Raw genomic sequence first — 56,882 nt, 5'->3', positions numbered from 1 at the left:
GTCTACTTGATCTGGCCGGTGAGCGTCGCCGCTTAGGTTATCGCCGTCTGGGCATCCTTCTGGCCCGGGAGGGGCTGAATGTGAACCACAAGAAGCTCTATCGGATCAATCGGGAAGTAGGTCTGGCGGTGCGCCGCAGGCGCGGCCGCAAACGGGCCACGGGAACGCGCCGACCGGTGGTACTGCCGAGCGGCCCCAGCCAGCGCTGGAGCCTGGACTTCGTGTCGGATGCGCTCGCCGACGGGCGCCGCTTCCGCACCCTGTGCGTGGTCGACGACTTCACCCGCGAGGCGCTGGCGATCGTGGTGGATACCTCGCTCTCAGGCGTGCGGGTCGGCCGCGAGCTGGACCGGATTATCGCCTGGCGCGGCAGGCCTGCGATGATCGTCTTGGACAATGGCACCGAACTGAGGAGCCACGCCATCCTGCGCTGGCAGAGGGCGCGCGGCGTCGAGTGGCACTATATCGCGTCAGGCAAACCCCAGTAGAACGGCTTCGTGGAAAGCTTTAATGGCCGCCTGCGGGACGAATGCCTCAACGAGCACCTGTTCACATCGTTGAGCGAGGCACGAAGCCTGATCGAGGCCTCGCGGATCGACTACAATAACTGCCGGTCGCACACCTCGCTGGGCGGACTGGCGCCTGCTATCTACGCCGCGAAAACCCGCCACCACAGGCCCGGTTCGCCTGAGTTACGCATGGGCTCCGCTCACCGGGCCTTGAACCCAAAACCCAAACCAGAGAGAAAGGCGAACAGACTCTACTAACGATTGGCCCGGATCACGGGACTGGGTCAACGGCCACCCTTCTGTTGCAAATCTAGAATGTATTGACCGTACACTGATTTTTCGTAGCGCTCTCCCTGAGCGAGGAGCTGGTCGGCATCGATCCAGTTTTCTCGATACGCGATTTCTTCGAGACACGAGATTAGAAGACCCTGGCGTTGTTCAAGAGAGCGTACAAACTCTGCAGCTTCGACCAACGAGGCGGGGGTGCCTGTGTCCAGCCAAGCGTAGCCGCGTCCAAGAAGCTCGACACGTAAGTTGCCGCGATCAAGGTATGCTTGATTCACGCTGGTTATTTCTAGCTCGCCTCGCTCCGAAGGCTTCACACTCTTGGCGATGTCGACGACGCTGTTGTCGTAGAAATACAAACCTGTAACTGCGAAGTTGGACTTGGGTTGAGAGGGCTTCTCTTCTAGCGAAACAACAAGACCATCAGGGTTAAACTCTACGACGCCATACCGTTCGGGATCTTGAACGTGGTAACCGAATACAGTTGCTCCTGTCCTGCGGTCGGCGGCATTCTTTAAAACAGAAGCCAAGTTGTGACCATGAAAAATGTTGTCGCCTAAAACTAAACATACCGAATCGCCGCCAATGAAATCCTCACCGAGGATGAAGGCTTGGGCGAGTCCGTCCGGTGATGGCTGGATCTGGTAGTGAAGCTCAACCCCCCATTGCGAGCCATTGCCAAGCAGTTTCTTGAACGCTGCTTGGTCATCGGGAGTGGTGATGATCAGGATCTCGCGAATGCCCGCCATCATGAGGACGGACAACGGATAATAGATCATTGGTTTATCGTATATTGGAAGTAATTGCTTAGACACGGACACCGTGATCGGGTGTAGCCGGGTTCCGCTCCCGCCCGCCAGAATTATCCCTTTCATTCGATCATCCCCTGAAGCTTCATTTAGCTTGACTGTTAGCTTCCATGCGGGGATGTGTCGAGCGCTCAGCAGACAATTTCGACAGGTGGTTTCAAGTGCGGCGCGGGTAGTGTAAGAGCGCGGGCTTGCCCAGGGAGAGATCATGGAACTTCAGCGCCTCGATATTCCGGACGTCATTGTCGTCACGCCCCGTCGCTTTGAAGATGATCGGGGTTATTTTTCCGAGACCTATAATGAAACGGTTTTCGCCGAGGCAGGGATTGGCGCCCGTTTTGTCCAGGACAATCATTCCTGCTCACTCCAGGCCGGTACGGTTCGAGGACTGCACTACCAGTCGCTGCCGCATGCACAAGGCAAGCTGGTTCGTGTGACAAGCGGAGCGATTATCGATGTTGTTGTCGATGTGCGCCGCGGAAGCCCCCATTTCGGGCAGCACGTGAAAGCGGAAATATCGGCCGAGAAGGGCAGCCAGATCTGGGTGCCGGCCGGGTTCCTACACGGTTTCATAACCTTGCAGCCCAACACCCATGTCACTTACAAGGTCACTGACTTTTACGATGCCGGCTGCGACGGCTCGGTCTTGTGGTCGGATCCGGCACTGGGTATTGATTGGGGAATTGGCCAGTCGGACGCGATTTTGTCAGATAAAGATGCCGAGGCCCAGTCTTGGCAGGAATTCAGTTCGCCATTTTTATACCCGCCTGCTTGATGCGGCCTTAATTCCTCGGGAGTAAGACCTTGAAAATTCTTGTTACAGGTGGCGCCGGATTTATCGGTTCTGCGGTTGTTCGGCGCGCCATTACGCAGCGCGGTTACACGATCGCGAATCTGGATGCCCTGACCTACGCAGCTAACCAGGCCAATCTCGATTCAATCGCAGACAACCCGGATTATAGTTTCCACCGGGCCGACATCCGCGATCTGGACGCGCTCGTGAAGGTGTTTGCCGAAACCGATCCCGATGCGGTAATGCACCTCGCTGCGGAATCCCATGTTGATCGCTCGATCGAAGGACCGATCGCCTTCGTGGAAACCAATGTGATGGGCACCGCGAACATGCTGCAGGCTGCGCGTACCCACTGGGAAGGCCTGTCCGACGCACGCCGAGACGCCTTCCGTTTCCACCATATCTCGACCGATGAAGTCTATGGCGCTCTTGGTCCGTCCGGTTTCTTCACCGAAACCACGCGCTATGCGCCCAATTCGCCTTACGCATCCAGCAAAGCGTCTTCGGACATGTTGGTGCGCGCCTGGGGCAAGACTTTCAAGCTTCCGGTTGTGATCTCCAATTGCTCGAATAATTACGGCCCCTTCCAATTCCCGGAAAAATTGATTCCGGTCGTCATCCTCAAGGCCTTGGCCGGTGAGGCCATACCGGTCTATGGTGATGGCTCAAACGTGCGCGATTGGCTGTACGTTGATGATCACGCCGAAGCTCTGCTCACCATTTTGGAGCGAGGCAAATTGGGCGAGATCTACAATGTCGGCGGCGATGCTGAAGTCTCCAACCTCGATCTGGTCAAGCAGATCTGCGCCATCATCGACAAGGAGCTTGATCGCAGCACGCCAAGCGACAGCCTGATCAAATTCGTCACTGACCGGCCAGGTCATGATTTTCGCTATGCCATCGATTCGGCCAAAATCAAGTCGGAGCTTGGCTGGACCCCGTCGGTGACCGTGGAAGAAGGCATCGCCGAGACCGTACGGTGGTATCTTGAGAACCGCGAGTGGTGGCAGGCGATCCAGGCGCGCGGCCACAAACAGGATCGGATCGGGTTGGCCGTGGGTGTGAAGGCGTGAAACCCGTCCTGATGTTCGGCACTACCGGTCAGGTGGCACGCTGCGTGCTCGACAGTGCGGGCAATGCGGGCTTGGATGTGACGGCCCTGTCGCGTGTGAATGTTGATCTGGCGGATCAGGATGCGATCCGGGCCGCCATCATGGCGGCACCGGAAGGCAGCGTGGTTGTCAACGCCGCAGCCTATACCGCCGTAGACCAGGCTGAAAGCGACGAGGCTTCTTGTCGGGCCATCAATGCCGTCGCGCCGACAGTGATGGCTGAAGCCTGTCACAAGCGTGGGTTCATTTTCCTGCATATCTCGACCGACTATGTGTTCGATGGCAGCAAGGCGACTCCTTACTTCGAGGGTGACCCCACCAATCCGCAGGGTGTCTATGGCACTACCAAGCTGGAAGGTGAGGCGGGCGTCCGCGAGGTTCACGACAAATGGGTGATCCTGCGAACTGCCTGGGTTTACTCGCGCTACGGCAAGAACTTCCTCAAGACGATGTTGCGCCTAGGCGCGGACCGCGACTCGCTGGGTGTGGTTGATGATCAGCGGGGGTGTCCGACGCACGCAGCCGATATTGCAACGGCCCTGATTACGCTGGTCGATCAGTTGAGACCCGATGACGTCCGCTTCGGCCTGTATCACTTTTGCGGTCGGGGTGGCGCCAGCTGGGCTGATTTTGCCGACCACATCTTTGCGGTGCAGTCGGACCGTTGGGGTCGCCGTCCAGACGTCAATCGGGTGACTAGCGCGGATTATCCGACGCCGGCAAAAAGGCCCGCGAACTCGATGTTGTGTTCCGACCGGTTCAGTTCAGCTTTTGGTTTCACTGCGCCGACCTGGACCGAAAGTGTTCAGACGGTCGTCGAGCAGCTGGCGCCCTGAGCCCGAACATGGCATCCGATTTGCGTGACTATATTGCGATCACGTCGCCGGCATCCGCCGGTCGGGCGTGGCGTGCTGGCGACGATGTGTCGCTTGGGGATGGAGTTTGAACAATTCACCACTGAACTCGGCGATACGGCATACGTCGCGGCTCTGGAAACGTCACATGCTTGCCTCGATCCGAAAGGTTGCCGCGACCCGGACCGGCCAGCCCACGGTCGTCGGAATATTTCGGGCTGCGAGTGGGATCGGCAGCGGTGCCCGTGTGATATTCCGCGCCTTGCGTGCCAATGGTTATAGCCCTGCACTAATAGACCTGACCGACCGTCTGGCACCGGACCAGCCGCACTTCGATTGGTCGCCAGGCGGTGCGCTTCCCGATGATGACGGTCGGGGACCGGTTATCCTCCACCTGAATCCGCCCGAAGTGCCTTTCGCGCTATCTATGCTCGGAGCTGAACGGTTGCGGCATCGCTATCGGGTCGGCATGTGGGCGTGGGAGCTGGAGCGCATGCCGTCAGACTGGCAACGCGAGGTCAGCTACTTCAACGAAATATGGGCGCCGAGCAATTTCACGGCCGATGCCATACGGGCCGGCGCGCCGGGTGCGGATGTATGGTGCGTTCCTTATGCGCTCGAAGCCGAGCCGTTCGCCGCCGCCGATGGCGGTCGCTGGCGGCGCCAGCTGGCTCCCAATGGTGAGCGGATCGTGTTCTGTGCCTTCGACGCGCGATCATCCATGTCTCGCAAGAACCCGGCTGCAGCCATTGAAATTTTTAGAACTGCCCTCGGTGAGTGCACTGATGCGTGCCTCGTTCTGAAGGTCTCCAACTCAAGCTGGGATGGTGCCAGTCGCCATGAGTTGATGGCACGGATCGGCGGCGACTCCCGCATCCGTCTCCTGACCGGCACGCTCGACGGCGCGGAAATGAACAGCTTGATCGCGGCGGCTGATGTCTATCTCTCGCCGCATCGCAGTGAAGGGTTCGGCTTCATGCTGGTGAAGTCCCTGCTGGCGGGAGTCGATGTCATGATGACCGGCTGGTCGGGGAATGCAGATTTTTGCGACCTGCCTGGCACGCACGTGATCGACAGCCATCTCGTTCCGGTGCATGACGCGTCGGGGGTTTATGGCCGCCGTGGCCGTTGGGCCGAACCTAACATCGCCATGGCCGGAAGAACGCTGAAAGCGTTGCTGGCGGCGCCGCGTGATGCGCAACGCCGTGCCAGCATTGCCGAAATCGCGGCGACCCGATTCTCTCCAGACGGTTGGGGGCAGCGATTGAGCGCGCGTTTCAAAGCCCATACATTACTGTGAGAAACGACCGGACCGAGCTGATCGGCGAGAACCAATCCAGACTGGAGATATCATGTGCGGCATAGTCGGTGTGGCAGGGCGGGCAAACGCTGAAACGGTCCTGATCGAGGGCCTACGAAGGCTCGAATACCGCGGCTATGATTCCGCCGGTTTGGGCGTCCATTGCAGTGATGGTCGGCTGCGGCGCGCAAGGGCGCCTGGCAAGGTGTCGGCGTTGGAAACAGTGATGAGGCCGGAGGTCAGCGGCTCGACGGGTATCGCACACACGCGTTGGGCCACACATGGCGCGCCGACCGAAGCGAATGCGCATCCGCATCAGGCCGGACGTGTTTGTCTGGTCCACAATGGCATTATAGAAAACTACAAATCCTTGCGCGCCGAACTTGTGGCTTGCGGGCGCCGTTTCGCCAGCGAGACCGATACCGAGGTTGTGGCTCAGCTGCTGGACCGTGAACTCGACGGTGGCGCTGACCCCAAGGCGGCGCTCATTGCCACGCTCGGGCGGCTGGAGGGGGCGTTCGCCCTGGCGGCCATCATTGAAGGCGAGCCTGGCCTCGTGCTCGGAGCCCGGAGGGGCGCACCTCTGGTCGCTGCAGTCGGGGATGGGGCCAGCTTTCTGGCGTCTGACATCATGGCGATTACCGGCGAAGCCAGATCGGTGATCTATTTGCACGAGGGTGATGCAGTGATCGTCAGGCCGGCAGGCGTCGAAGTTCTGAACGCGATGGGCGAGGTCGTCGACCGCCCGCTGGTGCCGGCTCCGGCCTCTATGGCAATGGCGGAGAAGGGCAATCATCGCCATTTCATGCAAAAGGAAATCTACGAGCAGCCTGAAGTCGTCGGGCGCACCCTGTCGGCCTATGTCAATGCCGTTTCCGGGCGGGTAAGGCCGCGCGAAGGCGTGGATTTCAGCAAGATGACCCGCCTGCATATTATCGGTTGCGGAACCGCTTCCTATGCCGGACAGATTGCCGAGTACTGGTTCGAGGGAATAGCGGGGCTCCCGGTTAAGGTCGATATTGCCTCCGAGTTCCGCTACCGCAATCCGGCATTTCTGGAGGGCGATGCGGCGTTGTTCATTTCGCAGTCCGGCGAGACGGCGGATACACTCGAAGCGCTTCGCCTGTGCAAGGCGGCCGGCATTGTCACGATCGCACTCGTGAACTCTCCGCATTCTTCCATGGCTCGCGAGGCCGATATTGTGGCTCCGACGCTGGCTGGGCCGGAAATCGGCGTTGCCTCCACCAAGGCATTTACCTGCCAGCTGTCGGCTTTGGCCGCGCTGGTGGTCCTCGCCGGTGCCCAGCGTGGCCGCCTGAGCGCTGAAGAGCAGGCTGGTCACATTGCCAATCTGATGGCCGTTCCCAGCCTGATGGCGGCCGCCCTAAAAGTGGAGCAAGCGATTGACCGGCTTGCTTCCGAGCTCGCCCAAGCATCCATTGTCCTCTATCTCGGCCGCAATGAATTCTTCCCGCTAGCGCTGGAAGGCGCGCTTAAGCTGAAAGAGATCAGCTATATCCACGCCGAAGGATATGCGGCGGGTGAGCTGAAGCATGGTCCGATCGCGTTGATCGAGGATGATGTCGCCGTCATTGTTATCGCGCCGCATGATGCCTTGTTCGCGAAGACGCGCTCCTCGATCCAGGAAGTTCGCGCGCGCGGTGCACGTGTCATCGCGATTACCGACCGGCCCGGGGCTGACGAACTCGATGGAGAGACCAGCGCCCAGCTTCTCCTGCCCCGCCTGACCGGGATGGCAGCGCCGATCGTTTCGGCCGTCGCGGTGCAGCTGCTTGCCTATTATGTGGCCGTCCACAAGGGGACAGATGTCGACCAGCCGCGCAATCTGGCCAAATCGGTAACGGTAGAATAGCGAAATGTTTCGTGACTTTGTCTGATCCGGGCGCGCGTCTATAGCGGCTTCAACTGGCGATCCGTGTTCGCGGTCGCGCTCCTGTCACAGCCAGCTGGAATACGCCATGCCTGACATGATTTCCTTCATCGACCTGAAAGCCCAGCGCGCACGCCTGAAGGACCAGATCGACACTGCGGTGATGAAAGTGCTCGAGGAAGGGCGCTATATTCTCGGGCCGGAAGTGACCGAACTGGAGACCCGGCTGGCGGAGTTCGCCGGCATGGGGCGCGCCCTGAGCTGCGCCAATGGCACTGACGCCATCCTCATACCGCTGATGGCTTGGGGCATCGGTCCGGGCGATGCTGTTTTCGTGCCCGCCTTCACCTTCGCCTCGACGGCGGAAGTTGTCGTGCTCGCCGGGGCCTCGCCGATCTTCGTCGATATCGACCCGGATACGTATAACATGTCCCCGGACAGCCTTGCCGCAGCGATTGCCAGCGTGAGCGAAGCCGGTGAGCTGACGCCGAAAGCCGTCATCGCCGTCGACCTGTTTGGCCAGCCGGCGAACTATCCGGCCCTGGCACCGATCGCCCGCAATGCCGGGCTGAAGCTCCTTTCTGATTGCGCGCAGGCCTATGGCAGCACGCTGGACGGCAAGGCGTCGCTGAACTGGGCCGACGCGCTCACTGTCAGCTTCTATCCGGCCAAGCCGCTTGGCGGATATGGTGATGGTGGCGCTGTCCTTTGCAAAGATGAGACGCTTTTCGCGATCATGAAGTCGGTCCGGGTGCATGGTGAAGGGGCAGAGCGCTATGAGTATGCCCGTATTGGCCTCAATTCGCGCCTCGACACGCTACAGGCTGCGATCCTGCTGGCTAAGCTCTCTGTCTTTGCCGATGAAATCCATATGCGGCAGCGCGTTGCGGACCGCTACAAGGTCGGATTCGGAAATGTGGTGAAGACGCCGCATGTACTTGCCGGTGCGCAATCGACCTGGGCGCAATATACGATCGAGGTCGATGATCGCGACGAATTCCGCGCGCACCTAGCCGAACAGGGCGTCCCGAGCGCGATCTACTATCCGATCCCGCTTCACCTACATGAGCCCTATGCCGGTTATCCGCTCGCCCCGCCCGGATTGCCGGTCACCGAAGCGGTTGCCCACCGTGTTGTTTCGTTGCCGATGCACCCTGATATGTCCGATTCCGATATCGATCAGGTTATTGCAGCGGTTACCAGTTGGAAGGCGTAGGTCTCTTTATTGTTTAGGTTGCGGCCACGAGTGGCTGGCGAGCCTCGTGCGTCAAGCATTCGCCGCCAAAGAGGTGTTGCGCCTATCCGACGCATATCTTATCAGGGCGCCTAAACTGATCTCCCATAGGACGAAGAATGAGAATGCCTTGACGACAGTATCCTAGTGGGATTCTCCTGTTTCCTACGCACCGGGTTGACAATTGTGGCCGAAGCGGACGCGCTGAGGCTGACGTTCGTCTTGTTGACCGGTTGAAGACCTATCGGGATGAAAACGTTCCAATGGTACTGTTCAGAGTTCGGCCCAGAACGCGGTTCTGCTTGGGCCAGTGAATACTAGGATTTGGCCTAGCCTGCCTACCGATTGGAAAGCCATGACATCGATCAACGAAACAGTCGCGAAGTATGCTGAGCGCTTCAAGTCTGCTAAGATGCGAGCGCGCCCGTTGTCAGCCCACCTGAAGGCGCTGGAAGCCGAGAGCATGCATATCATGCGGGAGGTGGCGGCCGAGTTTGACAATCCGGTGATGCTTTACTCGATCGGCAAAGACTCGGCCGTGATGCTGCATCTGGCGCTGAAAGCCTTCTACCCGTCGCGGCCGCCATTTCCGTTGCAGCACGTCGACTCGACGTTCAAGTTCAAGGAAATGATCACCTTCCGCGATGCGATTGCCGAGGAATTGGGCCTCGAAATCCGGGTCGAAATCAACGAAGATGGGCGCGCCCGGGGCATCAATCCATTCGATCATGGCTCGCAGCTGCATACCCAGGTCATGAAGACCGAAGCGCTGCGGAGCGCCATGACGCGGCACAAGTATGACGCGGCTTTTGGCGGCGCACGACGGGATGAGGAAAAGTCCCGGGCCAAAGAGCGCATCTTCTCCTTCCGCGACACAAATCACGGCTGGGACCCGAAGAACCAGCGGCCCGAGCTGTGGAGCAACTACAACACCAAGATCAAGCAGGGCGAGTCGATCCGCGTCTTCCCGTTGTCCAATTGGACGGAGCTTGATATCTGGCAATACATCCTGGAGGAGGACATTCCGATTGTGCCCCTCTATTACGCAGCCCACCGCCCGGTGGTGGAGCGCGACGGTCAATTGATCATGGTCGACGATGAGCGTCTGCCCATGAAAGATGGCGAAAAACCCGATCTCAAACTCGTTCGTTTCAGGACGCTGGGCTGCTACCCGCTGACTGGCGCCATCGAGTCGAGCGCGCAGACGCTCGAGGAGATCGTTCTTGAAATGCTGACCGCGCGAACATCCGAGCGGTCTGGGCGCCTGATCGATCACGATGAATCCGGATCGATGGAGAAGAAGAAGCGCGAGGGCTATTTCTGATGAATATCGAACGCACCCGCGCGGACGTGATGGAACGTCTCACCCAGTCCGGTGGTCAGGGCGTCCTTCGCTTCCTGACTTGTGGCTCTGTTGATGATGGCAAGTCGACGCTGATCGGCCGCCTTCTCTATGACAGCAAGCTGTTGTTCGAAGATCAGATCAATGTGCTTGAGCGTGACAGTCGCAAGCACGGCACCGCCGGCGACGAGATCGATTTCGCCCTGCTTCTCGACGGTCTTGAGGCCGAGCGCGAACAGGGCATCACCATTGATGTCGCCTATCGTTTTTTCTCGACCGAGAAGCGCAAATTCGTTGTTGCCGATACGCCTGGGCACGAGCAGTACACGCGCAACATGGCGACTGGGGCCTCGACCGCCGACGTAGCCGTCATGATGATTGATGCCCGCAAGGGTGTGCTCATCCAGACGCTGCGCCATACCTATATCGCGCGCATGATGGGCATCCGTCACATCGTATTGGCGGTCAATAAGATGGACCTGGTCGAGCACTCGCGCGGCCGTTTCCATGAAATTGTGGCCGAATATCTCAAGAGCGCCGACGAGTTGGGTTTTGAATCGATCACGCCGATCCCGATGTCGGCGCGCTATGGCGACAACGTCACCAAGCGCAGTGACGACATGTCCTGGTACACCGGGCCGACGCTGATCGAGCACCTGGAAGGCCTGGATATCGACAGCGATATCCAGAACGAGCCATTCCGCATGCCGGTCCAGTGGGTCAATCGGCCCAATCTCAACTTCCGCGGCTACTCCGGCACCATTGTCGCCGGAACCATCCAGCCGGGTGACGCGATTGTGGTTGCGCAGTCAGGCCAGGCTGCCAATGTCGAGCGAATCGTTACAGCTGACGGTGATCTCGACGAGGCTGTTGCCGGCGATGCGGTGACACTCGTGCTCAATCATGAAATCGATATCTCTCGCGGCGATGTCATCGCGTCGGCGGAAGGTCGGCCGGAAGTGACCGACCAGTTCGCAGCCGAATTGCTGTGGATGTCGGAGGATGATTTGCTTCCGGGGCGCTCTTATCTGCTCAAGATCGGTACTGCGACGACACCGGCCACCGTGTCGGCGCTGAAGCACCGGGTCGATGTGAACACCTATGAGAAGAAGCCGAGCCGCAAGCTTGAAATGAACGGGATCGGTTTCTGTAACCTGTCGACGGCACGCCCGATTGCGTTTGATCCCTATCACAAAATTCGTGACATGGGTGCCTTCATCCTGGTCGACCGTTTCACCAACCAGACGGTCGGGGCCGGCATGATCGAGTTCGGTCTGCGCCGGGCTTCGAACATCCATCACCACGCGATGGATGTGACGAAGGAGGCCCGAGCCCAGATCAAGGGGCAGAAGCCGGCGATCCTTTGGTTCACAGGTCTGTCTGGCGCTGGCAAGTCCACCGTTGCCAACCTGGTCGAGCGCAAGCTGTCCCAGGCGGGCCACCACACCTATTCGCTGGATGGCGACAATATCCGCCACGGTCTCAACCGAGACCTCGGGTTCACCGACGAGGATCGAGTGGAAAATGTCCGCCGCATCGGCGAGGTCGGTAAGCTGTTTGTGGACTCAGGATTGATCGTGACTTGCTCCTTCATCTCGCCTTTCCGTTCGGAGCGGCAGATGGTTCGCGAGCTGGTTGATGATGGCGAGTTCATCGAAGTCTTCATCGATGCACCGCTCGAAGTTTGCATAGAGCGGGATCCGAAGGGGCTCTACAAGAAAGCCCAAGCGGGTGAGATCAAGAATTTTACCGGATTTGACAGCCCTTATGAGGTTCCTGAGGCACCGGAGCTGCATATTCAGACCGCTGATCTCAGCGCCGAAGAAGCGGCCGACCAGGTCATAGCCGAAATCAAGCGAATGGGTCGCCTCGGTTAGAGTATCGGAACCGGGTGGGCATTGCGCCCGCCCGGTCCAGACGTCTTGCTCAGCCGCGTCGACCCCAGGCCACAAATGCCCCGTTGAGGTATTCAACCTCTTCCTTGGCATATGTGAAGGGTGTCCCTTCGGGTGTCAGAACAGCGCCACCGGCAGCATTGAGCACCGCATGACCGGCGCCCGTATCCCACTCCTTGGTAGGGCCGAAGCGCGGGTAAACATCTGCCGTGCCTTCCGCCACAAGGCAGAATTTCAACGATGACCCGGCGGAAACCTTCTCTGTCACGCCCTGTGCGTCGGCAAATGCGAGTGTCTTGTCGTCGGCATGCGAGCGGCTCATAACGGCCGTCATACCACCGGCAGGCCGGTCACGCGTTGTGATGGCCTGCAGCGCGTCGGCGTCGACCGACTGGCCGGCTTTCAGAGGGCCAGCCCATGCGGTTGTTCCGCCGACGAATATCTGCTCGCGAGCGGGTGCGTAGACACACCCGGCGGTGGGCGCGCGGTTCTCGATCAAAGCAATGTTGACGGTGAACTCGCCATTCTTGTTGATGAACTCCTTTGTTCCATCAACCGGGTCGACGAGGATGAAGGCGCCATCAGTCTTGGGGCGCAAACCCGCGGCGAAGCTTTCCTCGGCCAATACCGGCACGCCTGGCAGCGACTTTTGCAGCTCTGCGAGGATGATTTCTTCAGCCAGCTCGTCCGCGTCCGTTACGGGCGATTTGTCGTCCTTCCCCCGGAACTCGAAGTCGCTCTCATAGATCTCCATGATTTTTACGGAGGCCAGCGAGCAGATGCGGGCGAACTCGAATGCGATGGCGTTTTTGTTGTCCAGATTGGGCATAGGTCGGGTCCAGGTCACAGATAGAGGAAGGTGAGTACAGTCAGGGTTCCGGTTGCATAAGCGACAAACACGATGCCACCCAAGCCAAGGAAGTCGCTGAGACGATAGCGCCCTGGCGTCATCACCATCAAATGGGTCTGATAGCCGAAGGGCATGAAAAAGCTGGCACTGGCGCCAAAGGCTGTGGCCAAGGCGAAGGCTTCGGGTGGCAAGCCGAGTTGGCTTGCGGTGGCGAGCGCGACAGGAAGAGCTGTCAGTGCAGCGCTGGCATTCGAGAATAATTCGGTCATCGCCCACGCGAAAAAAAAGATCATCGCCAACGCCGCATAGGGCGGAAGGTTGCCGGTCAGCGCCGCGATGAAGGCGGCCGCCGCGGCGGCCGCGCCTGATTGGGTAATAAGCAGGCTAAGCAGGACGGCTCCCCACAGGATGATGACGAGATCGAAGGGGAAATTTCGTCGCACTTCTCGTGCAGAGGTCCAGTTCAATCCAACCACCAGTGCCGCCAGTGCAAGGGCTGCGTGGTGGAAGGGAATGACCTGGGTCAGGGCAACGCCGAGAAAGGTCACGAAACTCAAGCCGAGCGCCCATGCCGTCCGTGTCGGCATCGGGGTCTGACCAGGGGACTCGATATCAAGGATGTGCAGATTCGGTCGGACATTGTCACGACTACCGAAGTCAGGGCCAGCCGACAGGATCAGAACGTCGCCAGTTCGTAGTCGGATGTCACCAAGCTTGCCGGAAAGGCGTTCTTCACCACGTCTCACAGCCATCACCGATGCGTTGAAGCGGGCCCGGAAATCGGCCTCCCTGAGTGTCTTGCCGTCGAGCAGGCTCTGACCGCTGATCACGGCGTGGAAGAATTCTTCCGTATTCTGCCGCTTCGGAGCGGCATCAAGCGTCAGGCCGTTGATCCCGTGCAACTCATCGAAATGGGAGACGTCGCCGACCAGAATGAGGCGGTCGCCCGGGTTCAACACAAAGGCCGGGTGGACCGGCCGGATCACGCGCTTGTCCCGAATGATTTCCGCCAGGTAGAAACTGTGCAACTTGCGCAGGCTGGCGGCGGCGACGCTTTGGTTGATCAGGGCAGAGCCTTCCTCGATCCGGGCCTCGATGTGGAAAATCCCACTGGTGTCGGCCTCCGGAGCTTTGCGCTCCTTGAGCACGATCGGGGCTGCGAGCACCAGAGCGGCAAAGACCACAAGCGCGACAGTCGCTCCGGGAAGGGCGAAGTCGAATACTGATAAGTCGACGCCGAGACGGGCGGCTTCACCAGTCACCATCAGGCTGGCCGACGTTCCGAAGGGTGTCAACATGCCGCCAGCCAACGCCATATAAGAAAGCGGCAGCAGCAACAGGTGCGGAGAAACATCTGGTCGTCTCGCTGCCGGCCCCAACAGTGCTGCAACGACCGCGGTGTTGGGAATGACTGACGAGGCCAGCGCGGCCGAGCCAAGGAAGCGGGCAAGAGTGAGTCTCGGGCCGCGTCCAGCTCGTCCAAACACCGCGCGACTCAAGCCGGGTAAACGAGCCAGGGCGGAGGCGATGATGACCAAGCTGGTTACGGCCAGGATCGCAGGTGTGGTTAGGCGGTCAAGCGCGTCATTGAATGGGATGCGGCCGGTGATGATGACCGCCGCTGTGAACAGGGCAAAGGCGCGGGCCGTCGACATGAGCCCCGAGAAAAGTACGGTTCCTAGTCCCACAATCAGGATAGCATCAATCAGGATTACGATCACGCGTTTCGCCTCCAGCCTGTCAACATGTATTGGCGAACCGCCCAATTTCAGTATCTGTTGAGGTTCCGCGAGATAAGTTCGCTGCCGTGAAAAACCATGCTACCCGCTCTGAGGCGAATTGAAAGTCGCTGCGGTGCAGCAAGTTGACCGGGTGCTTTGTTGACCGAAACTGCCGATATTTCCATTCTAGTTGTCGCGTACAAAAGCCGCGCGACGATAGAAAACTGCATGCGAGCGCTCGAGGCGCAAAGCCGCAAACCTCGCGAAATCCTTGTCCTTGAGAATGGTTCTCCGGTTGGCGAGCGCATTTTGTCAAGTGATCTTCCCGACGGTGTGAAATTGGTCATGCGAGACGAAAATCTCGGCTTCGCGGCGGGTAATAACCTGCTTGCAAAATTGGCGTCATCTGGCTGGTTCGCCTTCCTTAACCCAGATGCGTTTGCCCGCCCGGAATGGGTGGCTGAGCTAGAAGTCGCGATACAACGATATCCGGCTGTGAGCTTGTTCGGATCGACCCAGTATAGTTCCGACAGTTCAGATCTGCTCGATGGGGTGGGGGATGTTTTCCATGCCACGGGTTTGGCCTACCGATCCGGTTTTCTGCGACCGATCGCGCTTTTACCTAATGAGGGCGAAGTTTTTGGCCCTTGTGGCGCGGCTGCAATGATCAGAAGGTCGCTCTTCGAAACGCTCGATGGGTTTGATGAAAGCCTATTCTGTTATAGCGAGGATGTTGATCTAGCTTTTCGTGCGCGTCTGCTTGGTGAACGCGCGATCCAACTCCGTCGAGCCGCGGTCGACCATGTAGGGTATGCTTCATCGGGTCGCCGGTCGGAATTTGCAACCTACTATGGCGTCCGCAATCGATTGACCATCTACCTGAAAAACATGCCGGGATGGCTCTTGCCGGTAACGCTCCCTTTCCATGTGACCGCGACAGCGGTGCTGTCCCTCGGGGCGATCAAAAACCGTCAGTTCCGATTGTTCTGGCATGCCATATTTGACGCCATGCGTCGCTTGCCGAATACGCTCGCGGCCCGCAAAAATATTCAAAACACACGTAAAGTGACCACCGGAGCAATCGCGCGGATGATGTCGTGGAGCTCATATGGCCTTCTTGCTCGGATGCCGGATGTGCGCCCCTACCCAGACGAGACTATTCACAAGCCATCTCCTCCAGCGCCGTGATCTGGACAGAGACAAGGTCGATCGCATTGGCATCGGTGTCCCAGCCCGGCCATACAGCTAGGTAGGCCTGTGGCCACGTGCAAACGCCAGAGTAAATCTCCAACTCTACGGCGGTGAGGTGGCTGGACAATTCGACCTCCACCCACGAGGCTTGGCCGCGATCCGGCGTGAAGAAGTTCAGAAGCGCTCTTCGAGCACCTTGGTGAGAGCTTGATCGAAGTTGGTATGTAATACGCAAGCGATGGCCTTCAAAAGCCCGTAATTCTGGCTCGGAAAGCGCAAAAAACGCACCGGCCGACTGTAGGCCGTCCAGCGGGCCCCTTGCCGCACTAATTTGGGCGAAATCAGTATCGGGGGCTCCCAGAAAACTAGCTGTCAGGCCGTTCCCCGTGGTGAGTCCGGACAATGCAGCACCGCTGATCACAGTACCCTCTGCACGGATTTCTTCCGCTGTCCGGTGATTGACGTCGCCGAAACTCATCGCGCCGGCAACCATGCCGGCAGTGACCGCGGCAGCGAGCGGATAGAATGCCCAATCGGGTAAGGAAAACATGCCGTTTCGCGCCTGCGTGCGTTGGAGGTCGGAGCTGGGTCAATGTTTGGACCGAGCGGCTCCGGGCGTCAATCGGTCCCGCCGGAGACGAGGCGTCGGCGACCATCTCGATTTTGCCCATTTTCACTGCCATGAATCACACTGGAGTCAATGTCACAGGGGATGAAGTTGACGAATAACTTGAACTTTGGCGCAACGCAGCCGATTTTGGGCGTATGAACGTGCGCGCCGACATGCCCGAAGATGCCCTTGAGGCCGTGGTCGCCCGCCTCGATACAGCGATGAGCCGGGTCGAGGGTGTGGCGCGGTCCATGCGCGAACGGGTCCGTCGGGCCGAGACCGCCGCAATCGAGGCAAGGGACGCGGATGTCGATCGCGCCAATCTGGCAGACGCGTTGGACCAGGCGCGCGGCCGGGAGGCCGTGTTGCAGGATGCGGCGCAGGCGGCGTCCGACGCGCTGGATACCGCGATCACTGATTTGCGCGACTTCCTGACCGAGGAAGGGTGAGCTCATGTCTCGCGTGACGGTCAAACTCAATGGTCGCGATTTCACCATTGGCTGTGAAGAAGGGCAGGAAGCCTATCTGCGGGAGCTCGCCGGCAGTCTCGACAAGCGTGTCAGCGAGATATCCGGCCAGGTCGGGCAAATTGGCGATCTGAGACTGTTGCTGATGGCCTCGCTGATCCTGGTGGATGATCTCAAGGAATCTGATCGCAAGATCGCGGAACTGGAAGGCCAGGTGCAGCGTTTGCGTCACGAGAACCACGGCGCCGCAAGCTTGCAGGCCGAGGCGAGGGGGCAGCTGACTGAGCATCTCGCCCGGCTGGCCGACAGAATGGAAAACTTCGCCGCGACGCTTGAGGCAGATGATGCCGACCCTCAGGGCGGTGACCGGACATCTGCGCCTGATGCCTCGCTCGCGGAAGCTGGTGCTTGAGCTTGGCGCGTTTCACCTCCACATAAGGGGTGGCGGTTATCTGCTGCGTACGACTGGAGCGTCTATCCTGCGGACCGTACACCTCCACGAGGGAACTGCCTCTGTCTGGGACCCTGGTCCCGTTCATGTGGTGCCCACCTGCACTGTCGGGTTTGTGGGGATAAACACGCTCTGACGGCGCAAGTGGAGCCGCCACATGACTTCTCCCGCAGACAAGCCGGCCCTGCGGTCACGGATGATCGAACTTCGCCGCATGGCGGCCGTAAGGCTGCCTGCGGCTGGTGATGAGCTGGCCCGGGCATTTCCCGAAGCCTGGCTGCCGGCTGCCGGAGAACCCGTCGCCGGGTATTGGCCGTTGGACAGCGAACTGGATCCGCGTCCTCTCATGAAGCGCCTGAACGACCTTGGGCATTCATTGTGTCTGCCGGTTGTGCAGGGCCACGGCCTGCCATTGGTTTTTCGCGGCTGGGCTGACGGTGATGCGCTGGAATGCCGGGCCATGGGCGTGATGGAGCCTCGCGACGACCGGCCCGCGTTTCGTCCCGGGCTTGTGCTGGTGCCGCTTCTCGCCTGCGATCGCTCCGGCAACCGGCTCGGCTTCGGCAAGGGGTATTACGACTATACGCTGGCGGCATTGCGCGCGGCCGGGCAAGTCCGGGCGGTGGGTTTGGCCTTTGACTGCCAGGTGCTTGCGACAATTCCCGCAGAGCGGCATGATCAGGCCTTGGACGGGGTGGTTACCCAGAGCGGATTCATGTCGTTTTCGGCCCGCCTGTCCGGGACGCTGGATGCTTGAGGTTTTTCCATGACCTTCACCGTCACGCATGATCCTGCCAATTTCGCGGCCTGCCTGACTCATGTCGGGCCGGTGGATGCGGAGGAAATCCTCGCGTCTCGGCAGGAACTCCGGGAGGTGGCCGTCAGCCGGTCTGTGCGTGGGGTATTGATCAATATCAGTGATGCGACCATCACCGCCGAACCGGTTCAGATCATCGACAATGTGCAGGGCCTCGTTGATGAGCTTGCTCCGGGTACGAAACTGGCTTTTGTCAGCAAGGCCGCGGATCAGGAGACTGTGTCCATGATTGTCGCAACCGTTGCCCATTCCTCGGGCCGAAAGGTTGGACAATTCCACGAGCTCGAGAAAGCCCTGGGCTGGATCCGGCTGGATTGGGACGCGGCGGTTGCGGCCGGTTTTGTCCCGATTGCCAACTAGGCCGCGGCTTGGCGCTGTGACGACCGGCCAGGTTCGGCCGGGCCTACTGACCGGTCATCCCCGTTGTGCATCACCTTGTTTCTCTCCTGGGAGAAGGTGGCCGGAAGCCGGATGAGGGGGATTCTCCCGTCAATCACCGGGCTTCACCCCTCACCCTGACCCGCTCCCAGGGGGGAGGGAACGCAACTCGACCCAAAAATCAGCCAAACTTTTCCTTCCCCCTTCCTCCCTTCGGCGCAATCGCGTGCGCAGACCAAGGTTTATGGCTGGGCGTGGCCTGCAATCCTGATTGCCGCAGCCTGCGGCCAACGCCGCAACGGCGCACAGAGCTCGCCGACCTGCCAATGGGGATGGCGGCACGGGCGGCCCCTGTGAGGCGCTGTTGGTGCTAGAGTTTGTAGGAGCCGGGTTTTTCGCGAAAGATGGCGTCCGCGAAGGCGACGAAGTCCGGCGCCAAGCCTACCTTGCCAAATGATTCCCATATCTCTCTGCCGCCATCGCAGTCGAGGATGAATTCGAGGTCCTTGAGGACGGCATGCCATTGGCTCTTTGGCAACAGGCCGTCGGCGTGCAGCTCGAACATGACGCTGTAGATCTGTAAAAAATGCCCGATGAGGATGCCAAACTGCAGCCGCTCGTCCGGGTCGAGCTGGGCGTAGGACTCGATGCCGCGTCTGAACATTGAAGCGGTCGGCTTGCTGCCCACAGTCAGCGAATGCATCTGCCCTGTCGCTTCGACAAACTGGTAGCGCGCAGCGGCCTGCAATTGCTTGGTGTTCTGGCGGACTTGCAGGGCCAAGTATAGCAGGGTCGGCCCGACCAGGACGACCGCGACGATCTGCGAAATCAAATAGGCATCATTCAATGTCATGATTGCTCCCCCGCTGCGAGACTGGACGATTCCATGCTCTGCGTCACGGGCGATACAAAAAGGGCGCCTTGCCGGCTGGCAAGGCGCCCCTTTCTTGTTCGGGTTAGCCGCCCTAGTAGCGGTAGTGTTCAGCCTTGAACGGGCCGTGCTGCGGCACACCGATATAGTCGGCCTGCTCGTCCGACAGCACGGTCAGCTTGGCGCCGAGCTTGTCGAGGTGCAGGGCGGCGACCTTTTCGTCGAGATGCTTGGGCAGGATGTAGACCTCGTTGGTGTAGTTCTCACCCTTGGTCCACAGCTCGATCTGGGCCAGCGTCTGGTTGGTGAAACTGGCCGACATCACGAAGCTCGGATGACCGGTTGCATTGCCCAGGTTCACCAGGCGGCCTTCCGACAGCAGGATGATGCGGTGACCTTCCGGGAAGTTCACCAGGTCGACCTGCGGCTTCACATTGGTCCACTGGTAGTTTTTCAGGCTCTCGACCTGAATCTCATTATCGAAATGGCCGATATTGCAGACGATCGCCATGTCCTTCATGGCGCGCATGTGGTCGACGGTCAGGATGTCCTTATTGCCGGTCGCGGTGACGAAGATGTCCATCTCGCCGATCACGTCCTCGGCCCGCACCACCTCGAAACCGTCCATGCAGGCCTGAAGGGCGCAGATCGGATCGATTTCGGTCACATAGACTCGGGCACCGGCGCCGGCGAGCGACTCGGCTGAACCCTTGCCGACATCGCCATAGCCGAAGACGAGCGCCTTTTTGCCGGCCATCATCACGTCGGTACCGCGACGGATGGCATCGACCAGGCTTTCGCGGCAGCCATAACGATTGTCGAATTTCGACTTGGTGACGCTGTCATTGACGTTGATCGCCGGGAAGGGCAGCTCGCCGCGCTTTTGCATCTGGTAGAGACGCATGACGCCGGTCGTGGTCTCTTCGGACACGCCTTGGATGGCGGCCTTGGCCTTGGCGAACCAGCCCGGGGTCGCAGCAATGCGCTTCTTGATTTGCGCGAACAGGAAGGTTTCTTCCTCGGATTTCGGATGGTTGAGAACGGACGGGTCGTTCTCGGCCTTCTCGCCAAGGATCAGATACATGGTGGCATCGCCGCCATCATCGAGGATCATGTTGGCGGTTTCACCGTCCGGCCAATGGAAGATGGCGTCGGCATAGTCCCAGTATTCTTCCAGCGTTTCGCCTTTGGTGGCGAAGACCGGCACGCCGGTCTCGGCGATCGCCGCGGCAGCGTGATCCTGGGTCGAGAAGATGTTGCACGAGGCCCAGCGGACTTCCGCGCCGAGTGCCGTCAGTGTCTCGATCAGGATCGCGGTCTGTACGGTCATGTGCAGCGAGCCGGCAATCCGCGCGCCCTTGAGCGGCTGACTGTCCTTGTATTCTTCGCGCAGCGCCATCAGGCCCGGCATTTCGATTTCAGCCATGTCGAACTCGATCCGGCCCCATTTGGCCAGCGACATGTCCTTGACGATATAGGGTTTGTCCGCAGCAAATTGCGTCATGACCAAAAGGTCCTTCTTGTTCGGCGTTCGTAAAGTGGCAGGGCGAAGCGATTGCGCCCCGTGCTTATCAGGATCAGAGGAGGGAGCGAAGCTCGTCGGCCAGATCGGTCCGCTCCCAGGAGAAGCCGCCATCTTCGGTCGGTGTGCGGCCGAAATGTCCGTAGGCGGCGGTGCGGGCATAGATCGGCTTGTTCAATTGCAGCCGGGTGCGGATGCCACGCGGAGACAGGTCGGCCAGCTGGCGCAGTGCGTCCTCCAGCTTGGCCTCGTCAACGCGGCCAGTGCCGTGCAGGTCAACATAGAGCGAGAGCGGCTTGGACACGCCGATCGCGTAGGAAACCTGGATCGTGCAACGCTTGGCCAGTTCGGCCGCCACAACATTTTTGGCCAGCCAGCGGCAGGCATAGGCAGCCGACCGGTCGACCTTGGTCGGGTCCTTGCCGGAAAAGGCGCCGCCACCATGCGGCGCGGCGCCACCATAGGTGTCGACAATGATCTTGCGGCCGGTCAGGCCGGCATCGCCGTCCGGGCCGCCGATTACGAAAGTGCCGGTGGGATTGACGTAAAATTCTTCTTCCGGTGGGAACCAGCCTTCCGGCAGGACATCCTGCACGACCGGGCGCACCAGCTCACGGATGTCGTCCTGGGTCAGCCCGTCCTTGTGCTGCGTCGAAACAACGACCGAGGTCACGCCGGCCGGGACGCCATTTTCGTAGCGCATGGTGACCTGCGACTTCGCATCCGGCTCGAATTCCGGACGTGCGCCGGATTTGCGCAGCTCCGCCATGCGCTTGAGGATCTGGTGCGAATAGGTGATCGGGGCCGGCATGAGTTGCGGCGTCTCGTCGGAGGCATAGCCGAACATGATCCCCTGGTCGCCCGCTCCCTCATCCTTGTCGCCGCTGGCATCGACGCCCTGGGCGATGTGAACGGATTGCTCGTGCAGGAAGTTCTGTAACGTCGCCGTCTCCCAGTGAAAGCCGTCCTGCTCGTAGCCGATGTCGCGGACCGCTTCACGAGCGGCGGCTTCGATCTCTGCATCGTCGATCGGTGCCGCGCAGCGGACTTCACCGGCCAGGACGATCTGGTTGGTTGTTGTCAGGGTTTCGCAGGCGACACGGGCTTCCGGGTCCTTGCCCAGGAACAGGTCGACAATCGTGTCGGATATGCGGTCGCACACCTTGTCCGGATGGCCTTCGGAAACGCTTTCGGACGTGAAGATGTAAGAAGAACGGCTCACTGTGGAATCCTCATATAAGGAAATCTTTATATCGTCGGGTAGACCAGATGTGACGAGCGGATGCAAGTCTCCTCCGCTTTGCGGAAGATTTCACCAGCCCATATAGGCGGCGCTGCCCAAACAACCAGATTGCCCCTAGCCAATCCAAGCATATAAAGATATCTTTATGTCCTGATGTGGTAATGATGCGGCGGTGCGGCACGCCCCGGGCGGGGCTGCCAGAGCCGCAGCAGTGGAAGGGTGTCCCATGGGTGAGCACGGGCAGGCAGCGCGGAAACCGGACGGGTTGTCGGTTTCGTTCGAATTCTTTCCGCCGAAGACCGATGCGATGGAATCCACGCTTTGGGAGTCAATCTCGCGCCTCGAGCCGCTGCGTCCGGATTTCGTATCCGTGACCTATGGCGCCGGTGGATCGACCCGCGACAGGACCCATCGCACCGTGCACCGGATTGTCGAGGAAACCTCTATTCCTCCCGCGGCCCACCTGACCTGTGTCAATGCCAGCAAGGCCGAGGTGGATGGCGTCATCCGTGATTATTGGAAGTCCGGCGTACGCCACATTGTGGCGCTACGCGGTGATCCGCCTGACGCGATCGGGGGGAGCTATGTCCCGCCAGCTGGCGGCTATGCCAATGCCGCCGAGCTCGCGCGGGGCATTTCCGACATTGGTGATTTCGAGATTTCGGTCGGTTGCTATCCCGAGACCCATCCGGAGAGCCCGAATGCCGGTTTCGACATTGATTTGTTGAAGGCCAAGATCGATGCGGGCGCGACACGGGCGATTACGCAATTTTTCTTTGATGCCGATGTCTATTTCCGCTTTCGCGACCGGGCCCGGGCCGCCGGCATCACCATTCCGATCGTGCCGGGCATCATGCTGCAACCCAATTTCAAGGGTCTCAAGCGGATCGCCGGCCTGTGTGGTGCCAGCCTGCCGAAATGGCTGCATGAAGCCTATGAAGGTCTCGATGAGGATGCCGGCACCCGCCAGCTGGTGACGGCTCACGTCGCGGCAAAGCTGTGCGGCAAGCTGCGCAATGGCGGCGTGGATGGTTTCCACTTCTACACGCTCAACCGGGCCGAGCTGGCGCTGTCGACCTGCCAGTTGCTGGGCGTGAAGGCGGGCGACCGTGAGCTCCAGGCCGTCGCATCATGACGCGTGCCGCCCGCATTGCCGCACTGGACGCCAAGGCCCGTACCGAAATTCTCATTCTTGACGGGGCAATGGGCACACAGATCCAGGATCTGAAGCTGGACGAGTCCGGCTATCGGGGCGCACGTTTTGCCGGCTGGCACGTTCCGGTCCAGGGCAATAACGACATCCTCAACCTGTCAGCTCCGGAGGCGGTGAAGGCAATCCACCAAGCCTATTTCGACGCGGGAGCCGATATCGTCGAGACCAATACATTCTCCGCGACGACCATTGCCCAAGCTGATTATGACATGCAGGCTGTTGCCGGCGACATCGCCCGCGAAGGGGCGCGACTGGCCCGTGAAGCGGCCGACGAGGTCGCAGCCCGGACCGGTACTGTGCGAGGCGTGGCCGGCGCCATCGGTCCGACCAACAAGACCCTGTCGATCTCGCCCCAGGTCAACGACCCTGGCCATCGCGATGTTGATTTTGAAACGGTCCGACAGGCCTATTTCGAACAGGCGGGCGCCATGGCACCCTTCATCGATTTCTTCCTGATCGAGACCATCTTCGACACGCTGAATGCTAAGGCGGCGATCAAGGCGCTTCTGGACCTGCGCGCGGAGACCGGCGAGGAGATCCCGATCATCATTTCCGGCACGATCACCGACCGTTCGGGGCGGACACTGTCTGGCCAGACGGCGTCGGCCTTCTGGAGCTCGGTCCGCCATGCCCGTCCCTGGGCCATCGGATTGAACTGCGCGCTGGGGGCTGACGAGATGCGGCCCTATGTCAGCGAGCTGGCCCGTATCGCCGATACCCGCATCATCGCCTATCCCAATGCGGGCCTGCCCAACGATATGGGCGAGTATGACGAGACGCCGGACCAGACTGCCCGGCATCTGGGCGAGTGGGCGTCGTCCGGCCTGGTCAATATTCTCGGTGGTTGCTGCGGCACCACGCCTGACCATATCCGAGCCATCGCGGCAGCCGCGAAACCGGCCGCTCCGCGCCAGCCGGTCCCAAGCAGAAAAGCCATGATGCTTTCCGGTCTTGAACCGTTCGAGCTGGCGTCCTGAGGCTCAATACCATGTCCGTATCTGTTCCAAGCTTCGTCAATGTCGGCGAGCGCACCAATGTCACCGGCTCGGCCCGGTTTCGCAAACTGATCACCGAGGGCGATTACATGGCCGCCGTATCGGTCGCCCGGCAGCAGGTCGAGAATGGTGCGCAGATAATCGACGTGAACATGGATGAAGGTCTGCTCGACAGCGTCGAGGCGATGACCCGCTTCATGCGTCTGATCGCAGGCGAGCCGGATGTCGCCCGGGTGCCCGTCATGGTCGACAGTTCGAAATGGGAGGTGATCGAGGCGGGCCTGCAGAACACGCAGGGCAAGGCGATCGTCAATTCGATCAGCCTCAAGGAGGGCGAGGCCCAGTTTCGCGAACAGGCCGGCAAATGTCTGGCCTACGGCGCGGCGGTTGTTGTCATGGCGTTCGATGAGACAGGCCAGGCCGATACCGCTGCCAGAAAGTATGAGATCTGCGAGCGGGCCTATCGGATTCTCGTCAACGAGATCGGTTTTCCGGCGGAAGACATCATTTTCGACCCCAATATCTTCGCGGTCGCAACTGGGATCGAGGAGCACAATAATTACGCGGTCGACTTCATCGAGGCGACGCGGCGTATCCGCGAAAATCTTCCCCATTGCCACGTTTCCGGCGGGCTCTCGAACATCTCTTTTTCCTTCCGCGGAAACGAAACCGTGCGTCGGGCCATGCATTCGGTCTTTCTCTATCACGCCATCAAGGCGGGTATGGACATGGGGATCGTCAATGCCGGCCAGCTCGACATTTACGATGATATCGAGCCGGAGCTGCGTGAGCTGGTCGAGGATGTCATCCTCAATCGGCGGGATGACGGGACTGATCGGCTCCTTGAAGCGGCCGAGCGCTATCGTGGCCAGGGCGCCGGCCCGGCCAAGGTCCGTGACCTGAAATGGCGCGATGCGCCGGTTTCAGATCGGATTCGCCATGCACTCGTTCATGGCATCAATGAATTCATCGTCGACGATACCGAAGAGGCCCGCCAGTCTTTCGATCGGCCACTGCACGTCATCGAGGGGCCCCTGATGGACGGCATGAATGTCGTCGGCGACCTGTTTGGCGATGGCAGGATGTTCCTGCCACAGGTCGTAATGTCGGCGCGGGTCATGAAGCAGGCGGTGGCCCACCTCATACCATTCATGGAAGAGGAAAAAGCGCTGACCGGCGATCAGGGCAAGTCGAACGGCAAGATCGTGATGGCCACGGTGAAGGGCGACGTCCATGACATTGGCAAGAATATTGTCGGTGTTGTGCTGCAGTGTAACGGCTATGATGTCATCGATCTCGGCGTGATGGTGCCCTGCGAGAAAATCCTGGCAACGGCGCGGGACGAAGGCGCTGACATCATCGGCCTTTCTGGACTGATCACGCCTTCCCTGGACGAGATGGTTTTCGTGGCCTCCGAGATGGAAAGACTCAAGGTCGACATTCCACTTTTGATCGGTGGCGCCACGACCAGCCCGGCACACACGGCGGTAAAGATCGATCCGGCGATCAATGTTGCGCCGGTGGTTCATGTCCTCGATGCGAGCCGCGCCGTCGGGGTGGTTTCCAAGCTCCTCTCCGACCAGCGCGACAAGTATGCGGTGGAGGTCAAGGCCGACCTTGCCAAGATCCGCGAGCGTCGTTTGGCGGCGCGGTCAAGCAAGGCTCGATTGCCAATCGGTCGCGCGCGTGAAAACTCCTGGAAGTGTGACTGGGAGGCTTACACTCCGCCGGTTCCGGCAAAGCCGGGCGTCTCGCTTCTTAAGCCGACGGCGGCGGAGCTGGTCGACTTTATCGACTGGACCCCCTTCTTTTTCACATGGGAGCTCAAAGGCAGCTATCCGGCGATCTTCGATGATCCGCGCCGCGGTGATGCGGCCAAGGCGTTGTTTGCCGACGCCCAGGCCATGCTTGCCCGAATTGTTGACGAGAACCTCCTGGAACCGCGCGCAGTAGTAGGCTTCTGGCCGGCCAATCGCGACGGCGATGATGCCGTGCTTTATGCAGATAACGCCCGCAAGGAGACCCTTGCGCGCTTCTATGGCCTGCGTCAGCAGGCAGCCAAGGACAATGATCGCCCCCATCTCAGCCAGTATGATTTCCTTGCGCCGGCGGGGCATGATGACTGGATCGGCGGATTTGCCGTGACCGCCGGCGACAATCCGGACTTGCTTGCCCGCTTCGAAGCCGAGAAGGACGATTACAATTCGATCCTGTTCAAGGCCTTGTCAGACCGGCTTGCCGAGGCCGCGGCTGAGTGGTTGCACAAGCAGGTGCGTCAGAAGCATTGGGGCTATGCCCCCGATGAGGCGTTCTCCAATCGTGAGTTGATAGAAGAGGCTTATGACGGAATCCGGCCGGCGCCGGGCTACCCGTCCCAACCCGACCATTCCGAAAAGCGCACGCTTTTCTCACTGCTTGATGCAACAGGTAATGCCGGGATCGGCTTGACCAATTCATTCGCCATGACACCAGCGTCGTCGGTCTCCGGTTTATATTTGTCGCATCCCGACAGCCATTATTTCGCGGTCGGCCGTATTCTAAAGGACCAGGTCGAGGACTACGCGAACCGCAAGGGCTGGACGCTTGACGAGGCGGAGCGCTGTCTGGCGCCAATCCTGGACTATGTGCCCGGCGCCGGGAGGGCTCCCTGAAACGTTTGCATCAGTCATGACTTGGACTTTCGGGCGATGATGCGCCATATCCGTCGACCCAACCGCTGACGGAGCCCATCTCATGCGCCTGGCCTTTTTCGGAGACATTGTCGGCAAGACCGGCCGCCGCGCAATCGAGGACCATCTGCCGCGCGTGCGCGAAGCGCTGAAGCCTGATTTTGTAGTGATCAATGCCGAAAATGCGGCCGCCGGGTTCGGGGTAACGGAAAAGATCTGCAACCAGCTGTTCGAGCTGGGTGCCGATGTCCTGACCCTGGGCAATCATGCCTGGGACCAGCGCGAGACCCTGAGCTTCATCGACCGCGAGCCGCGCCTGTTGCGTCCGGCTAATTATCCGGTCGGTTCAACCCCCGGTGCCGGGGCCAATCTCTATGATCTGCCCGACGGGCGCCGCGTCTTTGTGATGAATGTGATGGGTAATCTGTTCATGGAGTCGCTGGACGATCCGTTCACTGCGGTCGAGCGGGAACTCGCAGCCGCGCCGCTGGGCATGGTCGCTGACGCGGTCATCATCGATTTTCATGGTGAGGCGACGAGCGAAAAAATGGCGATGGGGGCTTTTTGCGATGGCAGAGCCAGTCTGGTTGTGGGCACGCACACCCATGTCCCGACAGCCGATGCGCGTGTCCTTCCGGGCGGCACCGCTTATCAGACCGATGCAGGCATGTGTGGCGACTATGACAGTGTGATCGGCATGGACAAGGAAGAGCCGCTGCGGCGCTTCACGACCCGTATGCGCTCGGGCCGCTTCGAGCCGGCAACCGGTGATGCGACCTTGTGCGGTGTCTTTGTTGAGACCGATGACGCGACCGGCTTGGCCCTGCGCTGTGAGCCAATCCGCCTGGGCGGACAGCTCTCGGAATGCCTTCCCTCTTGATGTGACAATTTTGCTGCGGCGCAACACAAAGCGTGCGGTTCGCCGCTGCAACCGGTTGATCGCGCCCGTCAGATCGCTAGCGTGTTCGTTCCTGCCCGTGATTTCGGTCACGCAGACTTGTGCTGCAGGTGGGTATACTTGATTGGTTGCCGGTTCGGGGAGAGCCGTCGCGCCAACGAGCGATGGAGCAGCGGTTAGAGGGGGGCGAGCATGTTCAAGCAAGTCATCAGGTTCGAGGACGCACAATCCGCGCACGAGTTTGACCAGCATCTGGCCACATTCCTGCGATCACTGGATGATGGCGAGGGTGAGGAAGACGCTTGTGTCTTTACCGCAAGTCAGTTGGACGGCGTTGCCCAGATCCGCATCATCCAGACCGATTGCGCGACGGTCCTTGGCAGGCTTTTGAAATATTTGTCAGCGCACGACTTCCCGCCCTCAACTGTCCCGACATCACGGCCGATGGAAGTAACGCATTAACATCTGAAGAGTGACGCTGGTCTTTGCGCGGTCCTTCCACAGTACCGCGAGGTTGCGTGGTCACGTTGGTTTGGTCATTCATGTGGTTAGTCCAGCTTCGGGAGATAGTGCTGTGTCAGTGGTTGTGCCTGTAATCATGTCAGGTGGATCGGGGACGCGCCTTTGGCCGCTCTCGCGGGCCTCGCACCCGAAACAGCTTCATGCGCTCGTATCCGAAATGTCGATGGTGCAGGAAACCGTCATGCGCGTTTCGGCGACACGGGAAGATTTCGACATCGCGCCTCCAATCATTGTCCTCAATGAACGTCAGCATGAGTTGGCACGGTTGCAACTGACCGAGCTTGGTGTCGCCCCGTCACACTATGTTGTCGAGCCGGTGGCCCGGAACACGGCGGCGGTGGCAGCCGTGGCTGCCGCTCTGGTTGCCCGGGAATATGGTGAGGAGGCGTTGGTCCTGCTCTTGCCGGCTGACCACCATATTCGCGATGGAGATGCGTTCCATGCCGCCATAACGGCCGCATCATCGCTTGCCGAATCCGGTTGCATCGTCACATTCGGCATCCAGCCCTCCGCTCCTGAGACGGGGTACGGGTATATCGAGCGCGGCAACCGCCTGGATCCGGGTTATCGTGTCAAACGTTTCACTGAAAAGCCCGATGTCGCCACGGCGCAACGTTTCATCGCTACCGGTGATTACTACTGGAATGCCGGCATTTTCATGTTCGGGTCCGGCACGGTGCTGGCCGAGATGGATGGGCATTGCCCAGATATTTCCTCATCGAGTCGCGCTGCGTTGGCAGACGCAAGTGTGGTCGATGATCTGGTCGTGCTGTGTGCCAAGCGTTTTGGAGAGTGCCCCTCGAATTCGTTCGACTATGCGATCATGGAGAAGACCAGCAAGGCGACTGTTGTGCCGGCCGATATCGGATGGTCCGACGTCGGGGCCTGGAGTGCCCTTTGGGATATCGCCGAGGACAAGACGCCTGAGGGGAATGTGGCGCGCGGTGATGTACACTTCGTCGATACGCAGAACTCCTACGTCATGACGAATGGTCGTCGTGTGGGTGTTGTCGGCATGGACAATGTTGTCGTGGTGGTCACCGATGATGCCGTACTGGTCAGCGACGGGTCGAGAACACAGGACGTCAAGGCGCTTGTGACTGCATTGCAGGACGAAGGGCGCTCAGAACTCCTCTGACGCGGCGGGCCAATGTGGCGCAAGGTGTGGCATTTGCCTGACATTCTGGGTAAGCAGGGCGCCTTGAATCCGCAGGAACAGGGATCCCGATCATGGCCGGACACTCCAAATGGGCCAATATCCAGCACCGCAAGGGGCGTCAGGACAAGCTGCGTTCAAAGCTGTTCTCACGCCTGTCCAAAGAAATCTCTATCGCTGCCAAGCTGGGTGGACCGGACGTTGATGCCAATCCGCGCCTTCGTCTCGCCGTCTCCAACGCCAAGGGCCAGTCGATGCCCAAGGACAATATCCAGCGCGCGATCGACAAGGCGTCGGGTGGTGATGACGAGTCCTTTGAAGACATCCGCTATGAGGGTTTCGGACCGGCCGGAATTGGTGTGATCGTCGAAGTCTCGACAGACAACAAGAACCGGGCCGCCGCTGAAGTCCGCACCGCCTTTGCCAAGAATGGCGGCAATCTTGGCGAGACCGGTTCGGTTGCCTTCATGTTCGATAATGTCGGAGAGATCCGATACCCGCTCTCCAAGGCCGATGAAGACACCATGATGGAAGCGGCGATCGAGGCGGGTGCCGAAGATGTCGCGTCCGAGCCCGGCGACGAGGACAATGAGGGCGAGCACGTCATCTACACCGCCCGTGAAGACCTGATGGAGGTCGTCGGGGGCCTGTCGGCGACCTTCGAAGATCCGTCCTCGGCCAAACTCATCTGGCGTCCGCAGAACCTGATCGAGGTGACCGGCGACAAGGTCGCAACTCTGATGAAGATGATGGAAATGCTGGAAGACAGCGACGACGTGCAGAATGTTTACGCCAATTTCGACATTTCCGATGAGGATATGGCGCAATTGGACTGAGTGACAGGCAGCTTCGGGGGGAGCGGTGATCGCAATTGACCGGTACGCCGAATGGTTCAAGGCCACGGCACTCCCATTCTGGCAGCAGCGCGCTTGGGATCCGCAATCAGGCGGTTTCTTGGAATCGGTGAACTTGGATGGCAGTCCGGTTTTCGGGGATTCTAGGCGCGTGCGAACGCAGGCTCGGCAAGTCTATGTCTTCGCCCGTTCCCACTTGGCCGGGTGGTGCAATGGGCATGACCTGGCGGTCGATGGATATGCCCTGCTGGAGCAACGAGCGAAAGCGCCTGACGGTCAGGATGGTTGGGTGCATCGGTTGACCGATACCGGTGCCGTCGAGAGCCCGATCCGCGATCTTTACGACCATACATTCATCCTTTTGGCCCAAGCGTGGCTGTTCCGCTTGACTGGCGACGCCCGTTATCGGCACGAGGCCGATTCCCTGCTCGCATATCTGGATCGGGAGTTCGCTGATCCGGCAGGGGGTTACGCCGAGAGTTTGGGCGGCCCACAACTGCCTCGAAGGCAGAACCCGCACATGCATTTCTTTGAGTGCATGCTGGCCTGGCATGAAGTCAGCGGCGATCAATCCTATCTCGATCGAGCCGAAGCTGTCTTGGAGTTGCTTGGCTCGTATTTTATTGATCAGGCTGGCGGTTACCTGGTTGAGTTTTTCGATAGGACCTGGCGACCTGATGAGTCCGACGATGGCATAGTTGTCGAACCTGGGCACGAGTTGGAGTGGGTCTGGTTACTTGATGCATACCAACGGACCGGTCGCTCTGTTTCCGACGAAATGGCGACGCGGCTGTTTCAGCATGCCCATGAATTCGGCCTCAATCGTCATACGGGATTCATGATGAGCGCATCGACGAGCGCCGGGCGGCCGATTGAAGGTGGTAGCCGCACCTGGGTTCAGACCGAGTGGTTGCGCGGCGCTCTGGCGCGCCATCGTTGTGGTGCGTCAGGCGCGCTCGCCCAAGCTGAAGTCGCAGCGACGCAATTGTTGAAATGGCATATCGACCCGGCGATCCGGGGGGGGTGGATCGACAGCGTCGACGCTCGCGGTAGTCAAACGGCTGATCGTATCCCGGCAAGCACATTCTATCATTTGCTTGGCGTTGTGCTGGACGTGGAAAAAACCGGCTGAAACCAGCGCGAACCTTGCCCGGACGCCTTGTGAAGCCGGCGAGCCATCAATAGGTTGTCCTCTCCTATTGAGAGTGCAGGAAATCCCGTGTCCGATACCGAATTGAACGCTCATGCCGTACGTCTGTCCGGCACCTCCCTCCGCACGCTGGCTGAAACCGGCGATGATCGCTCGCAAGCTTTGATCCTCAGTGTTGCGGGTCTCGAATTCGATGCCACCAAGCAATGTCTGGACGAAGCAGCGCTTGAAGCCCTGTTTGCCCGTGCCCGCGCGAGCGGACTTGAAAGCAAGCGGGACGCGCTGCTTTCGGGTGAAATTGTGAACGCTACCGAAAACCGTCCGGCCTTGCACATGGCCTATCGGGAGGGCGGCGACCTGGTAGGAAGTGACGCGGCGGCTTTGGTGGCGCGCACGCAGGCCGAAACACGCGAGTTTGCCGAGCGTGTCCGGTCCGGTGACTATGCGCCATCCGGTGTGCCGATCTCCCGGGTGGTCAATATCGGAATTGGCGGGTCGGATCTGGGTCCGCGTCTGGTGGCCGATGCGCTGGCAGATCACGCAGACGGCGGCCCGGAACTGCGCTTTGTTGCCAGTCTCGATCCGAGCGATCTGAAACACGCCGTGGCCGGGGCAGACCCGGCGGCCATCCTGTTCATCGTGGCCTCGAAATCCTTCTCGACCCAGGAAACCCTGATGTCCGGCGAAGCGGCGCGGGACTGGCTGGCCGGCCATGTCGGCGCGACGCGTGCCGGGGCCCATTTCGCTGCCGCCTCTGCCGCCCCGGAAAAGGCGAAGGCCTTCGGTATCGATCCATCGATGGTATTCGACTTCCCCGATTGGGTGGGCGGTCGCTATTCGGTCTGGAGCGCCGTCGGGCTGGCGCTTGAAATCGGACTCGGTCCGTCGGTATTCCAGGCCTTTCGCGAGGGGGCACGGGAAATGGACAAGCATTTCGCAACAGCCCCGCTCGAGCGCAACATGCCGGTCCTCAAGGGGTTGATCGATGTCTGGAACCGGATCGGAATGGGCTATCCGGCCCGTTGCGTCGCTGCCTATTCGGCCCGCCTCGGCAAACTGGCCGACTATTTCCAGCAGCTGGAAATGGAGTCGCTCGGTAAATCGGTGACGGTTGACGGTCAGCCGGGATCGACGCCCGGCGGGGCTCTGGTCTGGGGCGGCAATGGAACCGAAATACAGCACTCATTCTTCCAGTGGCTGCATCAGGGCGGTGACGTGGTACCGGTCGACTTCATCGGTGTCGCCCGCCACTTCTCCAGTTCTGATCCGCGTGAGCGGGCGCTGGCTGCCAACATGGCTGCCCAGGGCGCGGCTCTTTTGGACGGGCGCAAGGTCGATCCGGCGACCGAACCCGATCTGGCAAGCCACAAGTCGATGCCTGGCAATAGGCCGTCAGCGACCTTGTTGCTCGACGACCTGACCCCGGCGACTTTCGGCGCCCTCATCGCCTTGCATGAACACAAGGTTTTTGTCGAAAGCGTCCTCTACGACATCAACCCTTTTGACCAATGGGGTGTCGAGCTGGGAAAAGTGCTGACCAAGGGGATTTTGGATGGCGATATATCCAGCTATGACGCGTCCACAAAAGCCTTGCTTGCAAGGACAGGCCTGATATCCGGCTAGCCACCGGCCCGGCGCAGGAGACGCTTCATGACCACGCCTTCCAACCCAGTTTCGATGTCCGATATGGCCAATGCCATCCGGGCGCTGTCGATGGACGCGGTCCAGCAAGCCAATTCAGGCCATCCGGGCATGCCGATGGGCATGGCGGATGTTGCCGCCGTCTTGTGGTCGAAACACATGAAATTCGATCCGGCAGCGCCAGCCTGGGCTGATCGGGACCGCTTCGTCCTGTCAGCCGGTCACGGTTCCATGTTGCTCTACTCGATCCTGCATCTGGCCGGGTTTGAGGACATCAGCATGGATGAGCTGAAGAAGTTCCGCCAGCTGGACAGCCTGACCGCCGGCCACCCGGAATACGGTCACACGCCAGGTGTCGAGGCGACGACCGGCCCGCTGGGGCAGGGGATTTCGATGTCGGTCGGCATGGCACTCGCCGAGCGCATGATGAATGCGCGCTATGGTGATGATCTCGTCGATCACCGTACCTGGGTCATCGCGTCTGATGGCGACCTGCAGGAAGGTATTTCCCACGAGGCCATTTCCCTGGCCGGGCATCTGGGCCTCAATCGTTTCTGTGTCCTGTGGGACGATAATGAGATCTCGATTGATGGCCCGACGGACCTTTCGGAAAGCACGGATGTGCTCAAACGTTTCGAGGCGGCTGGTTGGTCGGTCTCGCGCATTGACGGCCATGACCACGCCGCCATCGATGCCGCCCTGCAGAAAGCCCGATCATCCGACAAACCGGTCCTTATCGCCTGCCGCACAACAATCGGCTATGGCGCACCGACCAAGGCCGGCACGGCTGGCAGCCATGGTGCCCCGCTCGGTGCTGACGAGATCGCCGGCGCGCGTGAGGCGCTCGGCTGGACAGCCGCTCCGTTTGAAATTCCCGAAGAAATTTTGGATGCTTGGCGGGCGACTGGCTCGGCGGATGCCCATCAGGCCTGGCAGGAGCGGTTGGCCGGAGCGGACCGGGCCGACGATTTCGTCGCCCAGATTTCCGGTGAACCGGGTGAAACCGAGATCGCCGCCCTGGACGCTTGGCGCCAGAAAGTCGCGGCCGAAAAGCCTGTCCTGGCCTCCCGCGCCGCATCCGGTCAGACGCTGGCCGCGATCATTGGTGACTGGCCCAGCCTGGCCGGTGGATCCGCCGATCTCGCCGGCTCCAATCTCACCAAGACGCCGGACGTAGGCATCGTGAAGGCAGGCGACTATGCCGGCCAGTACATCCATTTCGGCGTTCGTGAACATGGCATGGCGGCGTGCGCCAATGGCATGTCCCTGCATGGTGGCTTCCGGCCGCATGTCGCGACATTCCTCGTTTTCGCCGATTATTGCCGTCCGTCGATGCGCCTGTCCTCCCTGATGCATCAACCGGTAGTCTACGTGATGACGCATGACTCGATCGGTCTGGGTGAAGACGGCCCGACCCATCAGCCGGTTGAAACACTGGCCTCGCTGCGGGCCATCCCGAACATGCATGTCTTCCGTCCGGCTGATGCGCTCGAGACGGCCGAGGCATGGGACTTGGCACTGCGCCGGATCGACGGCCCCTCCGTGCTCGCCCTGTCGCGCCAGAAACTGCCGTTCCTGCGCAGTGATGACGGCAGCACCAACCTGTCTGCCAGCGGCGCCTATACTCTGTCCGATGATGTCGGTTCGCCGGACATTGTCCTGGTCGCAACCGGATCGGAAGTCTGTCTGGCTGTCGAGGCGGCCCGGACCTTGCGCGCCCAGGGCCGCAAAGTGCGTGTGGTGTCAGCCCCGTGCCTGGATCTCCTGCTTGAGCAGGGCGACGCCTATCTCGATGAGCTTTTCCCCGCCGGCATTCCAGTGGTTGCCTGTGAGGCGGCGCTGCGCTTTGGCTGGGATCAGGTGATCGGCCGCAAGGGCGGATTTGTCGGAATGACGGGTTTCGGTGCAAGCGCGCCGGCCGAGGACCTGTACGCACATTTCGGGATCACCTCAGCGGCGATTGTCGAGCAGGCCGAGGCGTTGCTGGCCTGATCCGATCAGGTTTGCGGACCTTCGCCCTGACCCGTCCCCGATGGCCAGGTCAGTCGCCGGCGACGAAACCCGTCGTGCCGGGGGCTTGCAACCCAGCCTGTACGGCGGCCTGTGGAAGCCAGGCGATATAGCTGCAATCGGATGACCCGAACCAGAGGTCCTGGTCCTCGGTCAGGACCATGTTCGAGACATGGCAAAGCCGGTTCTCGGGATCATGGAACGACGCGATGATTTCGGCGTTTTGCTCGTCAAGAACGGCGATGAATGGCCTCGCCGAGCCGCCATCAGGCCGTGCCCAGGCTGGCAGTCGCGAAACGATCCGTGCGAGCCACGGGCGTGTCCTGATTGTCCGCAAGGCCGAGCTGCGTCCGGCGGGAAGGGCGACGAACAGGTGGCCGGAATTATCGGTCGCCAGCCCGTCGGGCAGGCCGGGCAGATTGCCGGCAAAAACTTCAGTCTCACCGCGTCGCGGGCCATCGATCCAGTGCCGCAGTATCCGATAACGGAAGGTTTCCGAGACATAGATCGAGAGGCCGTCAGAGGCGAGGGCGATTCCGTTAGGATAGTAGAGGCGGTCAGCCGCAAGCCGGGTCTGGTGCGTGCGCGGATCCCAGACATATAGCGCGCCGTGTGGGCGGTTCTCGAGCATGTCCAGCACGTGATCCCCGTCAGGGGTGCCTTCATCGTGCAATACTGACGAGTCGGTGAAGTAGATCTCGCCTTGTCTGGTGATGGCAAGGTCATTGGCAAAGCCGAATGGGTAACCCGGCACGCCGACACTTACGCGGGTCGCGTCGCCGGAGATGACGTTGACCGCGAACAACCCGTCTGACGTCGTCGCACCAAGCGTGCTGGAACCAATCCAGGCCAGACCAGAAATCGGCAGGTCATCGAGTTCAGCGATCACTGTCGGCGTCATGCCGGGCGATTCGATCCTGACGATTTTGCCGGAAGCATTGCCGGAATAGATCTCACCATTCTCGCCCAGCGCGACGCTGTGGGCCGTTCCGCTTGCGCCGAGATCGTAGAACTGGGCCGACCCCAAGGCGGTATTGGGGGCGAGCGGACCTGTCATGGCAGGAGCTTCCGGCTCGTCCCAGTAGACCGGATTGATGGTCGACGGCCACATCAGCCAAAGGACAGCAAAGACTGCTGCAAGGGAAACAGTTATGGTTCCAGACCGAAAACGCATGCCAACCCGCGAAAAATTCGGTGGCCCGAACAGGTCGGGCCACCACAAAGGGGCGCATCTACTGTTTTAACCATGTCCCGGACAAGGCAGGCAGAGGTTTTGAATTATAACAAGGCGTACGTGAGGGGCAGATCAAACAGGAATGATCAGACCAAACGCATGGAGCTTGCCAAGTGTTTCAATCGCCGCGCTATCGTCCTGACCAACGAAACTCGCCGCAGTCACAGTGCCGCCATCGAGCAGGGTGTGCAGACCTTGTTCGGCCTCGGCTGGAAACCGGACTTCGCCGCCAGCAGTGATGATGACGTTCTCCGTTTCATCACCGGCAAAGCGCCACGGCACGAACGGGCGCAGTTTGAAGGTCTGGCTGGCTGAATTGGGTGCGAGATAATTGCTGATGGCGCCACGGGTATTGGGCACGCGTGACCGGATGAAGCTATCGACAAAGAAGTCCATTGCACCGTCAACGCTCATCTCTCGGGCCAGCATCTCTGCCATGTCCCTGAATTGGACTTCCGCATCGGTACGATCAAAGTCAGGGCGAGCAAAACCAGGCGGGAGTGAGTGGCGCATGGCGGGCGTGCGCAAGGCAACTTCCGAGACCGCTTCGAGCATCAGGTCGGCCCAGGTTTTCACGATCAGGCCGAGCGTGATGTGGAGCGACGCCGTGTCACCATGCGTTTGCGCGTCGTGCATCAATCCGCGAGGAACGTAAATGCACTCACCCGCCTTGAGCACGAATTCGGCAACGGGTTCTCCAGCCTTGTGGGCATCCGGCCGGAAGCCTTCACCGCGATAGGGGTTTTCAACCGGCGTCTCGTAGAAACGCCACAGCTTCTCACCTTCGATCTGCATCACGAACACGTCGTGATCGTCGTAATGGGTGTTGAAGCCCTGATTGTCAGGCGGGGTCAGATAGATATTGGTCTGCACATGGCAGCTCAAAAGCGACTCAACGGCGCGGCAGAACTCGCCGAGCACGGCATCCATCATATGCAGTTGGGGCAGGATGATCGTCGCGCCTTGGCGATACTGGTTGGCGACGCCGCCGCGGTCCACATAGCCGGTATCGAACATGTAGTCTTCGCGCTGCACCGGGGGTTCGGAGCGGGCCATGTCCAGGGCCCCTTCACGCAGGTCGATGCTGGAGACGATGTCGTCAATGCGGGCAATTGACAGCAGGCCGGCATACCGGCCCGGGTCCTCACGGTGAACGATCAACGGCTTCTTTTCGTGGTAGTCCCGAAAAAAGGTTTCACGATCAATTGGATCGATCATGGCGCGAAACGGATCGGTCAGCCAGAGCGGTGCAGTCATGTGGTCGGTCTCCCCCGAATGTTCGAAAAAATGTTAGCGGCGGCCGGTGCCGTTGTCGCCTGTCTGGGTGTGATCAATAGTGTCGCAGGCATGAAAAACCCCTCGCGCCGGAGCGGGAGGGGTTCTTCGTCAGCGATTATTGCCTAGCAGCGTCGGCCCCCACCGGCGGGATCAGCGTAATTGCCGGAGTCATTGTCGGTGCAGGACCGGCTGCCGCCGCGTCCTCCGCCAACCGGGTCGGCATAGCGACCGGTATCGCTGTCGGTGGTGCCGCGGTAGTTGCCGCCGCGTCCACGTCCGGCGGGGTCAGCATAGCTGCCGCTGTCATTGTCGGTGATTCCCGAGCTACCGCGTCCGCGACCGGCCGGATCAGCATAGTTGCCGCTGTCAGCATCGGTGATGCCACCGCCGCGCCCGCCGCCAACAGGGTCGGCATAGCGGCCTGTGTCGCTGTCGGTCACGCCGCCGCCGCGGCCATTGCCGACCGGATCGGCATAGCGGCCGGTGTCACTATCCGTAACGCCGGTTGTGCGGCGTCCGCCGCGCCCGGCTCCGGCCGGGTCAGCATAGGCTCCGCTGTCACTGTCAGTGTAGCCGGTCGTCGCGCAGCCCGCCACGGTTCCGGCGGCGCCGGTCACGACGGCCGCTCCGGCGACCCGGGTCAGAAACGAACGGCGGGAAAGTTTTCCACGTTTGGCCATTTATGCCTCCCTGTGTGGTTCCGGGCCCGACCAGATCGAGCCCGGCTCACGTCTCGATTAACGGCAGCGTCGACCGCGGCCGCCGGGGTCGGCGTATGTGCCTGAATCGCTGTCGGAGCAGGAACGGCGACCGCGCCCGTTTCCGGCTGGGTCGGCATAGGCTCCGCTGTCACTGTCGGTGACCCCTGAGCGTCCACGACCATTGCCGACAGGGTCAGCGTATGTGCCCGTATCGCTGTCAGTGACCCCGGATGAGCGCCGTCCGCGGCCATTGCCGGCGGGATCGGCATACGAGCCTGTGTCGCTGTCCGTGATGCCGGAACGTCCGCGACCATTGCCAGCCGGGTCGGCATAAGCACCGCTATCGCTGTCCGTGATGCCGGAGCTTCCCCGTCCATTGCCAGCGGGGTCAGCATAGGCACCGCTATCGCTGTCGGTAATGCCGGAGCTGCCGCGCCCGTAGCCGGCCCGGTCAGCATTGGCGCCGCCGTCGCTGTCCGTGGCTCCGGTGCGGCCATAACCGGCCCGGTCGGCATAGCTGCCGGTGTCACTGTCGGTGCGGCCGGTGCGGTTTTGAGCGCTTGCTGTGCCGGTCACGGCACCTGCTGCGCCGGTGGCAAGGGCTGTGCCGGCCACTCTCGTCAAGAACGAGCGGCGGCTGAGCTTACCTTTTTTGGCCATGAAGATACCTCTTTATCGTGTCCGGCAATCCCCCACGAATTGCCTGGCGTCCCTCACGATCAGAATATGACAACGGCGCCTGAAGGCGCCGTTGCATGTGTCTTACAGGCTCGGGCCGCGGCCGCGGCCGCCCGGGTCGGAGCAGCCGGAGCTGTCTGTGTCTGTATAGCCAGTGTTGCCGCGACCAAAACCGGCCTGGTCGGCACAGGAGCCGCTGTCGCTGTCGGTGCGACCGGTGCGGCTGGTGCCGTGGTTGGCATAGTCATTCGGATCCGAGTCAGTGATCCCGGTGCGGGCAACCCCATCAACCGGATCGGCGTCTGAGTAGCGCTGCACGACTGCGGCGCCCGCAACGGTGGCGATGGCGCCCGTGGCAATGGTCCCGCCAGCGACGCGCGTCAGGAACGAACGACGGCTCAATTTGCCTTTTTTGGCCATGTTTCAAAATCCCCCTGGATCTATATGTGCGTTGGCTCCGAACTTCCGGAACCTGTTGTAAAGCCTGTCTGAGTCTAGGCGTGCGAATGGCACGGATCAAACAAAAGGTGAATAAATTAAAACGTGAAATAACAATGGCATATGAGTATTCATGATAATGATCCGCAATAAAAATGACTATGAGAATGGTTTGCACTGATTTTTCATTGCGAATGCGATTAGCTTGCAAGAATAGGCTGATCAGGACGTTGAGTACCGCGGGGGCTGTCGTTCTTGTCTTGTTCCGTGTGCCGGACTGGTGTTAGCTGGACCGCGTCGGGAGGAGCCAATGGCATTATCCGTGCGAATTCTGGGAATTGACCCGGGCTTGAGGCGAATGGGCTGGGGGGTGATACGCGTCGAAGGATCGCGACTGAGCGCAATTGCCCATGGCGTCGTGACGCCGCCGACCGCAGCGCCGCTGTCAGAAAGGCTCATGCATTTGTTCAATTCTGTTGGTGATCTGGTCCGGCAACACGGCCCGGACGAAGCCGCGATCGAGGAAGCCTTCATGGCTGCCAATGCCGCATCGGCGCTCAAGCTCGGACATGCCCGGGCGGCCGCAATGCTGGCGCCGGCGCGCGCCGGATTGCCGGTTGCGGAATACGCGGCCCGGCTGGTCAAGAAGTCAGTCGTCGGAACCGGCGCGGCCGACAAGGCACAGGTCGCCGCAATGGTCGGCATCCTGTTGCCGGGCACCAAGGCGACGGCGGATGCGGCGGATGCACTCGCAATTGCCATCTGTCACGCCCACCACCGCCGGGCGACCAGCCTGGGGAGCGCAGCATGATCGGGATGTTGACGGGGCGCGTTGCGGCACTGGGCGCCGATGAACTTGTGCTGGATGTTTCGGGTGTGGGCTATCTGGTCGGGGCTGGGGCGCGGACGCTGTCGCGTCTTGAGCCCGACCAGGACATTGTCCTGCATATCGAAACCCATGTCCGTGAGGACGCCTTCAAGCTGTATGGATTTCTCGACGACATCGACCGCGCCTGGTTCGTCCATTTGCAGAACATCCAGGGCGTCGGGGCGAAGGCGGCCTTTGCGATCCTGGATACGGTTCCGGTCAGCGAGATCGCCAATGCTGCCGCGCTGGGCGACAAGTCGACCTTTGCCCGCGCCAAGGGTGTCGGGCCGAAACTGGCAACCCGCATCGCTACCGAGCTGAAGGACAAGGCGCCGCCAACCGGTCGCAGCTTCTCTATCGGCCTGCCCGTTCACTCCGATGACGGAACCACTGGAGGAGCACCGGTCGCCCCGGCCGGGGGAGACAGCCTGGCTCGCGAAGATGCGGTCTCGGCCTTGGTCAATCTCGGATACAACGAAAGCCAAGCCCGACAGGCCGTCGCGAAAATCCTGAGGGATGCCGACTCCGAAGCGCCGCTTGGCGATGTGATTCGTCTGTCGCTGAAGGAACTCGCAGCGTGACCGGTCGCAATCGCGTGGACGCGGGCGTTGGGATCGCGCTAGACCCGAACCGTGATGACTGAGGAATTCGACCAGACCGAGGCGGAGCGCCTGGTGGACCGGGACATGCAGCCGGGCGACGGGCGGGACCGCGCCCTGCGCCCGCTCTCTTTTTCGGATTTCGTCGGCCAGAAAGCGGCCATTGCCAATCTGAAGGTCTTCGTTGACGCGGCGCGTCGGCGCGAGGAAGCCCTGGATCATGTCCTGCTGTCCGGCCCTCCCGGCCTGGGCAAAACGACCCTTGCCCAGATCGTGGCGCGAGAGATGGGTGTCGGGTTTCGCGCCACGTCAGGCCCGGTGATCGCAAAGGCCGGCGATCTGGCCGCCATCCTCACAAATCTCGAGCCGCGCGATGTCCTGTTCATTGATGAAATCCATCGCCTGGCACCTGCGGTTGAGGAAATTCTCTATCCGGCCATGGAAGATTTCTGCCTCGACCTGGTGATCGGGGAGGGGCCTTCGGCCCGCACGGTCCGGATCGAGTTGCCACCTTTCACCCTGGTCGGTGCGACGACGCGCGCGGGCCTGTTGGCAACTCCCCTCAGGGACCGGTTCGGGGTTCCCGTTCGACTGGAATTCTATGACGAGGCCGAGCTCGGCTTTATCGTGACGCGAGCCGCGGACAAGCTCGGTATCGGGGCGACGCCGGACGGAGCCCGGGAGATCGCCCGCCGCGCCCGCGGGACTCCGCGAGTGGCCGGGCGTCTGTTGCGACGCGTGCGTGATTTCGCCGAAGCGGAGGATGCCGATCATATCTCCGAGGCAGTGGCGGATCGGGCGTTGAAACGGCTGGAGGTGGATGCGATCGGCCTCGATAGCCTCGACCGGCGATACCTGCGGGCCCTCACAGAAAGTTTCGGCGGAGGGCCGGTCGGCGTTGAAACCCTCGCCGCGGCGCTGGCCGAGGCCCGGGACGCTCTGGAAGATGTCGTCGAGCCTTTCCTGATCCAGCAAGGCTTCATCCAGCGCACGCCGCGTGGCCGCCTTGCCACGGGCCGGGCCTGGGAACATCTGGGACTGGTACCGCCCCAAAGCGGTCAGCCTGCTGCGCCTGGAGGCTTGTTCGGGAAATGACCGATATGATGCAGCCGGCGTCGGGCGCCTTCGGCGACGATCACACCCACAGGCTTCCGGTCCGAGTCTATTACGAGGACACGGATTTTTCCGGTGTGGTCTATCATGCACGCTATCTCCATTTCTTCGAACGGGGACGTACCGAGAGCCTGCGGGCCTGCGGTATCCATCATTCAGAGCTGGCCGCGATGGAACCGGCCCTGGCCTTTGCCGTACGCCGCATGTCGGTCGAATTTGTCCGCGCTGCCCGTGTTGATGATGTTCTGGTCGTCGGGACCGGTTTCCGGCCGCAGGTCGGGGCTCGCCTGATGATGGAGCAGACAATTCACCGGGCAGATGAATTGGTCGCGTCGGCTTGTGTTGAGGCTGTATGCATCGATGGTGCGGGGCGTGCAAAGCGTCCGCCGGCATGGATGCGCAACAAGTGGCTCAGCTATGTTTGAACACGGCAGTGTTACTAACTCGCAAAAGCAATGATCGCGGAATCTTTACAGGCGAGATGACTTGCCCGAGCGCTCCGTGACGATTACCCCTGTAGGAAGTAAAGGGGTAGTTCTTGGCTGAAATCTGGAAAACACCGCAACGTACCGGGCCGGGTTCCTCCTGTTCGCCGGCTCCCCCTCCCAATTTCGAATTCAATATTGCCCGCGTGCTTCAGGATGGCGCCGACATGTTCATGCATTCTGTGCATGAACCGGTCGCTGGAGGTGAAGTCTGGGTGACGATGAGCCTTGTTCGGCGGTCGTCGGCCGGATTGATGACCGTCAAACGCCAGGTGTCGGCCCGTTTTTCTCCTGACGGAGACTATTGTGCCGTTTCCGGCGCGGCTGAGCGCGACCCAAGCCTGAAGGACGAGGCCTCGCTCAACAAGGCGCAGGTGAGTGCCTTCATCCAGATGGTCGTGCGTGAAGGCGGGGCCGAGCATCGTGATGCCTTCATCGATCGGGGACGTTTTGTCAGTCACACGCCTGGCAGCTGTTGTCGCCCTGAAGGGCTGGACGCGCTGGTCGCACGACGCCGGCCGCGACCGGGATTAGTCTATCATGGCGTTGACGATATTGTCGGCGAAGGCGCCTATGTCGCCGTCTTCTCCTGCTTTGACCTGGATGGTGAATCCTTTAGGGCCTGCGACCTTATGCGCCTGGAAGCCGGACGCATCGTCGAGCACTGGGATGTGGTCGAAGCCGTCGCCGCGCACTCGGTTGCGCACAACGACGAGACGTGATCGCGCAGTATTTGCGGTTATCACCTCCTGAAATTTGCCGTATTCGATAGGCAGGAACCGTTCCGGGCGGAATGCGTCAGCGCAGGCATGGAGTCTGCAAGGCGCCGGACGGTTTGTGAAAAACGGTATCGGAACCGCGTGCGTGGATCCGAAGCGCAAGGGTGAGCGTCATGGAGTCTTCTGTCGTCGAAATCGCGCAGGTCGTGGAGGGTTTCTCCTTCTATGCCTTGTTCATGCGCGCCGACTGGGTGGTAAAAGGTGTGATGGGCATTCTCGCCTTCATGTCGATCTGGTCCTGGGCCATTGCCATCGACAAGTCGCTGCAATTGCGCGGTCTGCACGCGAAGGGCCGGCAGTTTGAACGCGAGTTCTGGTCCGGCAGGTCACTCGATGCCCTGTCTGACCAGTTCGCCAAGAATGCCCGTGAGCCCTTCTCTCGTGTTTTCGCGGCAGGTTTGCGTGAATGGAAAGGCGACAACCCGGGTGGGCGTGTGGCCAAGGCTGCCGGCGCCGAAGCCGGTCGTCAGATGACCGAGTCCGAAGGCGGGCTGGGTATTCTCGCGACGATCGCGTCGGCCGCGCCGTTCGTGGGTCTGTTTGGCACGGTCTGGGGCATCATGAATGCCTTCCGCTCGATCGCCGCATCCCAGGATACCAATCTGGCAGTGGTCGCACCGGGTATCGCCGAAGCGCTTTTTGCCACGGCACTGGGTCTCCTGGCGGCTATCCCGGCGGTGATCTTCTTCAACGCCCTGTCCGCCAACCTCGCCAAATACGGGTCCCGTTTGGACGGTTTCGTCGACGAGCTGTCGGCCCTCGCCGACCGCGACGGGGTGTAGGCCGATGGCTGTGTCGCTCGACAGTGGCGGATCCGGTCGCGGACGTGCCCGCTGGAAGCCGAAGGCGGAAATCAATGTCACGCCCTTCGTGGATGTGATGCTGGTCCTGCTGATCGTCTTCATGATCACCGCGCCTCTTCTCACGGTGGGCGTTCCGGTCAATCTGCCGGAAACCGAGGCTCGCAACCTGCCAGCTGGTGAGGAGCCGCTGACAGTGACCGTCAATGCGGACGGGCTGATCTATCTCCAGGAAACCGAAATCCCGCTAACCGAGCTGGTGCCGCGCCTGCGGGCCATCGCCGGAACGGGTTTTGACGCTCGCATCTATATTCGCGCCGATGATGGTGCCGCTTATGGTGACGTGGCGCGCGTGATGGCGCGTATCAACGCGGCCGGTTTCTCCAATCTGGGCCTGGTGACGGACCCGGTGCAGCAGTAACGGCGACAATCTGGTGCGTGGTCTTGTTCTCTCCCTTTTCGTACACGGCGGTGTCATCGCTGCGGGGTTGATCTATCTGCCCCGCATGACCAGCGTGTTCGAGGCAACGCCGATTGTCCCGATCGAGCTGGTGACCCTGGGTGAGACAACCAATATCCGCGCCGCGCGTCCGGACCCGGAACCGGTCGTGGAGGAGGAACCGGCCGAGACGATCGATGATGTGATCGACGAGCCGGAACCTGAGCCCGCTCCGGAGCCCGAGCCGGTCGAGGCTGAACCCGAAATCATTGACGAGACCCCGGAAGCGCCGACTGAGCCCGAACCGGAACCGGAGCCGGATCCCGTGGAAGAGGCCCCGGAACCCGCACCGGAACGCCCCGCACCGGAACGCCGCCCGGCTGAGCCGTCCCTGAATGACATGCTGGGTGATCTGTCCAGAAGTGTCGCGGAAACGCGCGATGCCCAGGCCGTTGACGAAGGCCCGTTGCGTGCGGCGGTCGGTGATGGTGAACAGATGACGGCGACCCTGCAGGCCATGATACGCTCTCACCTGTCGCGCTGCTGGCGCGCATCGCTGGATGCGCCCGAGCCCAATGAGCTGGCGGTCCAGCTTGTGCTCAATCTGGACCGGTCCGGCGAGCTGACCGGGCCACCGCGCCTGACCGACCAGGCCCGCATCCTCAATTCGCCCAATCCCTATTTGCGCGTGGCCGGCGAGCGGGCCTTGCGCGCGGCCGTCCAGTGCCAGCCTTATCCGCTGCCGCCGGAAGCCTATTCCGAGTGGCGTCAAATTGAGGTCAATTTTTCGCCGTCCTTATACGGTGGCTAGTCACATTCGTTCCGGAGACCCTGTCCCATGACCCGAATTTTTGTCCTGTTCGCTGCGCTCCTCGCCCTGATTGGCTGGTCCGCCGCCTCCGATGCCCAGGAACCGCTGCGGGTCGATGTGACCCAGGGCAATCTCGATCCGATGCCGATCGCCGTGCCTGATTTTGTGGGCGCGTCGGACGAGGCCCTGCGCCGCGGCGCCGACATCACCCGCGTGGTCGCCAATGACCTGGCCAGCTCCGGCCTGTTCGCGCCGGTCGACCAGGACGCCTTCATCGAGGACATCGCCAATATCGACCTGCGTCCGCGCTTTTCGGATTGGCGGGTGATCAATGCCGATGCGCTTCTGGTCGGCAGCGTCACCATCCAGGAGGATGGCCGTCTGGTCGTCGGTTTCCGCCTTTGGGACACCCGCCTCGAGGAACAGCTTCTGGGCCTGCAATACCGCACCGCGCCGGAAAACTGGCGCCGGGTGGCCCATCGCCTGGCCGATGCCGTCTATGAACGCCTGACCGGCGAGACCGGCTATTTCAACACCCGCATCGTCTATGTCTCGGAAGGTCGCGGCATCGAGGGCGAGCCGATCCGCCAGCTCGCTTTGATGGACCAGGACGGTGCCAACCCGTCCTTCCTCACCGACCGTTCCTACATGGCCCTGTTGCCGAACTATTCGCCCAGCGCCCAGGAAATCACCTATGTGTCCTTCCTCGACGGCCAGGCGACGACCTATCTCTACAATCTCGAGACCGGTCGACAGGAGGCCCTGTTCGCCTCTGGTGGTGCCGGCGCTGCCAGCCAGGTCGATCCGGACGGGCAGAGCCTGTCAGCGCGTTTCTCGCCGGATGGCTCGGAACTGGCGGTGTCGATCGAGACACGGTCAGGACACGACATTCACTTGTTCGACCTGCAGACCCGCAATCTCCAGCGCCTGACCCAGCACCCGGCTGATGATGTCGAGCCGTCCTTCGCACCGGATGGCGAGCGGATTGTCTTTTCCTCGGCCCGCGGCGGTGGCTCGCAACTCTATGTGATGAACCGCGATGGCAGCGACGTTCAGCGCATTACCTTCGGATCCGGCCGCTATACGACACCCGTCTGGTCGCCGCGCGGCGATCTGATTGCCTTCACCAAACAGGTTGGCGGCCAGTTTTCGCTGGGCGTGGTCCGTGCGGATGGCTCTGGTATCGAACGCATCCTTTTTGAAGGCTACTTCGTTGATACCCCCGCCTGGTCGCCGAATGGACGCGTTTTGTTGTTCACTCGGGGCGAGCAACGCGCCAATGGTACCCGATATGAAATCTGGAGCGTGGACCTTGCCGGTTTCAACCTGCGGCGGCTGGCAACAGGCGGAATGGCGTCCGACCCGGCATGGTCGCCCTTGATTGAGTGAAGGATTTCTGCGTAACGTTTTATCCGGTAAACGGCACCATTGGGGGGGCCGTCGTCGGTTCGATATCACGCCATGCGTGATTGGGAGTAAGTCACAGGCTTTGTTTGCTTGGGCTGGATGAGGGTGTAACATTATGAAAATCAAACTGTTTGCTATTGCGGCGCTTGGGGCGTTTGCGACCGCTTGTGCGTCTACACCGGTCGAAGATACCGCACCGGTACGGGACACGCGCCCTGTTGATCCGCCTATCGAGGATACCCGTCCGATCGAAACCGGCCCGATGGCTGGCTCGCCGGATCATTTTGTCGCAACAGCCGGTGACCGTGTCTTCTACGGTCTCGACCGCCACGATCTCTCGGATGAAGCGCGTGCCACGCTGCGCCGCCAGGCCGCTTGGCTCGCCTCCTATCCGGGCACCCGCATCCTTGTCGCCGGCAATTGCGACGAGCGCGGCACGCGTGAATACAACCTGGCGCTTGGTGCCCGTCGTGCCAGCGCGGCGCGTACCTATCTGATCAGCCAGGGCGTCGACCCGTCGCGGATTTCCACGACCTCCTATGGCAAGGAACGGCCGAGCTGCTCGCAGTCCTCGGAAACCTGCTGGGCGGTCAACCGCAACGCCACCACGACCTTGCTGAGCGGTTATACCAACTAGACTGCCGCCGCATGAAACAGGAAACGCCCGTGACTGGTCCGTCGCGGGCGTTTTCAATTCCGGCGCCGGGCCGCAATTTCGCCGTCCTCTTCCGTTAGGTGCGTTCTCATGATCAGATTTGTTTGCCTTTTCGCGCTCACGGCGGCCATTGCCCTCAGCGCTCCCTCCCAGGCCCAGTCCCGCCGGGAACTCGCCGAACGCATCGACGCAACGGAAGTGCGCCTCGGCAATCTGGAGTCGGAATTCATGGCCGGTGACCCGGTCGCCGAAGCCCTGATCCGGCGGATGGATGAGCTTGAATACCAGGTCCAGTCCCTGACCGGTGAAACCGAGCGCCTCAATTTCGAAAATCGTCAATTGCGGCAACAGGTCGAAGCGCTTGAAGCGGAAGTGGAGGCCAACCAGCGGCCAGCGGAACCCATAATGGATGATGCAGCGGTCGCGTGGATGAATGAAGGCCTTGATGGGGCCGCACCGGAAGTCGATGGTTCCGCGATTGCGATCGTCGATCCGGATGACCCCCATGCCGAGGCCCGGGCGGCGGCAACCGGCGTGCTCGGTGGCGGCGGTGCATCGTCTGTGACCGAGATGGCGCCGGTCGACCCGGCCGTCATTTTCGAAGCGGCGCGGGCACGATTGGTCGACAGCGACTTTATCGGCGCCCAGGCCGGGTTCGAAGGCTTTATCGCCGACAATCCCGATCATGCCCTGACAGCTCAGGCCCAATACTGGTTGGGCGAAACCTTCTATGTGCGCAGTGACTTCACGCAGGCAGCGGACGCCTTCATTGCCTCCTTGCGCCTGCAACCGTCAGGCGAGAAGGCACCGGATGCCCTGGTACGCCTGGCCGCCTCGCTTCATGGCATGGGCCGGACCGAGGATGCGTGTTCGACCCTGGCCCGCTTCGGGCGCCAATTCCCCAACGCCGCTCCGGCTTCGCAAGCGCGGGCGGCCCGGGAGTCGGTGCGCGCCAACTGCCGCTAGGCGTGGTCGCGCGGGCTGTCCAAACCGTCAGGTCAGCTCTCGGCCGGCTTGCCGGGGAGGGCCCGCTGGGGATCGCCTGTTCCGGCGGCGGAGACAGTCTCGCCCTGCTGGTGATCGCGTCGGATTGGGCCCGGGCGAATGGCCGTTCCCTGCAAGTCCTGACGGTTGATCATGGCTTGCGCAAATCCAGTGCCGATGAGGCGAACCATGTCGCCGCCATGGCTGACCGTCTGGGCTGGCCCTGCACCTGCCTCACCTGGGATGATGCGCGCCCTGGCGCAGGATTGCAGGCGCGGGCCCGTGACGCCCGCCACCGGCTGCTGGCCCGGGCCTGTCGGGATTTGGGTTTGACGGAATTGGCGCTTGCGCACACCCGCGACGACCAGTCCGAAACCGTCTGGCTCCGACTGGCAGCGGGTGGCAGCTGGCGCAGTGCGGCGGTGATGTCTGACAGGGCGCCATCGCCTGTCTGGCCGGAAGGACGCGATCTCGATTTGCTTCGGCCGTGCCTGGATGTGACCCGTGCCGAATTGCGCCGCGTCCTGTCCGATGCCGGGATCGACTGGGTCGATGACCCGTCCAATGAGGATGATCGCTATGCGCGGGTCCGGGCACGCGGAGATCTCGGGCTATTAAGCGAGGCTGGCTTCCAGCCGGATCGGTTCGCAGAGCTGGGAGCGCTGTTGCGTCCGGTCCATGCAGCGGAACGGCGTGCGGCCTGGCACTGCGGTCAAGCTGCGCTGGTGGTTCACGCCTGGGGCGGTGTGAGCATCGACAGGGCGGCCTGGTCACGGATTGTCCCGGCGGTACGGCTTACCTTGCTGGACGCCCTGGTCATGGCGGTGTCCGGTCAGTCGGTGAGTCCGTCACGGGGCCGGCTGGTGCCGCTCGACGCCGCCATTCTGGCAAGCACATCGGTCACCGGTTGCGGCGTCCAGGTGCTGGCAGGGACTGCCGTGACTGTCTGGTTGATCCGCGACCGCGGAGCGGTTCTGGGACGGGTCGATCATGACGGCATCGACCCATGGACGGACCAGAGCGATGTTTGCCGTGTCTTTGACGGCCGCTTTGAAATTGCCACCAGCGCACGCAAACTTGAATGGGGAGTTTTGGGCGAGACATATGACGGGCTCACTTCCCGCGCTATATTGGACGCGGTGCCCGGTGCGGCGCGGGCCGGCCTGCTTGTCGCGCGCGAAGCGGGGCTGGTTGTGGTATTGGCAGGACTGGGGCCGGTCGCAGGCAGTCTGACCGCGGAGGCCGCGCATGTCCGCTCGCTGGTCGCGCACAGATTTTGCAGGCGTCTGCTTCCGCAACCGGCGGTCAGATGGTTTGATGAGCCTGAAATGGCCTGACAGACGCGGCAAGTTGCCGCCGGGCTGCTAGCCCGACTGGCGCCGGGGCGTCGGAGTGCCCATATCTGGTCGTGAATGACCGAATGATTGAACGGATAAACGCATGCCTATGAGAAATATTGCGATCTGGGCCGTGGTCCTCGTCCTGGTGATGGTCCTGGTTCAGATGGTCGGCCGCTCGGCTGATCCGGCGACGACCCAGCGTGGGCCGTCCTACTCGGATTTTCTGGACCGGGTGGAGCGCAATGAAATCGAAAGCGCGACCATTCAGGGCGATACACTTTTCGCCGTGACCGCGTCTGGCGAGCGTTTCGAAGTGGTACTGCCGCCGTCCGATACCGAGACTGTCGGCATCCTGCGCGAAGCCGATGTGAATATCCGCGTCGAGGAACCGTCGGAAGAGGGCAATATCTTCCTGTCCATGCTGTTCAACTGGTTCCCGCTTCTGCTGCTGATCGGTGTCTGGATCTTCTTCATGCGCCAGATGCAGGGCGGTGGACGCGGCGGGGCGATGGGTTTCGGCAAGTCCAAGGCCCGTCTGCTGACCGAGCATCATGGCCGCAAGACTTTTGACGATGTTGCCGGTGTCGATGAAGCCAAGGAAGAACTGCAGGAAGTCGTCGAGTTTCTGAAAGACCCGTCAAAGTTCCAGCGTCTAGGCGGCAAGATCCCCAAGGGCGCCCTGCTGGTCGGTCCTCCGGGTACCGGTAAGACCCTGCTCGCCCGTGCGGTGGCCGGCGAAGCCAATGTGCCCTTCTTCTCGATCTCCGGTTCTGATTTTGTCGAGATGTTTGTCGGCGTCGGCGCCAGCCGTGTCCGCGACATGTTCGAGCAGGCCAAGAAGAACGCGCCCTGCATTATCTTCATCGACGAAATCGATGCTGTCGGTCGTTCGCGCGGCGCCGGTATCGGTGGCGGCAATGACGAGCGCGAACAGACGCTCAACCAGCTCCTCGTCGAGATGGACGGTTTCGAGACCAATGAAGGCATCATCCTGATCGCCGCGACCAACCGTCCCGATGTGCTCGACCCGGCCCTGCGCCGTCCGGGCCGTTTCGACCGCGAAGTCGTGGTCGGCAATCCGGATATTCTGGGCCGTGAGAAAATCCTCAAGGTCCACATGCGCGAAGTTCCGCTGAGCGAGGATGTCGACGTCAAGATCATCGCACGTGGCACGCCCGGTTTCTCTGGCGCCGACCTGGCCAATCTGGTCAATGAGGCCGCCCTGCTCGCCGCCCGTCGCAACAAGCGCCGCGTTGCCATGCAGGAATTCGAGGATGCCAAGGACAAGGTGATGATGGGGCCGGAGCGTCGGTCCATGGTCATGACCGATGCCGAAAAGAAGCTGACGGCTTATCACGAAGCCGGCCACGCGATTGTCGGCCTGAACATGCCGCAGCATGACCCGCTGCACAAAGTCACCATCATTCCGCGTGGACGCGCCCTCGGCGTGACGTTCAACCTGCCCGAGGCTGACCGCCTCAGCTATTCGCGCCAGTATTGCGTGTCGCGACTGGCTTCCCTGTTTGGTGGCCGCGAAGCCGAGATCATCGCGCTGGGTCCGGAGAATGTGACCAATGGTGCGACCAGTGACATCCAGCAGGCCACCGGCATGGCACGCGCCATGGTGATGGAATGGGGCATGTCCGAGACGCTGGGCCGGGTGCGCTATGAAAACCGCTCCTACGAAGCGCCGGCGATCTCACCGGACACGTCCGAGCTGATCGACAAGGAAGTTCGCTCCCTGATCGAAGATGCCGAGACCACGGCGCGCCGCATCCTGACCGAGCGCCGGGCCGATCTCGATACGCTGGCTGAAGGCCTGCTGGAATTCGAGATCCTGTCCGGTCAGGAGGTCAAGGACCTGCTGAACGGCAAGCGGCCGGAACGTCCGGACGAGACCACGCCGCCGCCGAGCGACACGCCGAGCAGCGCCGTGCCCAGCACGGACGAGGAACCGGACACCGGTCCGGAACCGCAAGGCGCCTGATCGGCGGACATTTGCCAAGACCAGACCCCGGACCTGCCAAGGTCCGGGGTTTTTCTTGGCCCGGTCCTCGTTGACCGGAGATTCAAATCATCGGCTACTGGCCCGATAACCCAGGGATGCTGGAGGGGCGGATGCGTGCACTATTGGGAATGCTCGGGCTGGTTTTCGTGACATCTTGCGCCCACCATCCGACGGGTGGGATGGATGGCACCGGCCGGGCGTCGTCCGGGCTCGTCACGCATTATCGTGTCGCCATCGAGGCCGCCCTGGATGATCAGCAGGTCGCGTTCGTACAGACATCCAGCTTTACCAGTCTTGCCGATGGCGATGACGTGCACACAATCCATTTCGAGGCACTGCCTGCCTGGGTGACCGACCTGTCCAGTGCCGGCAGCGGGGAAAGACAGGACCTGGAGGTCAGCGTCCGGCCAAGCCGGTTGGATGGTGGCGTGATCTTCTACGAGGTCATGATCGTCCATGCCGATGCCTCGACCCCGCAACCGTTCGGCCTGACGGAAAATCCGGGGCTGTCCATTGCCAGCGGCGATACTGCAGTGGTCCATCTGGCCCAGGAGGCCGGCGAGGTCTATTCCCGCTTCACGCTTGACCTCAACCCGGTCGACGCTGCGGACTAGCGCCATCCAGACCGGGCCGGACCGGGCCTGCAGGCTGGCTTTTCAATTGTCGCTGTGTGGCGGCGCAGCGTATATCAGGGGCAGGCAGTAGCCCCGCTGTCGCCGAGAAACACTACGATATGGCCAAATTTCGCTCCCGTCGCCAAACCGGTCTGCCCTTCGTGATGGGCGTGCTCAATGTCACGCCGGACAGTTTTTCAGATGGTGGCGATTTCATCGACCAGGAAGCGGCGGTCGCGCGCGGCCTCGAAATGCTGGCAAATGGTGCTGACGTCATCGATGTCGGCGGTGAGTCGACCCGGCCGGGCGCGTCACCGGTCACCGACAAGGAAGAGATGCGCCGCGTCCTGCCGGTGATCAAGGCGCTACGCGAGCGTACTGCAGCGCGCATTTCCATCGACACATTCAAGCCGGTCGTGGCCCGCGCCGCCGTCGATGCCGGCGCGGACATCTGGAATGATGTCATGGCCTTGCGTGCTGACGGCGCGGTCGAAACAGCCGCCGAGCTGGGCGTGCCGGTGATCATGATGCACATGTCCGGGACGCCACAGACCATGCAGGCCAATCCGCAATATGATGACGTGGTGTCGGAGGTCTGTGACTTCCTGACCGAGCGCGCCGACATCGCCATGGCAAAGGGGGTCAGCGCCGACAGTATCTGGCTCGATCCGGGTATCGGTTTCGGCAAGTCGCTGGATCACAACCTGGCGCTCATGCACGATCTCGATCAGGTCATCGGGCTGGGCTATCCGGTCCTGTTCGGCGCCTCGCGCAAGCGCTTCATCGCCGCCATTGATGATGGAGCGGCCGAGATGGAGCGCCTGGGCGGCTCGCTGGCGGCGGCCCTGCGGGCGGCCGCAGTCGGAGCGGCGATGGTTCGCGTGCATGATGTCCGCATGACGGTGCAGGCCCTCAAGGTCCAGGCGGCAATCCGAAAGGGGCGTGCCTGAATGGGCTATACGCTTTACGGCAAGGCGGGGTTCGGCTCGGTCTGCATCGAAGCAGCGCTCGAGCTGGTTGGGGCGGACTATGAGTTCGTCGAGGCTGATCCGCTGGGTGATGCGGCAGACCAGCGCCGCCTGAAAGCGATCAATCCGGCCGGGCAGGTACCGGCCCTGATCCTGCCTGACGACCGTATCATGACCGAAAGCGCCGCCATCCTGATCTGGCTGGGGGACCGCTACCCGCAAGCGGATGTGGCGCCGGCTCCGGACGCGGCCGAGCGCTCGGAATATCTGCGCTGGCTTCTGTTCTGCGCCTCGTCGATCTATTCGACTTTCACCCTGACCGATGGTCCCGACCGCTTCCATCCCGACAGTCGGACGCATGACACCCTGCTGGCGAATGCCAACACGCGACGGACCGATCTGTGGACCCTGATGAATGATGCCTTTGACGGCATGCCGGGGCCCTTCCTGCTTGGTGAACGCTTGAGCCTTCTGGATGTCTATGTCGCCATGATGAGCCGCTGGGATCCGGGTCGGGCGGCTTTCGCGTCGGCCGCACCAGCCCTCTGCTCGGCGGTCGAGGCAACAGAGGCCGATCCGGTCATTGCCGAGGTCTGGGCCCGCAATTTCCAGTCTGAGGCCTGACCGGCATGGCGTTTCTCACCAATCCCTGGACCTTGCTCGTCTTGGGCGGCATTTGCGAGATGGGCTGGGCGCTGGGGTTCAAATATGTCCGCAGCGACGCGCCCTGGTGGCAGCATGCGGCGGTGTTGGCCGTTCTCGCGGCCTCGATGGCGCTTTTGTGGATGGCGATGAAGTCATTGCCCGCCGGGACTGCCTATGCTGTGTGGACCGGGATCGGAGCGCTCGGTGTGGCCACGTTGGGCATTCTCGTCTTCAATGAGCCGGCCACACATATGCGGCTCTTCTTCCTGGCCCTGATCCTGGTCGGGATCATCGGTCTGAAGGCGGTCAGCGGCGAGACCTAGCCGAACGGGTCATCGATCGCGTGCGACGGCTCGGTGAACCAGCGCGGACCGGTCGGCGTCATGTAGAAATGGTCCTCCAGCCGGATGCCGAATTCACCCGGCACGCAGATCATCGGCTCGTTGGAAAAGCACATGCCGGCCTGCAGCGGCGTGTCGTCACCACCGACCAGATAGGGTCCTTCATGGATGTCGAGGCCGATGCCGTGACCGGTCCGGTGCGGAATGCCGGGCAAGGTATAGTCGGGACCCAGTCCGCGTCGTTCGGCCTCGGTGCGCGCGGCGGCGTCAACGGCGCTGCAGGCGACCCCAATCTGTGCGGCCTGGAAGGCTGCCAGCTGACAGGCCTTCTCGGCCTCCCAAATCTCGCGCTGATGGTCGGTCGGCTCACCGAACACATAGCTGCGCGTGATATCGGATTGATAGCCATGGATGGCGCAGCCGGTATCGATCAGCACCATGTCGCCCTCATCCAGCGTCTTGGGATTGGCGACGCCATGCGGGAAGGCCGTGTCCGGTCCGAACAGGACAATGCAGAAGGTCGATCCGCCCGGCGCGCCGACGGCCTTGTGGGCGGCGTGGATGAACTCGGTGACCTCGCCAGTGGAAATACCGGGGCGGAGGATGCGCGCGACGGCGGCATGCACGTCCAGCGTTGCCGTCTTGGTCGCCTGCATCAGGGATATCTCTTCGGCATCCTTGATCATGCGGCCGGACAGGATGAGGTCGCTGGCATCCCCGATTTCGCCCCGACAGGCGGCGGCAATGGCGTTGGCAGTGACCAGCGGCGTGGTCGGATCGAGGCCAAGCCGGCCGCTCGCGCCGTCGAGACCGGCCAACAGGGCAAACGGGCTTTCATGCTCTTCCCAGACAGCCAGCGGGGCGGGCAGGTGCATGAAGGCTTCCAGCGTACCGGTCTCGAAGGCCGGGCCGAGATAGGTCAGACCGCCATCGGCTGTGACAAGGGCGCCGACCAGCCGTTCCGAGGCGCGCCAGCGAAGGCCGGTATAATAGGTCAGATTGGTGCCGGCATTGAGCCAGGCCGCATCCAGTCCGGCGGCCTTCATGCGCTCGCGCAGCCCGTCGAGGCGCTCGGTGAGACGTTCGGCCGATATCGGCTGACAATGGCTGAGCTGATCGGTGAGCTTTGCCAGCTCCGCCGCGGCGTTCGACCCGCCCACGCCACGTGTCATTGTGCTGGCTGGCATTTGTGTCTCCCAAAAAAGTGGCGGCTATCCAATCCGGCGGCTTTCAAAGCGTTTCCAGGATCGCCTCGACGCGTTTCATGTCGTCGGGCAGCTCGCTTTCAAACCGCAGCGCTTCACCGGTCACCGGATGCTCGAAGCCCAGGATCGCGGCATGCAATGCCTGGCGGCGGAAGGCGCGCAGGGTTCCGCTGTCATCATCATATTCGAGCAAGCGACCGCGTTTCTGCCCGTAAACCGGGTCGCCCAACAGCGGACAGTTGATATGCGCCATGTGAACACGAATCTGGTGGGTGCGTCCCGTTTCAAGCCGGCATTCGACCTTGGCCGCCATGCCGGTGCCGATCGCCGCGCCTTCGGCCTGACCGAAGCGTTTCAGGGTCGTATAATTGGTGATCGCATGCTTGCCGGCTTCCGAATTGGGGTCATGCGGGACCTCGAATTTCTTGCGGTCGCGCGAGGAGCGGGCCAGCTGCGTCGCGATCCGGCCGGCCTTCGGGCTGGGAGCATTGCGGGTGAAGGCGATGTAGGCCCGCTCAACGGTGTGTCGGGCGAACTGGATGCTCAACCCCTTGTGCGCCACATCCGATTTGGCCACGACCATGACGCCGGATGTTTCCTTGTCGAGACGGTGCACGATGCCGGGGCGCTCGACCCCGCCAATGCCGGACAGGGAGCCGGCGCAATGATGCAGCAGGCCGTGCACCAGCGTGCCGGTCCAATTCCCGGCAGCGGGGTGGACTGACAGGCCGGCCGGCTTGTTGATCACGATCAGGTGGTCGTCTTCGTGCAGGACATCGAGATCCATCGGTTCCGGTGTCGGTGTGTCGGCCCGCGGTTCCGGAATGCCGACCGTATACTCGCTTCCGGCAAGTACCTTGGCGGAGGGGTCGGTCACGGCGACGCCGTCCACCGCCACCTGCCCGGCTTCGATCAGCGCTTTCAGGCGCGAGCGTGAGAGGGACTCAACCGAGGCTGCCAGCCAACGATCCAGTCGCTGCCCCGCATCTTCCTCGGTTGCTTCCAGTGTGCGGGTTTCGGCGATATCGGTCATGCAGCGACAGTCTCCCAGCTGATGCCTGAATGCAACGGGCACGCAGTTTGATGCAGTGCGTCATTTAGCTGTCACCTGCCTGTGGGCAAAGCGTCATGGCCAGCGCATAAGCACGCTGGATCAAGCGCGGTCGAGGGGGCCGCGCGCGTTCGAGGTAGTAACATCATGACATTGAAGTCCCGTCTTCTGACCGCCGCCGCCCTTGG

55 protein-coding genes, 1 other RNA gene and 1 pseudogene (2 of these 57 cut by a window edge) are annotated in these 56,882 nt (G+C 61.4%); 43 read left to right on the top strand and 14 right to left on the bottom strand.

Annotated features, from left to right (window positions below; all coding sequences use genetic code 11):
- Positions 1 to 767: pseudogene (locus MMAR10_RS12730) on the top strand (IS3 family transposase); it begins 409 nt to the left of the window's first position.
- Positions 768 to 793: 26 nt separating this feature from the next.
- Here the strand turns inward: MMAR10_RS12730 and rfbA are convergent.
- A complete protein-coding gene (gene rfbA / locus MMAR10_RS12725) occupies positions 794 to 1,669 on the bottom strand; it encodes a glucose-1-phosphate thymidylyltransferase RfbA (protein WP_011644395.1) in 876 nt (291 codons plus the stop codon).
- Positions 1,670 to 1,811: 142 nt separating this feature from the next.
- On the opposite strand from rfbA, the gene rfbC reads away from it, so the two are divergent.
- The 8 genes from rfbC (at position 1,812) to cysN (ending at position 12,006) form a co-directional block, all read left to right on the top strand.
- Positions 1,812 to 2,378 (top strand): dTDP-4-dehydrorhamnose 3,5-epimerase, encoded by a 567-nt coding sequence (gene rfbC, locus MMAR10_RS12720; RefSeq protein WP_011644394.1) that lies wholly within the window; start codon positions 1,812 to 1,814, stop codon positions 2,376 to 2,378.
- Between the two features lie 29 nt (positions 2,379 to 2,407).
- Complete coding sequence (gene rfbB, locus MMAR10_RS12715) at positions 2,408 to 3,469, top strand: dTDP-glucose 4,6-dehydratase (protein ID WP_011644393.1); 1,062 nt, start codon at positions 2,408 to 2,410, stop codon at positions 3,467 to 3,469.
- The gene (gene rfbD / locus MMAR10_RS12710; RefSeq protein ID WP_083759571.1) at positions 3,466 to 4,344 is read left to right on the top strand and encodes a dTDP-4-dehydrorhamnose reductase; all 879 of its coding nucleotides are present in this window, start codon (positions 3,466 to 3,468) and stop codon (positions 4,342 to 4,344) included. The genes rfbB and rfbD overlap by 4 nt, the downstream gene beginning before the upstream one ends.
- A 166-nt stretch (positions 4,345 to 4,510) precedes the next feature.
- Positions 4,511 to 5,662, top strand: a complete 1,152-nt coding sequence (locus tag MMAR10_RS12705) for a glycosyltransferase (RefSeq protein ID WP_011644391.1) — start codon at positions 4,511 to 4,513, stop codon at positions 5,660 to 5,662.
- A gap of 52 nt (positions 5,663 to 5,714) precedes the next feature.
- Positions 5,715 to 7,535 (top strand): glutamine--fructose-6-phosphate transaminase (isomerizing), encoded by a 1,821-nt coding sequence (gene glmS / locus MMAR10_RS12700; RefSeq protein ID WP_011644390.1) that lies wholly within the window; start codon positions 5,715 to 5,717, stop codon positions 7,533 to 7,535.
- 106 nt (positions 7,536 to 7,641) lie between these two features.
- Positions 7,642 to 8,769: a DegT/DnrJ/EryC1/StrS family aminotransferase gene (locus MMAR10_RS12695; protein ID WP_011644389.1), complete on the top strand. Its 1,128-nt coding sequence runs from the start codon at positions 7,642 to 7,644 to the stop codon at positions 8,767 to 8,769.
- A 430-nt stretch (positions 8,770 to 9,199) separates the two neighbouring features.
- On the top strand, positions 9,200 to 10,111 hold the full coding sequence (gene cysD / locus MMAR10_RS12690) for a sulfate adenylyltransferase subunit CysD (protein WP_041637755.1): 912 nt from the start codon (positions 9,200 to 9,202) through the stop codon (positions 10,109 to 10,111).
- Positions 10,111 to 12,006: a sulfate adenylyltransferase subunit CysN gene (gene cysN / locus MMAR10_RS12685; protein ID WP_011644387.1), complete on the top strand. Its 1,896-nt coding sequence runs from the start codon at positions 10,111 to 10,113 to the stop codon at positions 12,004 to 12,006. The genes cysD and cysN overlap by 1 nt, the downstream gene beginning before the upstream one ends.
- Before the next feature lie 49 nt (positions 12,007 to 12,055).
- Here cysN and cysQ read toward each other — a convergent pair whose 3' ends face one another.
- Both cysQ and MMAR10_RS12675 read right to left on the bottom strand, forming a co-directional pair.
- The gene (gene cysQ / locus MMAR10_RS12680) at positions 12,056 to 12,853 is read right to left on the bottom strand and encodes a 3'(2'),5'-bisphosphate nucleotidase CysQ (RefSeq protein ID WP_041636997.1); all 798 of its coding nucleotides are present in this window, start codon (positions 12,851 to 12,853) and stop codon (positions 12,056 to 12,058) included.
- Between the two features lie 14 nt (positions 12,854 to 12,867).
- Positions 12,868 to 14,640, bottom strand: coding sequence for an SLC13 family permease (locus tag MMAR10_RS12675; protein WP_150099780.1), 1,773 nt, complete (start codon positions 14,638 to 14,640; stop codon positions 12,868 to 12,870).
- 114 nt (positions 14,641 to 14,754) lie between these two features.
- On the opposite strand from MMAR10_RS12675, the gene MMAR10_RS16740 reads away from it, so the two are divergent.
- Positions 14,755 to 15,783 carry a glycosyltransferase family 2 protein gene (locus tag MMAR10_RS16740; RefSeq protein WP_233353831.1) on the top strand — a complete coding sequence of 343 codons (1,029 nt, stop codon included), beginning with the start codon at positions 14,755 to 14,757 and terminating at the stop codon, positions 15,781 to 15,783.
- Here MMAR10_RS16740 and MMAR10_RS12665 read toward each other — a convergent pair.
- Entirely contained in the window at positions 15,752 to 16,336 is a 585-nt protein-coding gene (locus MMAR10_RS12665; protein ID WP_011644383.1) for a hypothetical protein, read from the bottom strand. The genes MMAR10_RS16740 and MMAR10_RS12665 overlap by 32 nt on opposite strands.
- A gap of 215 nt (positions 16,337 to 16,551) precedes the next feature.
- On the opposite strand from MMAR10_RS12665, the gene MMAR10_RS12660 reads away from it, so the two are divergent.
- From MMAR10_RS12660 to MMAR10_RS12645, 5 genes are all read left to right on the top strand, one after another.
- Positions 16,552 to 16,845: a DUF4164 family protein gene (locus MMAR10_RS12660; protein WP_011644382.1), complete on the top strand. Its 294-nt coding sequence runs from the start codon at positions 16,552 to 16,554 to the stop codon at positions 16,843 to 16,845.
- Positions 16,846 to 16,849: 4 nt separating this feature from the next.
- A complete protein-coding gene (locus MMAR10_RS12655; RefSeq protein WP_011644381.1) occupies positions 16,850 to 17,275 on the top strand; it encodes a cell division protein ZapA in 426 nt (141 codons plus the stop codon).
- A 34-nt stretch (positions 17,276 to 17,309) separates the two neighbouring features.
- A non-coding RNA gene (gene ssrS / locus MMAR10_RS16735) (6S RNA) lies at positions 17,310 to 17,469 on the top strand.
- A 2-nt stretch (positions 17,470 to 17,471) separates the two neighbouring features.
- Positions 17,472 to 18,071, top strand: coding sequence for a 5-formyltetrahydrofolate cyclo-ligase (locus MMAR10_RS12650; RefSeq protein ID WP_011644380.1), 600 nt, complete (start codon positions 17,472 to 17,474; stop codon positions 18,069 to 18,071).
- A gap of 9 nt (positions 18,072 to 18,080) precedes the next feature.
- A complete protein-coding gene (locus MMAR10_RS12645; protein ID WP_011644379.1) occupies positions 18,081 to 18,491 on the top strand; it encodes a hypothetical protein in 411 nt (136 codons plus the stop codon).
- 388 nt (positions 18,492 to 18,879) lie between these two features.
- Here the strand turns inward: MMAR10_RS12645 and MMAR10_RS12640 are convergent, their stop codons facing one another.
- From MMAR10_RS12640 to metK, 3 genes are all read right to left on the bottom strand, one after another.
- Positions 18,880 to 19,362 carry a hypothetical protein gene (locus MMAR10_RS12640; RefSeq protein ID WP_011644378.1) on the bottom strand — a complete coding sequence of 161 codons (483 nt, stop codon included), beginning with the start codon at positions 19,360 to 19,362 and terminating at the stop codon, positions 18,880 to 18,882.
- 112 nt (positions 19,363 to 19,474) lie between these two features.
- Positions 19,475 to 20,884, bottom strand: coding sequence for an adenosylhomocysteinase (gene ahcY / locus MMAR10_RS12635; protein WP_011644377.1), 1,410 nt, complete (start codon positions 20,882 to 20,884; stop codon positions 19,475 to 19,477).
- A 73-nt stretch (positions 20,885 to 20,957) separates the two neighbouring features.
- Positions 20,958 to 22,124 carry a methionine adenosyltransferase gene (gene metK, locus MMAR10_RS12630; protein ID WP_011644376.1) on the bottom strand — a complete coding sequence of 389 codons (1,167 nt, stop codon included), beginning with the start codon at positions 22,122 to 22,124 and terminating at the stop codon, positions 20,958 to 20,960.
- Between the two features lie 247 nt (positions 22,125 to 22,371).
- Between metK and metF the strand changes: the two genes are divergently transcribed.
- From metF to tkt, 10 genes are all read left to right on the top strand, one after another.
- Entirely contained in the window at positions 22,372 to 23,280 is a 909-nt protein-coding gene (metF, locus tag MMAR10_RS12625; RefSeq protein WP_011644375.1) for a methylenetetrahydrofolate reductase [NAD(P)H], read from the top strand.
- Positions 23,277 to 24,335 carry a homocysteine S-methyltransferase family protein gene (locus MMAR10_RS17100; RefSeq protein WP_011644374.1) on the top strand — a complete coding sequence of 353 codons (1,059 nt, stop codon included), beginning with the start codon at positions 23,277 to 23,279 and terminating at the stop codon, positions 24,333 to 24,335. The genes metF and MMAR10_RS17100 overlap by 4 nt, the downstream gene beginning before the upstream one ends.
- A gap of 11 nt (positions 24,336 to 24,346) precedes the next feature.
- Positions 24,347 to 27,004, top strand: a complete 2,658-nt coding sequence (gene metH / locus MMAR10_RS12615; protein ID WP_011644373.1) for a methionine synthase — start codon at positions 24,347 to 24,349, stop codon at positions 27,002 to 27,004.
- Positions 27,005 to 27,086: 82 nt separating this feature from the next.
- The gene (locus MMAR10_RS12610) at positions 27,087 to 27,902 is read left to right on the top strand and encodes a TIGR00282 family metallophosphoesterase (protein ID WP_011644372.1); all 816 of its coding nucleotides are present in this window, start codon (positions 27,087 to 27,089) and stop codon (positions 27,900 to 27,902) included.
- A gap of 210 nt (positions 27,903 to 28,112) precedes the next feature.
- Positions 28,113 to 28,382, top strand: coding sequence for a hypothetical protein (locus MMAR10_RS12605; protein WP_041636991.1), 270 nt, complete (start codon positions 28,113 to 28,115; stop codon positions 28,380 to 28,382).
- 136 nt (positions 28,383 to 28,518) lie between these two features.
- On the top strand, positions 28,519 to 29,580 hold the full coding sequence (locus MMAR10_RS12600) for a mannose-1-phosphate guanylyltransferase/mannose-6-phosphate isomerase (RefSeq protein WP_083759570.1): 1,062 nt from the start codon (positions 28,519 to 28,521) through the stop codon (positions 29,578 to 29,580).
- A 92-nt stretch (positions 29,581 to 29,672) separates the two neighbouring features.
- Positions 29,673 to 30,434, top strand: coding sequence for a YebC/PmpR family DNA-binding transcriptional regulator (locus MMAR10_RS12595; RefSeq protein WP_011644370.1), 762 nt, complete (start codon positions 29,673 to 29,675; stop codon positions 30,432 to 30,434).
- A gap of 25 nt (positions 30,435 to 30,459) precedes the next feature.
- The gene (locus tag MMAR10_RS16730) at positions 30,460 to 31,584 is read left to right on the top strand and encodes an AGE family epimerase/isomerase (protein ID WP_011644369.1); all 1,125 of its coding nucleotides are present in this window, start codon (positions 30,460 to 30,462) and stop codon (positions 31,582 to 31,584) included.
- A gap of 87 nt (positions 31,585 to 31,671) precedes the next feature.
- Complete coding sequence (pgi, locus tag MMAR10_RS12580; protein WP_011644368.1) at positions 31,672 to 33,225, top strand: glucose-6-phosphate isomerase; 1,554 nt, start codon at positions 31,672 to 31,674, stop codon at positions 33,223 to 33,225.
- Positions 33,226 to 33,252: 27 nt separating this feature from the next.
- Complete coding sequence (gene tkt / locus MMAR10_RS12575) at positions 33,253 to 35,235, top strand: transketolase (RefSeq protein ID WP_011644367.1); 1,983 nt, start codon at positions 33,253 to 33,255, stop codon at positions 35,233 to 35,235.
- 49 nt (positions 35,236 to 35,284) lie between these two features.
- Here tkt and MMAR10_RS16420 read toward each other — a convergent pair whose 3' ends face one another.
- From MMAR10_RS16420 to MMAR10_RS12550, 5 genes are all read right to left on the bottom strand, one after another.
- Positions 35,285 to 36,364 (bottom strand): SMP-30/gluconolactonase/LRE family protein, encoded by a 1,080-nt coding sequence (locus tag MMAR10_RS16420; protein ID WP_049755743.1) that lies wholly within the window; start codon positions 36,362 to 36,364, stop codon positions 35,285 to 35,287.
- Between the two features lie 195 nt (positions 36,365 to 36,559).
- On the bottom strand, positions 36,560 to 37,744 hold the full coding sequence (locus MMAR10_RS16415) for a cupin domain-containing protein (RefSeq protein ID WP_011644365.1): 1,185 nt from the start codon (positions 37,742 to 37,744) through the stop codon (positions 36,560 to 36,562).
- Positions 37,745 to 37,887: 143 nt separating this feature from the next.
- Complete coding sequence (locus tag MMAR10_RS12560; protein ID WP_011644364.1) at positions 37,888 to 38,445, bottom strand: hypothetical protein; 558 nt, start codon at positions 38,443 to 38,445, stop codon at positions 37,888 to 37,890.
- A 57-nt stretch (positions 38,446 to 38,502) separates the two neighbouring features.
- Positions 38,503 to 39,042 (bottom strand): hypothetical protein, encoded by a 540-nt coding sequence (locus MMAR10_RS12555; protein WP_233353830.1) that lies wholly within the window; start codon positions 39,040 to 39,042, stop codon positions 38,503 to 38,505.
- 186 nt (positions 39,043 to 39,228) lie between these two features.
- Positions 39,229 to 39,546, bottom strand: coding sequence for a hypothetical protein (locus tag MMAR10_RS12550; RefSeq protein ID WP_150099779.1), 318 nt, complete (start codon positions 39,544 to 39,546; stop codon positions 39,229 to 39,231).
- Positions 39,547 to 39,892: 346 nt separating this feature from the next.
- On the opposite strand from MMAR10_RS12550, the gene ruvC reads away from it, so the two are divergent.
- From ruvC to MMAR10_RS12465, 17 genes are all read left to right on the top strand, one after another.
- A complete protein-coding gene (gene ruvC, locus MMAR10_RS12545; protein WP_011644361.1) occupies positions 39,893 to 40,393 on the top strand; it encodes a crossover junction endodeoxyribonuclease RuvC in 501 nt (166 codons plus the stop codon).
- Positions 40,390 to 41,031, top strand: coding sequence for a Holliday junction branch migration protein RuvA (gene ruvA / locus MMAR10_RS12540; RefSeq protein WP_011644360.1), 642 nt, complete (start codon positions 40,390 to 40,392; stop codon positions 41,029 to 41,031). The genes ruvC and ruvA overlap by 4 nt, the downstream gene beginning before the upstream one ends.
- A 54-nt stretch (positions 41,032 to 41,085) precedes the next feature.
- Entirely contained in the window at positions 41,086 to 42,144 is a 1,059-nt protein-coding gene (gene ruvB, locus MMAR10_RS12535; RefSeq protein ID WP_011644359.1) for a Holliday junction branch migration DNA helicase RuvB, read from the top strand.
- Positions 42,141 to 42,587: a tol-pal system-associated acyl-CoA thioesterase gene (ybgC, locus tag MMAR10_RS12530; protein ID WP_324602943.1), complete on the top strand. Its 447-nt coding sequence runs from the start codon at positions 42,141 to 42,143 to the stop codon at positions 42,585 to 42,587. Before ruvB ends, ybgC begins: the two co-directional genes overlap by 4 nt.
- A gap of 227 nt (positions 42,588 to 42,814) precedes the next feature.
- Positions 42,815 to 43,369 (top strand): ester cyclase, encoded by a 555-nt coding sequence (locus MMAR10_RS12525; protein ID WP_150099778.1) that lies wholly within the window; start codon positions 42,815 to 42,817, stop codon positions 43,367 to 43,369.
- Positions 43,370 to 43,539: 170 nt separating this feature from the next.
- Positions 43,540 to 44,208, top strand: coding sequence for a protein TolQ (gene tolQ / locus MMAR10_RS12520; RefSeq protein WP_011644356.1), 669 nt, complete (start codon positions 43,540 to 43,542; stop codon positions 44,206 to 44,208).
- A gap of 4 nt (positions 44,209 to 44,212) precedes the next feature.
- On the top strand, positions 44,213 to 44,647 hold the full coding sequence (locus MMAR10_RS12515) for an ExbD/TolR family protein (protein ID WP_011644355.1): 435 nt from the start codon (positions 44,213 to 44,215) through the stop codon (positions 44,645 to 44,647).
- A gap of 13 nt (positions 44,648 to 44,660) precedes the next feature.
- Positions 44,661 to 45,476, top strand: coding sequence for a cell envelope integrity protein TolA (locus MMAR10_RS12510; protein ID WP_011644354.1), 816 nt, complete (start codon positions 44,661 to 44,663; stop codon positions 45,474 to 45,476).
- A 27-nt stretch (positions 45,477 to 45,503) separates the two neighbouring features.
- A complete protein-coding gene (locus MMAR10_RS12505) occupies positions 45,504 to 46,865 on the top strand; it encodes a Tol-Pal system protein TolB (RefSeq protein ID WP_011644353.1) in 1,362 nt (453 codons plus the stop codon).
- Positions 46,866 to 46,998: 133 nt separating this feature from the next.
- Positions 46,999 to 47,520: a peptidoglycan-associated lipoprotein Pal gene (gene pal / locus MMAR10_RS12500; protein ID WP_011644352.1), complete on the top strand. Its 522-nt coding sequence runs from the start codon at positions 46,999 to 47,001 to the stop codon at positions 47,518 to 47,520.
- Positions 47,521 to 47,628: 108 nt separating this feature from the next.
- On the top strand, positions 47,629 to 48,504 hold the full coding sequence (ybgF, locus tag MMAR10_RS12495; RefSeq protein ID WP_011644351.1) for a tol-pal system protein YbgF: 876 nt from the start codon (positions 47,629 to 47,631) through the stop codon (positions 48,502 to 48,504).
- A gap of 2 nt (positions 48,505 to 48,506) precedes the next feature.
- Positions 48,507 to 49,859, top strand: a complete 1,353-nt coding sequence (gene tilS, locus MMAR10_RS16410; protein WP_011644350.1) for a tRNA lysidine(34) synthetase TilS — start codon at positions 48,507 to 48,509, stop codon at positions 49,857 to 49,859.
- Positions 49,860 to 49,962: 103 nt separating this feature from the next.
- On the top strand, positions 49,963 to 51,849 hold the full coding sequence (gene ftsH, locus MMAR10_RS12485; RefSeq protein ID WP_011644349.1) for an ATP-dependent zinc metalloprotease FtsH: 1,887 nt from the start codon (positions 49,963 to 49,965) through the stop codon (positions 51,847 to 51,849).
- A gap of 131 nt (positions 51,850 to 51,980) precedes the next feature.
- Complete coding sequence (locus tag MMAR10_RS12480; protein WP_011644348.1) at positions 51,981 to 52,484, top strand: hypothetical protein; 504 nt, start codon at positions 51,981 to 51,983, stop codon at positions 52,482 to 52,484.
- A gap of 119 nt (positions 52,485 to 52,603) precedes the next feature.
- Complete coding sequence (gene folP, locus MMAR10_RS12475) at positions 52,604 to 53,434, top strand: dihydropteroate synthase (protein ID WP_011644347.1); 831 nt, start codon at positions 52,604 to 52,606, stop codon at positions 53,432 to 53,434.
- The gene (locus MMAR10_RS12470) at positions 53,435 to 54,076 is read left to right on the top strand and encodes a glutathione S-transferase (protein ID WP_011644346.1); all 642 of its coding nucleotides are present in this window, start codon (positions 53,435 to 53,437) and stop codon (positions 54,074 to 54,076) included.
- 5 nt (positions 54,077 to 54,081) lie between these two features.
- A complete protein-coding gene (locus MMAR10_RS12465; protein WP_011644345.1) occupies positions 54,082 to 54,420 on the top strand; it encodes a DMT family transporter in 339 nt (112 codons plus the stop codon).
- Here MMAR10_RS12465 and MMAR10_RS12460 read toward each other — a convergent pair.
- Entirely contained in the window at positions 54,417 to 55,610 is a 1,194-nt protein-coding gene (locus MMAR10_RS12460; RefSeq protein ID WP_041636986.1) for a M24 family metallopeptidase, read from the bottom strand. The two genes, MMAR10_RS12465 and MMAR10_RS12460, sit on opposite strands and share 4 nt — an antisense overlap.
- Before the next feature lie 58 nt (positions 55,611 to 55,668).
- The gene (locus MMAR10_RS12455; protein WP_011644343.1) at positions 55,669 to 56,676 is read right to left on the bottom strand and encodes an RluA family pseudouridine synthase; all 1,008 of its coding nucleotides are present in this window, start codon (positions 56,674 to 56,676) and stop codon (positions 55,669 to 55,671) included.
- Between the two features lie 165 nt (positions 56,677 to 56,841).
- Between MMAR10_RS12455 and MMAR10_RS12450 the strand changes: the two genes are divergently transcribed.
- A protein-coding gene (locus MMAR10_RS12450) for a TonB-dependent receptor (protein WP_011644342.1) crosses the window boundary here: on the top strand, positions 56,842 to 56,882 show its start. The gene runs 2,320 nt beyond the window's last position; the window shows 41 of its 2,361 coding nt (coding positions 1–41); it begins with the start codon at positions 56,842 to 56,844; its stop codon lies off the right edge, out of view.

Source organism: Maricaulis maris MCS10 (assembly GCF_000014745.1).
Lineage (GTDB): Bacteria > Pseudomonadota > Alphaproteobacteria > Caulobacterales > Maricaulaceae > Maricaulis > Maricaulis maris_A.
Note: the sequence above shows the minus strand (reverse complement) of the source record. Positions and strands in the feature narration are given on the sequence as shown.

Bases quoted from the DNA above. Each gene is read 5' to 3' on its own strand.
- MMAR10_RS12610 (WP_011644372.1), top strand. From the start codon at position 27,087: ATGCGCCTGGCCTTTTTCGGAGACATTGTCGGCAAGACCGGCCGCCGC.
- MMAR10_RS17100 (WP_011644374.1), top strand. From the start codon at position 23,277: ATGACGCGTGCCGCCCGCATTGCCGCACTGGACGCCAAGGCCCGTACC.
- cysQ (WP_041636997.1), bottom strand. From the start codon at position 12,853: ATGCCCAATCTGGACAACAAAAACGCCATCGCATTCGAGTTCGCCCGC.
- pal (WP_011644352.1), top strand. From the start codon at position 46,999: ATGAAAATCAAACTGTTTGCTATTGCGGCGCTTGGGGCGTTTGCGACC.
- metH (WP_011644373.1), top strand. From the start codon at position 24,347: ATGTCCGTATCTGTTCCAAGCTTCGTCAATGTCGGCGAGCGCACCAAT.
- MMAR10_RS12465 (WP_011644345.1), top strand. From the start codon at position 54,082: ATGGCGTTTCTCACCAATCCCTGGACCTTGCTCGTCTTGGGCGGCATT.
- MMAR10_RS12650 (WP_011644380.1), top strand. From the start codon at position 17,472: ATGACTTCTCCCGCAGACAAGCCGGCCCTGCGGTCACGGATGATCGAA.
- MMAR10_RS12605 (WP_041636991.1), top strand. From the start codon at position 28,113: ATGTTCAAGCAAGTCATCAGGTTCGAGGACGCACAATCCGCGCACGAG.
- MMAR10_RS12480 (WP_011644348.1), top strand. From the start codon at position 51,981: ATGCGTGCACTATTGGGAATGCTCGGGCTGGTTTTCGTGACATCTTGC.
- MMAR10_RS12460 (WP_041636986.1), bottom strand. From the start codon at position 55,610: ATGACACGTGGCGTGGGCGGGTCGAACGCCGCGGCGGAGCTGGCAAAG.
- ftsH (WP_011644349.1), top strand. From the start codon at position 49,963: ATGCCTATGAGAAATATTGCGATCTGGGCCGTGGTCCTCGTCCTGGTG.
- metF (WP_011644375.1), top strand. From the start codon at position 22,372: ATGGGTGAGCACGGGCAGGCAGCGCGGAAACCGGACGGGTTGTCGGTT.
- MMAR10_RS12655 (WP_011644381.1), top strand. From the start codon at position 16,850: ATGTCTCGCGTGACGGTCAAACTCAATGGTCGCGATTTCACCATTGGC.
- ahcY (WP_011644377.1), bottom strand. From the start codon at position 20,884: ATGACGCAATTTGCTGCGGACAAACCCTATATCGTCAAGGACATGTCG.
- MMAR10_RS12660 (WP_011644382.1), top strand. From the start codon at position 16,552: ATGAACGTGCGCGCCGACATGCCCGAAGATGCCCTTGAGGCCGTGGTC.
- MMAR10_RS12640 (WP_011644378.1), bottom strand. From the start codon at position 19,362: ATGACATTGAATGATGCCTATTTGATTTCGCAGATCGTCGCGGTCGTC.
- rfbA (WP_011644395.1), bottom strand. From the start codon at position 1,669: ATGAAAGGGATAATTCTGGCGGGCGGGAGCGGAACCCGGCTACACCCG.
- cysN (WP_011644387.1), top strand. From the start codon at position 10,111: ATGAATATCGAACGCACCCGCGCGGACGTGATGGAACGTCTCACCCAG.
- folP (WP_011644347.1), top strand. From the start codon at position 52,604: ATGGCCAAATTTCGCTCCCGTCGCCAAACCGGTCTGCCCTTCGTGATG.
- MMAR10_RS12595 (WP_011644370.1), top strand. From the start codon at position 29,673: ATGGCCGGACACTCCAAATGGGCCAATATCCAGCACCGCAAGGGGCGT.
- tkt (WP_011644367.1), top strand. From the start codon at position 33,253: ATGACCACGCCTTCCAACCCAGTTTCGATGTCCGATATGGCCAATGCC.
- cysD (WP_041637755.1), top strand. From the start codon at position 9,200: ATGCGAGCGCGCCCGTTGTCAGCCCACCTGAAGGCGCTGGAAGCCGAG.
- ybgF (WP_011644351.1), top strand. From the start codon at position 47,629: ATGATCAGATTTGTTTGCCTTTTCGCGCTCACGGCGGCCATTGCCCTC.
- MMAR10_RS12455 (WP_011644343.1), bottom strand. From the start codon at position 56,676: ATGACCGATATCGCCGAAACCCGCACACTGGAAGCAACCGAGGAAGAT.
- MMAR10_RS12525 (WP_150099778.1), top strand. From the start codon at position 42,815: ATGTTCATGCATTCTGTGCATGAACCGGTCGCTGGAGGTGAAGTCTGG.
- MMAR10_RS12470 (WP_011644346.1), top strand. From the start codon at position 53,435: ATGGGCTATACGCTTTACGGCAAGGCGGGGTTCGGCTCGGTCTGCATC.
- MMAR10_RS12665 (WP_011644383.1), bottom strand. From the start codon at position 16,336: ATGTTTTCCTTACCCGATTGGGCATTCTATCCGCTCGCTGCCGCGGTC.
- MMAR10_RS16415 (WP_011644365.1), bottom strand. From the start codon at position 37,744: ATGACTGCACCGCTCTGGCTGACCGATCCGTTTCGCGCCATGATCGAT.
- MMAR10_RS12515 (WP_011644355.1), top strand. From the start codon at position 44,213: ATGGCTGTGTCGCTCGACAGTGGCGGATCCGGTCGCGGACGTGCCCGC.
- ruvC (WP_011644361.1), top strand. From the start codon at position 39,893: ATGGCATTATCCGTGCGAATTCTGGGAATTGACCCGGGCTTGAGGCGA.
- ybgC (WP_324602943.1), top strand. From the start codon at position 42,141: ATGACCGATATGATGCAGCCGGCGTCGGGCGCCTTCGGCGACGATCAC.
- MMAR10_RS12560 (WP_011644364.1), bottom strand. From the start codon at position 38,445: ATGGCCAAACGTGGAAAACTTTCCCGCCGTTCGTTTCTGACCCGGGTC.
- MMAR10_RS12645 (WP_011644379.1), top strand. From the start codon at position 18,081: ATGACCTTCACCGTCACGCATGATCCTGCCAATTTCGCGGCCTGCCTG.
- glmS (WP_011644390.1), top strand. From the start codon at position 5,715: ATGTGCGGCATAGTCGGTGTGGCAGGGCGGGCAAACGCTGAAACGGTC.
- MMAR10_RS12505 (WP_011644353.1), top strand. From the start codon at position 45,504: ATGACCCGAATTTTTGTCCTGTTCGCTGCGCTCCTCGCCCTGATTGGC.
- MMAR10_RS16420 (WP_049755743.1), bottom strand. From the start codon at position 36,364: ATGTGGCCGTCGACCATCAATCCGGTCTACTGGGACGAGCCGGAAGCT.
- ruvA (WP_011644360.1), top strand. From the start codon at position 40,390: ATGATCGGGATGTTGACGGGGCGCGTTGCGGCACTGGGCGCCGATGAA.
- MMAR10_RS12600 (WP_083759570.1), top strand. From the start codon at position 28,519: ATGTCAGGTGGATCGGGGACGCGCCTTTGGCCGCTCTCGCGGGCCTCG.
- ruvB (WP_011644359.1), top strand. From the start codon at position 41,086: ATGACTGAGGAATTCGACCAGACCGAGGCGGAGCGCCTGGTGGACCGG.
- MMAR10_RS12695 (WP_011644389.1), top strand. From the start codon at position 7,642: ATGCCTGACATGATTTCCTTCATCGACCTGAAAGCCCAGCGCGCACGC.
- rfbC (WP_011644394.1), top strand. From the start codon at position 1,812: ATGGAACTTCAGCGCCTCGATATTCCGGACGTCATTGTCGTCACGCCC.
- MMAR10_RS12705 (WP_011644391.1), top strand. From the start codon at position 4,511: ATGCTTGCCTCGATCCGAAAGGTTGCCGCGACCCGGACCGGCCAGCCC.
- tolQ (WP_011644356.1), top strand. From the start codon at position 43,540: ATGGAGTCTTCTGTCGTCGAAATCGCGCAGGTCGTGGAGGGTTTCTCC.